The organism is Cryobacterium luteum, assembly GCF_900110125.1.
GTDB classification, from domain to species: Bacteria; Actinomycetota; Actinomycetes; order Actinomycetales; family Microbacteriaceae; genus Cryobacterium; species Cryobacterium luteum.
The window spans coordinates 1-55879 of record NZ_FOCN01000005.1; the positions used below are offsets into that span (position 1 = coordinate 1).

Annotated in this window: 56 protein-coding genes, 2 tRNA genes, 1 pseudogene and 1 riboswitch (1 of these 60 cut by a window edge); of the genes and pseudogenes, 22 read left to right on the plus strand and 37 right to left on the minus strand. The window is 64.6% G+C overall.

Translation table 11 applies throughout. From position 1 onward, the window contains the following. Nucleotides 1-420: 420 nt before the first annotated feature. Complete coding sequence (locus tag BMW72_RS06950; protein WP_166787792.1) at nt 421-759, plus strand: ArsR/SmtB family transcription factor; 339 nt, start codon at nt 421-423, stop codon at nt 757-759. Then, nucleotides 756-1922, plus strand: a complete 1167-nt coding sequence (locus tag BMW72_RS06955; protein WP_092108683.1) for an MFS transporter — start codon at nt 756-758, stop codon at nt 1920-1922. The genes BMW72_RS06950 and BMW72_RS06955 overlap by 4 nt, the downstream gene beginning before the upstream one ends. Before the next feature lie 376 nt (nt 1923-2298). Here the strand turns inward: BMW72_RS06955 and BMW72_RS06960 are convergent, their stop codons facing one another. Both BMW72_RS06960 and BMW72_RS06965 read right to left on the minus strand, forming a co-directional pair. Continuing rightward, on the minus strand, nt 2299-2616 hold the full coding sequence (locus BMW72_RS06960) for a transcriptional regulator (protein ID WP_092108685.1): 318 nt from the start codon (nt 2614-2616) through the stop codon (nt 2299-2301). Then, entirely contained in the window at nt 2606-3076 is a 471-nt protein-coding gene (locus BMW72_RS06965) for a hypothetical protein (protein ID WP_092108687.1), read from the minus strand. Before BMW72_RS06965 ends, BMW72_RS06960 begins: the two co-directional genes overlap by 11 nt. Nucleotides 3077-3591: 515 nt before the next feature. Between BMW72_RS06965 and katG the strand changes: the two genes are divergently transcribed. The 3 genes from katG to istB all read left to right on the plus strand — a co-directional run bounded on the left by katG (nt 3592) and on the right by istB (nt 8364). Further along, nucleotides 3592-5865, plus strand: a complete 2274-nt coding sequence (katG, locus tag BMW72_RS06970; protein WP_208598214.1) for a catalase/peroxidase HPI — start codon at nt 3592-3594, stop codon at nt 5863-5865. A gap of 472 nt (nt 5866-6337) precedes the next feature. Continuing rightward, a complete protein-coding gene (istA, locus tag BMW72_RS06975) occupies nt 6338-7582 on the plus strand; it encodes an IS21 family transposase (protein ID WP_092108691.1) in 1245 nt (414 codons plus the stop codon). After that, the gene (gene istB / locus BMW72_RS06980; RefSeq protein WP_092108693.1) at nt 7582-8364 is read left to right on the plus strand and encodes an IS21-like element helper ATPase IstB; all 783 of its coding nucleotides are present in this window, start codon (nt 7582-7584) and stop codon (nt 8362-8364) included. Before istA ends, istB begins: the two co-directional genes overlap by 1 nt. 954 nt (nt 8365-9318) lie before the next feature. On the opposite strand, the gene BMW72_RS18965 is transcribed toward istB, so the two are convergent. Continuing rightward, nucleotides 9319-9573, minus strand: a complete 255-nt coding sequence (locus tag BMW72_RS18965) for a VOC family protein (protein WP_092108695.1) — start codon at nt 9571-9573, stop codon at nt 9319-9321. Between the two features lie 147 nt (nt 9574-9720). Here BMW72_RS18965 and BMW72_RS06990 point away from each other — a divergent pair, with 147 nt between their 5' ends. The 4 genes and pseudogenes from BMW72_RS06990 to BMW72_RS07020 form a co-directional block, all read left to right on the plus strand. Further along, nucleotides 9721-10200: a hypothetical protein gene (locus BMW72_RS06990; protein ID WP_134360379.1), complete on the plus strand. Its 480-nt coding sequence runs from the start codon at nt 9721-9723 to the stop codon at nt 10198-10200. Nucleotides 10201-10323: 123 nt separating this feature from the next. Beyond that, the gene (locus BMW72_RS06995) at nt 10324-11199 is read left to right on the plus strand and encodes an alpha/beta hydrolase (protein WP_198416358.1); all 876 of its coding nucleotides are present in this window, start codon (nt 10324-10326) and stop codon (nt 11197-11199) included. Nucleotides 11200-11523: 324 nt separating this feature from the next. Next, nucleotides 11524-12951, plus strand: coding sequence for a hypothetical protein (locus BMW72_RS19680; protein WP_422386319.1), 1428 nt, complete (start codon nt 11524-11526; stop codon nt 12949-12951). After that, nucleotides 12948-13487, plus strand: a pseudogene (locus tag BMW72_RS07020) (IS30 family transposase); the annotation flags it as partial. The gene BMW72_RS19680 and the pseudogene BMW72_RS07020, both read left to right, overlap by 4 nt. Nucleotides 13488-13513: 26 nt before the next feature. On the opposite strand, the gene BMW72_RS07025 reads toward BMW72_RS07020, so the two are convergent. From BMW72_RS07025 to BMW72_RS07035, 3 genes are all read right to left on the minus strand, one after another. After that, nucleotides 13514-14065, minus strand: a complete 552-nt coding sequence (locus BMW72_RS07025; protein WP_092108709.1) for a DUF6578 domain-containing protein — start codon at nt 14063-14065, stop codon at nt 13514-13516. Nucleotides 14066-14352: 287 nt separating this feature from the next. Continuing rightward, nucleotides 14353-14688 carry a transcriptional regulator gene (locus BMW72_RS07030; protein ID WP_092108711.1) on the minus strand — a complete coding sequence of 112 codons (336 nt, stop codon included), beginning with the start codon at nt 14686-14688 and terminating at the stop codon, nt 14353-14355. A 2-nt stretch (nt 14689-14690) separates the two neighbouring features. Continuing rightward, nucleotides 14691-15143, minus strand: a complete 453-nt coding sequence (locus BMW72_RS07035; RefSeq protein ID WP_092108714.1) for a hypothetical protein — start codon at nt 15141-15143, stop codon at nt 14691-14693. A 352-nt stretch (nt 15144-15495) separates the two neighbouring features. Between BMW72_RS07035 and BMW72_RS07040 the strand changes: the two genes are divergently transcribed. Both BMW72_RS07040 and BMW72_RS07045 read left to right on the plus strand, forming a co-directional pair. Further along, complete coding sequence (locus tag BMW72_RS07040; RefSeq protein WP_092108717.1) at nt 15496-15870, plus strand: PadR family transcriptional regulator; 375 nt, start codon at nt 15496-15498, stop codon at nt 15868-15870. Further along, a complete protein-coding gene (locus tag BMW72_RS07045) occupies nt 15867-16643 on the plus strand; it encodes a hypothetical protein (RefSeq protein ID WP_092108720.1) in 777 nt (258 codons plus the stop codon). Before BMW72_RS07040 ends, BMW72_RS07045 begins: the two co-directional genes overlap by 4 nt. Before the next feature lie 567 nt (nt 16644-17210). Here the strand turns inward: BMW72_RS07045 and BMW72_RS07050 are convergent. From BMW72_RS07050 to BMW72_RS07070, 5 genes are all read right to left on the minus strand, one after another. Next, nucleotides 17211-18440, minus strand: coding sequence for a hypothetical protein (locus BMW72_RS07050; protein ID WP_092108722.1), 1230 nt, complete (start codon nt 18438-18440; stop codon nt 17211-17213). 8 nt (nt 18441-18448) lie between these two features. Further along, nucleotides 18449-18715 (minus strand): hypothetical protein, encoded by a 267-nt coding sequence (locus BMW72_RS07055; protein ID WP_092108724.1) that lies wholly within the window; start codon nt 18713-18715, stop codon nt 18449-18451. Nucleotides 18716-18791: 76 nt separating this feature from the next. After that, nucleotides 18792-19178 (minus strand): sulfate permease, encoded by a 387-nt coding sequence (locus BMW72_RS07060; RefSeq protein ID WP_174721696.1) that lies wholly within the window; start codon nt 19176-19178, stop codon nt 18792-18794. Nucleotides 19179-19396: 218 nt separating this feature from the next. Next, nucleotides 19397-19825, minus strand: coding sequence for an NAD(+)--rifampin ADP-ribosyltransferase (gene arr, locus BMW72_RS07065; RefSeq protein ID WP_092108726.1), 429 nt, complete (start codon nt 19823-19825; stop codon nt 19397-19399). Nucleotides 19826-19985: 160 nt separating this feature from the next. After that, entirely contained in the window at nt 19986-20129 is a 144-nt protein-coding gene (locus tag BMW72_RS07070) for a VOC family protein (RefSeq protein WP_166787795.1), read from the minus strand. A gap of 589 nt (nt 20130-20718) precedes the next feature. Here BMW72_RS07070 and BMW72_RS07075 point away from each other — a divergent pair. Further along, nucleotides 20719-23508: a hypothetical protein gene (locus BMW72_RS07075; RefSeq protein ID WP_134360383.1), complete on the plus strand. Its 2790-nt coding sequence runs from the start codon at nt 20719-20721 to the stop codon at nt 23506-23508. Between the two features lie 103 nt (nt 23509-23611). On the opposite strand, the gene BMW72_RS18680 is transcribed toward BMW72_RS07075, so the two are convergent. The 4 genes from BMW72_RS18680 to BMW72_RS07095 all read right to left on the minus strand — a co-directional run bounded on the left by BMW72_RS18680 (nt 23612) and on the right by BMW72_RS07095 (nt 26243). After that, nucleotides 23612-23776: a hypothetical protein gene (locus tag BMW72_RS18680; protein WP_166787791.1), complete on the minus strand. Its 165-nt coding sequence runs from the start codon at nt 23774-23776 to the stop codon at nt 23612-23614. Nucleotides 23777-23989: 213 nt separating this feature from the next. Next, entirely contained in the window at nt 23990-24937 is a 948-nt protein-coding gene (locus BMW72_RS07085) for a tyrosine-type recombinase/integrase (protein WP_134360384.1), read from the minus strand. A 48-nt stretch (nt 24938-24985) separates the two neighbouring features. After that, a tRNA-Arg gene (locus BMW72_RS07090) sits at nt 24986-25061 on the minus strand. 51 nt (nt 25062-25112) lie between these two features. After that, complete coding sequence (locus BMW72_RS07095; protein WP_092108734.1) at nt 25113-26243, minus strand: 3-isopropylmalate dehydrogenase; 1131 nt, start codon at nt 26241-26243, stop codon at nt 25113-25115. Between the two features lie 129 nt (nt 26244-26372). On the opposite strand from BMW72_RS07095, the gene BMW72_RS07100 reads away from it, so the two are divergent. Together BMW72_RS07100 and BMW72_RS07105 are read left to right on the plus strand one after the other, a co-directional pair. Next, nucleotides 26373-27821: an aldehyde dehydrogenase family protein gene (locus tag BMW72_RS07100; protein ID WP_241984022.1), complete on the plus strand. Its 1449-nt coding sequence runs from the start codon at nt 26373-26375 to the stop codon at nt 27819-27821. A 20-nt stretch (nt 27822-27841) separates the two neighbouring features. Next, nucleotides 27842-28615: an SDR family NAD(P)-dependent oxidoreductase gene (locus BMW72_RS07105; RefSeq protein WP_092109118.1), complete on the plus strand. Its 774-nt coding sequence runs from the start codon at nt 27842-27844 to the stop codon at nt 28613-28615. Nucleotides 28616-28668: 53 nt separating this feature from the next. Here BMW72_RS07105 and BMW72_RS07110 read toward each other — a convergent pair whose 3' ends face one another. From BMW72_RS07110 to BMW72_RS07135, 6 genes are all read right to left on the minus strand, one after another. Continuing rightward, entirely contained in the window at nt 28669-29853 is a 1185-nt protein-coding gene (locus BMW72_RS07110; RefSeq protein WP_092108736.1) for a hypothetical protein, read from the minus strand. 149 nt (nt 29854-30002) lie between these two features. Further along, nucleotides 30003-31436, minus strand: coding sequence for an amidase (locus BMW72_RS07115; protein ID WP_092108738.1), 1434 nt, complete (start codon nt 31434-31436; stop codon nt 30003-30005). A 29-nt stretch (nt 31437-31465) separates the two neighbouring features. Further along, complete coding sequence (locus tag BMW72_RS07120; protein WP_092108740.1) at nt 31466-33235, minus strand: dipeptide ABC transporter ATP-binding protein; 1770 nt, start codon at nt 33233-33235, stop codon at nt 31466-31468. Further along, on the minus strand, nt 33232-34110 hold the full coding sequence (locus tag BMW72_RS07125; RefSeq protein WP_092108742.1) for an ABC transporter permease: 879 nt from the start codon (nt 34108-34110) through the stop codon (nt 33232-33234). Before BMW72_RS07125 ends, BMW72_RS07120 begins: the two co-directional genes overlap by 4 nt. Continuing rightward, nucleotides 34107-35054, minus strand: a complete 948-nt coding sequence (locus BMW72_RS07130; protein ID WP_092108744.1) for an ABC transporter permease — start codon at nt 35052-35054, stop codon at nt 34107-34109. Before BMW72_RS07130 ends, BMW72_RS07125 begins: the two co-directional genes overlap by 4 nt. Nucleotides 35055-35135: 81 nt before the next feature. Next, complete coding sequence (locus BMW72_RS07135) at nt 35136-36647, minus strand: ABC transporter substrate-binding protein (RefSeq protein WP_092109124.1); 1512 nt, start codon at nt 36645-36647, stop codon at nt 35136-35138. A 217-nt stretch (nt 36648-36864) separates the two neighbouring features. On the opposite strand from BMW72_RS07135, the gene BMW72_RS07140 reads away from it, so the two are divergent. Next, the gene (locus BMW72_RS07140; protein WP_092108746.1) at nt 36865-37632 is read left to right on the plus strand and encodes a FadR/GntR family transcriptional regulator; all 768 of its coding nucleotides are present in this window, start codon (nt 36865-36867) and stop codon (nt 37630-37632) included. A 6-nt stretch (nt 37633-37638) separates the two neighbouring features. On the opposite strand, the gene BMW72_RS07145 is transcribed toward BMW72_RS07140, so the two are convergent. Beyond that, nucleotides 37639-37857: a thioredoxin domain-containing protein gene (locus BMW72_RS07145; protein WP_241984021.1), complete on the minus strand. Its 219-nt coding sequence runs from the start codon at nt 37855-37857 to the stop codon at nt 37639-37641. 123 nt (nt 37858-37980) lie between these two features. Here BMW72_RS07145 and orn point away from each other — a divergent pair, with 123 nt between their 5' ends. The 4 genes from orn (at nt 37981) to BMW72_RS07165 (ending at nt 40502) form a co-directional block, all read left to right on the plus strand. Further along, entirely contained in the window at nt 37981-38655 is a 675-nt protein-coding gene (gene orn / locus BMW72_RS07150) for an oligoribonuclease (RefSeq protein ID WP_092108750.1), read from the plus strand. A 44-nt stretch (nt 38656-38699) separates the two neighbouring features. Continuing rightward, nucleotides 38700-38775, plus strand: a tRNA-His gene (locus BMW72_RS07155). 71 nt (nt 38776-38846) lie between these two features. Beyond that, nucleotides 38847-39197 (plus strand): metallopeptidase family protein, encoded by a 351-nt coding sequence (locus BMW72_RS07160; RefSeq protein WP_092108752.1) that lies wholly within the window; start codon nt 38847-38849, stop codon nt 39195-39197. Between the two features lie 24 nt (nt 39198-39221). After that, on the plus strand, nt 39222-40502 hold the full coding sequence (locus BMW72_RS07165) for a D-alanyl-D-alanine carboxypeptidase family protein (RefSeq protein ID WP_092108754.1): 1281 nt from the start codon (nt 39222-39224) through the stop codon (nt 40500-40502). Between the two features lie 34 nt (nt 40503-40536). Here BMW72_RS07165 and BMW72_RS07170 read toward each other — a convergent pair whose 3' ends face one another. From BMW72_RS07170 to BMW72_RS07190, 5 genes are all read right to left on the minus strand, one after another. Then, nucleotides 40537-40800, minus strand: coding sequence for a hypothetical protein (locus BMW72_RS07170; protein ID WP_092108756.1), 264 nt, complete (start codon nt 40798-40800; stop codon nt 40537-40539). 124 nt (nt 40801-40924) lie between these two features. Next, nucleotides 40925-41500 carry an AAA family ATPase gene (locus BMW72_RS07175; protein WP_241984020.1) on the minus strand — a complete coding sequence of 192 codons (576 nt, stop codon included), beginning with the start codon at nt 41498-41500 and terminating at the stop codon, nt 40925-40927. Further along, nucleotides 41493-42287 (minus strand): energy-coupling factor transporter transmembrane component T family protein, encoded by a 795-nt coding sequence (locus BMW72_RS07180; RefSeq protein ID WP_092108760.1) that lies wholly within the window; start codon nt 42285-42287, stop codon nt 41493-41495. The genes BMW72_RS07175 and BMW72_RS07180 overlap by 8 nt, the downstream gene beginning before the upstream one ends. Continuing rightward, complete coding sequence (locus tag BMW72_RS07185) at nt 42284-43813, minus strand: ABC transporter ATP-binding protein (protein WP_092108762.1); 1530 nt, start codon at nt 43811-43813, stop codon at nt 42284-42286. The genes BMW72_RS07180 and BMW72_RS07185 overlap by 4 nt, the downstream gene beginning before the upstream one ends. A gap of 3 nt (nt 43814-43816) precedes the next feature. Further along, nucleotides 43817-44458 carry an ECF transporter S component gene (locus BMW72_RS07190; RefSeq protein WP_092108764.1) on the minus strand — a complete coding sequence of 214 codons (642 nt, stop codon included), beginning with the start codon at nt 44456-44458 and terminating at the stop codon, nt 43817-43819. Between the two features lie 32 nt (nt 44459-44490). Then, nucleotides 44491-44601: riboswitch (TPP riboswitch) on the minus strand. A 43-nt stretch (nt 44602-44644) separates the two neighbouring features. Between BMW72_RS07190 and BMW72_RS18375 the strand changes: the two genes are divergently transcribed. Next, entirely contained in the window at nt 44645-44908 is a 264-nt protein-coding gene (locus BMW72_RS18375) for a hypothetical protein (protein WP_134360390.1), read from the plus strand. A 95-nt stretch (nt 44909-45003) separates the two neighbouring features. On the opposite strand, the gene BMW72_RS07195 is transcribed toward BMW72_RS18375, so the two are convergent. The 6 genes from BMW72_RS07195 to BMW72_RS07220 all read right to left on the minus strand — a co-directional run bounded on the left by BMW72_RS07195 (nt 45004) and on the right by BMW72_RS07220 (nt 50859). Beyond that, the gene (locus tag BMW72_RS07195) at nt 45004-45330 is read right to left on the minus strand and encodes a hypothetical protein (protein WP_092108766.1); all 327 of its coding nucleotides are present in this window, start codon (nt 45328-45330) and stop codon (nt 45004-45006) included. Continuing rightward, on the minus strand, nt 45327-46571 hold the full coding sequence (dinB, locus tag BMW72_RS07200; RefSeq protein ID WP_092108768.1) for a DNA polymerase IV: 1245 nt from the start codon (nt 46569-46571) through the stop codon (nt 45327-45329). The genes BMW72_RS07195 and dinB overlap by 4 nt, the downstream gene beginning before the upstream one ends. Nucleotides 46572-46813: 242 nt before the next feature. After that, a complete protein-coding gene (locus tag BMW72_RS07205; protein WP_092108770.1) occupies nt 46814-47614 on the minus strand; it encodes an ABC transporter permease in 801 nt (266 codons plus the stop codon). A gap of 9 nt (nt 47615-47623) precedes the next feature. Continuing rightward, complete coding sequence (locus tag BMW72_RS07210; protein ID WP_092108772.1) at nt 47624-48550, minus strand: ABC transporter permease; 927 nt, start codon at nt 48548-48550, stop codon at nt 47624-47626. 33 nt (nt 48551-48583) lie between these two features. Next, nucleotides 48584-49777, minus strand: coding sequence for an ABC transporter substrate-binding protein (locus BMW72_RS07215; RefSeq protein ID WP_092108774.1), 1194 nt, complete (start codon nt 49775-49777; stop codon nt 48584-48586). Nucleotides 49778-49821: 44 nt separating this feature from the next. Further along, complete coding sequence (locus tag BMW72_RS07220; protein ID WP_092108776.1) at nt 49822-50859, minus strand: ABC transporter ATP-binding protein; 1038 nt, start codon at nt 50857-50859, stop codon at nt 49822-49824. A gap of 118 nt (nt 50860-50977) precedes the next feature. Between BMW72_RS07220 and BMW72_RS07225 the strand changes: the two genes are divergently transcribed. After that, on the plus strand, nt 50978-51784 hold the full coding sequence (locus BMW72_RS07225) for a FadR/GntR family transcriptional regulator (RefSeq protein WP_092108778.1): 807 nt from the start codon (nt 50978-50980) through the stop codon (nt 51782-51784). Then, on the plus strand, nt 51781-52575 hold the full coding sequence (locus BMW72_RS07230; RefSeq protein WP_092108780.1) for a cache domain-containing protein: 795 nt from the start codon (nt 51781-51783) through the stop codon (nt 52573-52575). The genes BMW72_RS07225 and BMW72_RS07230 overlap by 4 nt, the downstream gene beginning before the upstream one ends. A 9-nt stretch (nt 52576-52584) precedes the next feature. Here BMW72_RS07230 and BMW72_RS07235 read toward each other — a convergent pair whose 3' ends face one another. The 4 genes in view from BMW72_RS07235 to gatA are tightly spaced (at most 5 nt apart) and all read right to left on the minus strand, a layout consistent with a single transcriptional unit that may run on beyond the window. After that, nucleotides 52585-53679, minus strand: coding sequence for a VIT1/CCC1 transporter family protein (locus tag BMW72_RS07235; protein WP_092108782.1), 1095 nt, complete (start codon nt 53677-53679; stop codon nt 52585-52587). A gap of 5 nt (nt 53680-53684) precedes the next feature. Continuing rightward, nucleotides 53685-53951, minus strand: coding sequence for a hypothetical protein (locus BMW72_RS07240; protein ID WP_092108784.1), 267 nt, complete (start codon nt 53949-53951; stop codon nt 53685-53687). A 3-nt stretch (nt 53952-53954) separates the two neighbouring features. After that, on the minus strand, nt 53955-55460 hold the full coding sequence (gene gatB, locus BMW72_RS07245; RefSeq protein ID WP_092108787.1) for an Asp-tRNA(Asn)/Glu-tRNA(Gln) amidotransferase subunit GatB: 1506 nt from the start codon (nt 55458-55460) through the stop codon (nt 53955-53957). After that, a protein-coding gene (gene gatA / locus BMW72_RS07250) for an Asp-tRNA(Asn)/Glu-tRNA(Gln) amidotransferase subunit GatA (protein ID WP_092108789.1) crosses the window boundary here: on the minus strand, nt 55460-55879 show its end. 1128 nt of this gene lie beyond the right edge of the window; 420 of the gene's 1548 nt are visible here — the last part of the coding sequence; the start codon falls outside the window, past its right edge — the gene reads right to left on this strand; it ends in the stop codon at nt 55460-55462. Before gatA ends, gatB begins: the two co-directional genes overlap by 1 nt.

The following is a 55879-nucleotide window of genomic DNA, read 5'->3' on the forward strand; positions in this document are numbered from 1 at the left end:
ACGACCACTGACCTCGGCGACCTCCTTGGCCGAAGCCCGAGCGACCCCGAACTTACCGTCATACGCAGGATGGAACAGCCCGCTACTGTCTGACGCTACTGCGTCCCGCAGGGGGTTCCCCAAACGGAACGGATGAAAGTCGCCGATCGACCGTTTGAGTGTCCCCCTCGGCGTCCGGCTTGCGGGGCGGCTTGGAGATGGCGAAATGAAGCACCACAGTTTGGCCAGTGCAACTGTTCTGGAGGGTAGCGCTCTTTCTAGTTTCCGTCACAGATGCTGGGTGACATTTGTCGCCGTGATCACGCAGCCATCAAGCCATTGATACACGCTGGCCCGTTTTGCGGCGACCCACGATTTATCGTTCGACTATTCTCGCACTATGCTTGTGCGAGAATAGTCGAACGATATGAGGTGGGCCAGATGGCAGCAGCACGCGTGTACAAGCATCCAGAGACTGGGGACATCGCGATCCCGAGAGTGATGTTCGCGTTGAGTGAGCCCCTGCGTTTGTCGATGGTGCAGCTGCTCTCGGAGCGGGGTGAAGTTGACAGTGTCGAGCTTGGGCCGGACCTTCCGAGGTCAACGCTGACACACCATACAAGCCTGCTGCGCGAATCCGGTGTCGTGTTCGTCCGCGCAGAGGGTCGTCAATGCATGATCCAGCTGCGTCGCGACGACCTCGAAACTCGCTTCCCAGGACTTCTCGACACCGTGCTTCACGGTTACCAGGAATCAAATCCAGGGATGGCCGAGGCATGATTCGCAAGGTATGGCCATTGGTGGCCGCCGCCATTGCTCTGGGGATTGATGCCTATGTGCTTGCCGGGGTGCTGCCTTCGATCGCGGACTCGCTGACCACGACGGTGGCCGCTGTCGGGCTCGGGGTGACCGCATTCACCGGCGCATATGCGCTGGCTGGCCCCATGATGTCGGGGAGACTCAGCCGCGGACACACCGCACGTGCACTGCTCATTGCGCTGGGCGTTTTCAACCTCGGTAACCTCATCACTGTGGTCGCGCCTGGAATCGAGGTCTTCCTCGCTTCCAGGCTGATTGCGGGTGCCGGCGCGGGCGTACTCACTGCGGTGGCGATGGTAACCGCGGCCGCGATGGTCACCAAGCCCGAGCGGGGCCGGGCCACGGCGATGGTGACGTTCGGTCTGTCTGCCGGGACTGTTATCGGCGTGCCGGTCGGGATGCTCATCGGCGATCTTTTGAATTGGCGATGGACGATGGGGCTGGTCGTCGTCGTTGGTGTGCTCGGTATGCTCGCACTCGCTGCCCGCGCTCGAACGTTGCCCTCGTTGCCGAAATCGATAGGCCCGGCAATTGGAGTGTTCCGGTCCGCGAGAACTTGCGTTGGGGTGTTGATCGCATTCCTACTCGGCGTTGCCAGCCTGGGCTTGTACACGTATGTGCTGCCGATGGCAGAAACCCAGGGCCTCGAAGGGTGGGGCTTCGCACTCGTGTGGGCCTGGGGCATTGGAGGCGTCACTGGCTCTGCACTGATTGGCAGACCACTGGACACTTATGGGCCACGAGTCCTGTTGATCGTGCTGCCGGGAGTCCTCCTGACCAGTTTCGTTGCGATGTGGGTGTCCGATTCCCCCGCAGTCTGGCTAATCGCAGCAGCATTGTGGGGCGCGGCAGGCTGGGCAAGCGTGCCTACCGTGCAGCAAGCCCTCGTCGGGGATCGACCCGAGCAGGCGATGCCAATCATCGCGTTCCAGATGGCGGCAATGTATCTCGGTTCCGCCGTCGGCGCTGCTGCTGGAAGTAGCCTGTTACTCACAGGGACCAGAGCCACCGAACTCATTGTTTGGGCCTTGATCCCTGCAGGACTGGCGGTCGTCCTCGCAGCCTGGTTCAGTATCAGCGCGCTCCGCCGGCAACCTGAACCTCGTGCCACCGTGGCGGCGTGACACGCCAACCAATCCGTTGCCAACCTCGGCGGTAAAACGTCCTCCGCTAGCATCCATCCTGCCGCCAGGAGTGAAGCTGGGCAAGCGCCCGCCGTTCCTGGATCCCACGGTCTCGAGCTGATAAAAATGTGTCCCGGCAAGGTTCCCAAGTGACACAGCATCGGCACGCGTGGTCGCCCGGTGAATCGGCCCCGATTCTGTCCTGGCCGTCCCACTTGCGGGCAGCGATGCCACCATTCTGCGGCGAAAGTACACCTCCACTCTCCAGCCACATCTATAGGGGTGGCTTTTGGTGCCGTTTTGGGAGGCGTTCTGTGTTCGCTAAATGGCGCATCAGTGGGACGCGACCTTGGTCAGCACGATCCGAGCGGCCCTGTTAGGCGGAGGCGTCGGCGCCAGCCGCAATCTTCCTCAGCGCCCGGATGTGGTCGTCGAAGACACCCCTGCCAACGTCCGTGAGTCGAAGCCATGTCAGTCGTCGCGCGTCGGCCCGTGCCTCCGAGGCGATCTTTTTCGAAGTCACGAAACCCGCCGTCGCAAGTACCTTGAGGTGCTTCGACAGAGCGGCATCGCTGATGCCAAGGGTGTCTCTGAGTACGGCGAAGTCGAGTTCATCGACGGCGCGCAGCAGACCGCAGATGCGCAGTCGTATCGGTTCATGAACGAGTTCGTTGAAAGAGCCTTCAGGCGACATCGCGTACACGCTCCCGCATAGCCGAGGCACCGAGTAAGGCTAGACCTGTCGCGGCCAGGAACCCGGCGATCGCGGAGGCGACGATCCACAAGGGGAGCCCGCTGGCGGCAAGTCCGAGCGAGACGCTGAAAAAGAACAGTGTGGTCAATATGGCGATTCCGAATAGCACACCTTCGAGTACCCGGAAGCGGAGGAGCTTGATGCCTGTCACCCACTGGTAGCCGAGAACCAGCAGGACGCCAGTCATAACGATAGATGTAAGTACAAACCCACGGTTGAACGTCTCTGGCAGCACCGGTGTCGAGATGAAGACCGCTGCTAACGCGCCGAATGCAGGGGCGAACCACTTCGGCTCCTTGAGGCGCTCGATAAGGCCCGCGCGGTCAGACTCAAGGTCACCCAAGAGAACCGCGGCGTCACTTTGCTGATTAGATCGGCCGGATGACAAGTTGTTTTCCATGGGGGCAAGTCTATTGGTTGCTTTCTTCACGAGCAAGTCAAATGTTCCCGCTCAGGGTTCCCCACTAGGAGCCTCTGGCGGGGGTGCTCCCAGGTCACCGCGAGCGGAACACGATTCGCGGAAATCAAGCTCTCGACAGCCCCCGTCCTCCGGCGTCGGTTTCACCGGGCTTCGCACCGCCCGCACCGCAGCAATCGGCGCAGGGCTTTATTTGGTTTGGCCGTCGTGCGCTCGGCCACCGCACCACCGCCGTCTAGAAGTCAGTCACTTTCTTGGCAGGCCACGCGCACCTTGCGGGAATACGATCTCTCTATCGGGCTTCCCGTCACGTCGGCAGCCCGCGACGCACCGCCTCACAGCAGCGTCGAAGCATCGCTGCACCACAGATTGACACCGCTGCGATGCGGCGGCTAATCGTTAAATTGTGACCCCGACGACACCGTTTCTCATCCAGCTAAAGCACACAGGGAGCATCAATGGGCACTGACGACCAGACCAACACATGCAGTTTCCACATGAGCGGTGCGCTGCCAGCAGGTGGCGACCACCTCGGTGGCACCTTCGGTCAGTCGCCGACCCTGGACAGTTGGTACCCGCAGCGTCTCCGGGTTGAGCTTCTCCACCGGAACGGCGTAGACGCCGACCCGCTCGGCGCGGACTTCGACTACGCGGCGGCTTTCGCCACGATCGACCTCATGACGCTCAAGTCGGACATCAAGCGACTGCTCACCACATCGGTCGACTGGTGGCCGGCGGATTACGGCAACTACGGTCCACAGATGATCCGAATGGCGTGGCATGCCGCCGGCACGTACCGAATTGCCGACGGCCGTGGCGGAGCGGGCACCGCGATGCAGCGGTTCGCACCAATCGGAAGCTGGTGGGACAACGGCAACACCGACAAATCACGACGACTCCTACAACCGATCAAGCACCAGTACGGCAACGCTCTGTCGTGGGCCGACCTGATGGTCTTGACCGGCAACTGCTCCCTCGAGTTGATGGGCCTTCCGACGTACGGCTTCGGTGGTGGACGACTCGATGCGTGGGAACCGGACGACGGCACCTGGTGGGGCCCGGAGGTCTGGAACCCGCACGCGGTCGCGAGCCCTGACGAGATGGTGAGCCGCGACGAACGCTGGCATGGTCAGAACGGCGACGCCGGCTACGACTTGCAGAGCCCCCTGGCCGCGTCGCACCAGGCGCTCATCTACGTCAACCCTGAGGGGCCCTATTCGAACGGCGACCCGCTGGGCTCAGCACGCGACATTCGCATCACGTTCACGCGGATGGCGATGAACGACGAGGAAACGGTGGCATTGATCGCCGGTGGCCACGCGTTCGGTAAGAGCCACGGCCAGGTACCCGCATCCGACATCGGACCATCACCCGAGAAAGCCCCGATCGAGTCGATGGGGCTCGGTTGGCACAACCCGGTGGGTACCGGCAGTGCTGAGCACACTTCGACCAACGGCATCGAGGGCAGCTGGACTCCGAACCCGACACAGTGGGACAACACCTACCTCGAGAACCTGTTCGCGTACGACTACGAGCAGACGAAAAGCCCGGCCGGTGCGCTGCAGTGGACACCGACTGACTCGGAGGCGCCGAAGACTCCGGACGCCCACGTACCCGGTCAGATGAACCCGCTCATGATGATGACCTCGGACATCGCACTCAAGGTCGACCCGGAGTATCGGGCCATATGCGAGCGTTTCTTGGCCGACTTTGATCTGTTCACCCTCGCGTTCTCGAAGGCCTGGTACAAGCTCACGCACCGCGACATGGGGCCGAAGCACCGGTACCTCGGCCCGGAGGTCACCATCGCCGACGACCTGCTCTGGCAGGACCCGCTCCCGGACGCAGCAGGATACTCACTCGACGAGGCCGACGTGGCAGCGCTCAAGGAAGCCGTCCTCGCGACCGGGCTGTCCGTGTCCGACCTCGTTTACACGGCGTTCTCCGCCGCCTCGACCTACCGCGACAGCGACAAGCGCGGAGGGGCGAACGGTGCCCGCCTGGCCTTGTCGCCGCAGAAAGACTGGGCGGTCAACCGGCGCACCGTCCCAGTCATCGACGCGCTGCGGAACGTGCAGGCGGCTTTCACGGCGACGTCGGGCGGACGGGAGGTGTCTCTCGCCGACCTCATCGTCCTCGCCGGCAGCGCTGCCGTGGAGCAGGCGGCACGGGCGGCAGGATCTGACGCCAGCGTGCCGTTTACGCCAGGCCGTGTCGACACGACGCAGGAGTTGACCGACATCGAGATGTTCGAGTGGCTGCGACCCATTGCGGACGGGTTCCGCAACTTCGTGTCCGAGCGCTTCGAAGAGTTTGCTCCGGGCGTCGCGCCCGAGGCGGCATTCCTCGACAAGGCGAACCTGTTCACTCTCACCGCACCGGAGTGGACCGTCCTGCACGCCGGGCTCCGCGTGCTCGGCAGCAACTGGGACGGGTCCGACGTGGGTGTGCTCACGGATCACGTCGGAGCCCTGACGACCGACTTCCTCGTGAATCTGACCGACACCGACCTCATCTGGACGAAGGACGACGAGACCGCGATGACCTTCACTGGTCGGGTTCCGGCGACCGGCGAGGCTCGCTGGAGGGCCTCCCGGAATGACCTGGTATTCGGCTCGAACGCGCAGCTGCGGTCGATCGCCGATGCCTACGCGGGCAGCGACGGGCAAGAGCGGTTCGTCCGCGCATTCATCCGCGTCTGGTCGAAGGTCATGATGCTCGATCGCTACGACGTCAATGGCCACAAGCGTTACGGGGCGATGGCCGCCTGACCCCGGAGGGCGCGTCCGGGCGAGCTGACGGCGTGGAGGCACGGCGCGGTCACGCGCTGAGCCTCCAAGCCGTCGGGGCCTTGACCGAACGACGCTGGAGGCCGCGAGCCGAACGTTGCACGGATTGATCAGGCTGGGGACGGCCAAGGAACATCCTCGGGCAGCACGTGGTCGACCACACTCGCACCTCGACGGCCTGCGAGGGTGGACGGGCCGCTATGCCCTGGAAGCCGTTGCCCCCACTCGTAGAGACGCCGGCCGGATTTGCTTTGGCCTCGGGTCGCGAGAGGGTGCCGCTGATGTTCTCTGTGGCGGCTCGTAAGGCCTGAGCCTTCCGGGGTCATGTCCCGCTGAGGAATGCGCGTGACCGGTAGAGGTCCGATTTGCGGGACTGCGTGGACGTGTCAGCGACGGTTGAAATCTAGTCCAGAATCGACGGTTTAAAACTGGGCCACCCAAGCACGATAGATGGGTGATCACAGTGGAAGATTGGGCTTTGGTTCGTCGCCTTCACTTGAGCGAGGGCGTATCGCAACGTGAGATAGCGCGGCAGCTCGGCATCGCGCGCGACACGGTCGCCCGAGCGATCGCGTCAGATAGACCTCCGAAATACGAGCGGCCCGGCCGGCCGTCGGGGATGCGAGATCTGGAGCCGCGATTGCGGCAACTGCTCGCCGAGTATCCCAAGATGCCCGCGACAGTGGTAGCCGAACGGGTGAAATGGACGGGGTCTATTACCTGGCTGCGCGAGACGGTTGCCCGACTGCGGCCAGAGTATGCGCCCGCCGATCCCGCCGACCGGCTGCACTACCGCGCCGGGGACCAAACGCAATGTGATCTGTGGTTCCCGCCGGTGAAGATTCCCCTCGGTGCTGACCAGGTCGGTTCCCCGCCGGTGCTGGTGATGGTGGCCGGGTTCTCCCGCACCATCTGTGCCGTGATGTTGCCGTCTCGGACAACACCAGATCTGTTAGCGGGAATGTGGCATCTGCTTCGCACCCAACTCCTCGCGGTCCCGCGACGGCTGATTTGGGACAACGAAGCGGGCATCGGCCGCGGTAACCATTTCGTTGCTGGAGTCAGCGCCTTCGTGGGAATGCTGGCCACCAAGATCGTGCAGCTGAAACCCTTCGATCCCGAATCGAAAGGCATCGTGGAACGAGCCAATCAGTATCTGGAAACATCCTTCCTGCCCGGACGCACCTTTTCCTCCCCGGAGGACTTCAACGGGCAACTGGCTCACTGGTTGTCGTCGAAGGCCAACCACCGGACCGTTCGCAGCCTCGGGTGCAAACCCGTGGATCTGATCGACCAGGATCGCGCCGCGATGCTCCCGCTTCCGCCGGTGGCTCCGGTGGTGGGATTCTCCTCGAGGGTGCGGCTGCCGCGAGATTATTACGTCCGCGTCGCCGGCAACGACTACTCCGTCGATCCGACCGGCATCGGCCGGATGGTCGACGTGTCCGCCGACCTCGCCCAGGTCATCGTGAAGCTCGACGACAAGATCGTGGCCTGTCACCAGCGGGTTTGGTCCACCGCGCAAACCATCACCGACCCCACTCACGTCACCCAAGCAGCACGCCTGCGGCACGCATTCCAACACCCCGCAGCTGCCACCACGACCGAGTCGGACCTTCACCGGGATTTAGCGGACTACGACACCGCGTTCGGTGTCGACTTCGACACCACGAACGTTAGCGACGAGGAGGTCGCGTGATGGGGAACCAGACCGGCAGTGAGATCGAATACTTGGCCCGCGCGTTGAAAGCACCGCGCATTCGCGACTCGGCGACCCGGTTGGCCGATCAAGCCAGAGAAGCGTCGTGGTCCCATGAAGAATATCTCGCCGCGGTTCTCTCCCGGGAGGTCTCAGCGCGGGAAGCGTCGGGGGCAGAGATCCGCATCCGCGCAGCCGGGTTCCCGGCCCGCAAGTCGATCGAAGATTTCAGCTTCGATCACCAACCGTCACTGCGCCGTGACACGATTGCGCACCTGGCCACCGGAGCGTTTTTAGCCGAAGCTAAGAACGTGGTGTTGCTCGGGCCGCCCGGCACAGGGAAAACGCATCTCGCGATCGGATTAGGCATCAAGGCCGCCCACGCCGGCCACCGGGTGCTATTCGCGACTGCCGTCGATTGGGTGGCTCGGCTGCAAACAGCTCACCAGCAGGGCCGGCTCGCCCTAGAACTCGTCAAGCTCCGCCGTTACGGGCTCATCGTCGTCGACGAGGTCGGCTACATTCCTTTCGAACAAGACGCCGCGAACTTGTTCTTCCAACTCGTCTCCAGTCGCTACGAACACGCATCACTGATCCTGACCAGCAATCTCGCGTTCGCTCGCTGGGGCGACGTCTTCGGAGACCAAATCGTGGCCGCAGCCATGATCGACCGAATCGTCCACCACGCCGACGTCCTCACCCTGAAAGGCGCCAGCTATCGACTCCAGTACACCGGAATCGAATCCCTACCTTCAGTCCGAGCCCAGAACGCGGCACAATAAACAAGACAACAGTGGCAGGGTTTTCCACCGTCGTATTTGGCCTACTCCTTCACCGTCGCTGACAGGACGTTCTTGGCACCGCAGTGCAACGGCAGTCGGCTGATGGGCGGCAGCGGCCCGGTCGGTGACCCGATACCTTCGGAATATGTATTCATACAATTTTTATGGTGTCGCAGTCATGGGTGGGACGATTGTGGCATTGATCCTGGGTCTGGTGCTCCTGGTTTTGCTCTGCCGACTAATCCTCGTTGCAACACAAGCGCTCCGGACGTACAAGCGCACACAAGAGCTTCACCTCGACCTGCTTCTAGCCGACCGCGACGACGAATCCAAAGAGGAGTAGCCGAGCATCGCGGCGGTCAACTGCTCGGGCTTCTCTCGACGAGGCCTGACCCGGAACGTGCCCGATGAGCGTTCGGCTTGCGGGCACACGTAAGGGGCGACGACGCTAGCGCTTGCCGTCCCGACCTGCGGTTCTGCACAAGTTCGCGGCATCGTCTCATCGAAGTGGTCGTGACTCGTGGTGAGCTCTTATGGACTCGATAGGCTAATCCGTAAGGGGCCTCAAAATGGGAACAGAAACTGTCGGCGATCGTCGCCTCGCAAGTCGGCCCGGCGGCAAGCGACGCCTTCTCGTTGCTCAGCCATGCGGCCGCTCCGCTCGTCGACACCGAATGCTTCACGACTGGGACCCGATCGGTGTGTACGGGGGCGACGATCCGAACCCTTCACCCGACGAGTACGACGATTTGGTGTCGCCAATCTTGACCGCCCTTCGTGCTAATCCCGATCCGACATCGCTTGCAAGGCAACTGCGCGAGGTTCTTTCATCTGATCGGCGCCGACTGATGGGCCTGCGCCTCCTCTGGACAAGTCACTCCGACTGCAGCCCGGATTATTACTTGGAACCACGACGTCGCCTTTGAAGGCTCCATTCCGCGCGACGGGCTGGCCTCAGCCGATCTGTTCGGCCAGCGCGACAATGATGCCCGCGGGGCCACGGAGGTAAAAGACCCGGAAGCTGGTCTCGTACTGCGCCACTTCGCTCGGAGCACCACCCGGGAACGAACGAGCCATACTCGAGGCCGCTATGCGTTGAGCCTCCTCGTGCGATCCACCCTGGGTAACCAAACCGGCGTATTCGATGCAGCTGCGGTCCAACCACGACGGAAACTCGCTAGTGAGGATTCGCCGAAGGGTGACAGTCATCTCTCAATTCTTCCAAACAAGAATCGGCATCAGCGCCAGCCGAAGATTGCCCGAATAGCGTTCCCCCCTACAAGCGCCCCGCGCCACGGCGGCCGAAGGGAGAGAGGTGCCCGATAGCGTGGTGCGGCCTCGCGCTAAAGTGCAGGAATGGGGAATCGTATTTCAATGTGGGTGGGGCCGGTCATCGTGGGTGTGTATGCGTCGGTGATGGTATTGACGATTGCCGTGTGGGATCCAGAAGCCGCTGTCCCGGGGCTCCGGTATCAGCAGATCGTTGCGGGACTTGGTGACGCGGGAGTGGACGTCGTTGGTTCCGTGATTGGCTTGATTGTGTGGGGTTCCGTTGGCCTCGTGCTGGCCCTGGTCCTGAGCATCCTCGGACTTACTGGGCGCGTCGGACGCGTTCCCGTAATTCTGGGGCATCTTTTGCTGATTGCCGGCGGGGCCCCGGCCTACTTCTTGGGCTCGTTTTCGCTTGGTATAGACGTCGCGGACACGTTCGCCGTGTCGGGTGGCGTCCATGTACCCACAGGCGCCACCCTTTACACCGTGAGCGGGGTCGCTTTACTCATCCTCGCCGTTGTCGGTATCCGCAGGGCAGCGAATCGCCAGCCGGCGCTGGTGTGAGTCGGGTCTGCACGGAGCTGGCAGCATCCCGAAGCTGCACTAGTGTTCTGCCGTCTCGTCCGCACTGGCAGAAGGGCAACGGAACACGTTCTCCGCAAATGTCGGGCTCGACGCGGTGAGAACGTGAAGCCCCGCGACCAGAGGATGAAGCCTGTCAACTCGATCGACAGCGTGATCCAAGGGCCTTACGGCCCCATACCCGTTCGGCGCTATTCGCCGCCTCTTGGCATGAGTCCACTCGGATCCGCGCCAATCGTGTGGATTCATGGAGGTGGATTCTTCAAGGGCAACCTCGACCAGCCCGAGTCTCATGACGTCGCTCGATCGCTGGCCGCGGCGGGATTCCAGGTCGTTACCGTTGACTACCGGCTCGCGACTCTCGCAAGGCTTCGACGGTCTTCGAGTGGTTTTGGCAGGAGCCCGGCGGTCCACTATCCGGTCCCGGTCGACGATGTCGTTGCAGTGGTGCGGGCGGTTCAGCGCGAGGCTCCCAACGGGGTGATTCTGGGCGGTGCAAGCGCCGGAGCGTGTCTATCGGCCGGCGCAGTGCTTCGCATGGCGGACGACGGGGCGGCACCTCTCGCAGGCGTCTTCTTCGCCTACGGACTGTTCCACGCCGCCCTCCCGAAACGGGCGCGCACTCTGCGCCGTCGCCTTCGTGGCAAACGACGTTTTGTCCACACGCCGACCCTTCTCAACCTGACGAATCTCCACTACGCGGGCACACGGAGCGCAATGTTGGAAGCGCACGCATTTCCCGGGGGCCACCCCCTGCACGACTACCCTCCGACGCTCATGATCGACGCGGACCGCGACTCGATGCGCGCATCGGGCGGTCAGTTCGCCCGAGAGCTTTCAGCTGCCGGGATCGCATCGAGCTACCACGTACTTCCCGAGACCTTCCACGCTTTCCTCAACCGTCCGAACGAGCCCGTCTTCGCGGACGGGTTACAACTCATAATCGACTGGGCCCACGACATTCAGTCGAAACAGACGTGAGGCGCAGCAACCGGATTCAAGCGGCCCTCGTCCCGTAGGGGGTTCCCCTTACGAAACGGAGCAACTGTCGGGGATCGACTGTTGGCCTTTTTGGGTGTCCCGGTCGGCGTCCGGCTTACGGGACGCCGACGGCGTATCGCGCGACAAGACAGGGCTAGGACACAACCAGGTTCGACGGTGCGATTATTTCTTGCGCGTGCGACAGTCTGAGGCAGACGACTCCTTCGTTACGACCCGTGGGGCATATCGGATGCTGAGGGCTTTGGGTGTGCGTTTGCTCATAGCCATGATCTTGGGCGTCAAGTCGGCAGCCCTGATCCATCTATGGTGGAGAAGCATCAGGAGATCATTTCTCGCGAGCTCGGAGCAACTAACCCCTCGCCGTGCAACTGCGCGATCATCGTTGGCGGGGCGGCTGTAGGCAACGTTGATCTTGAACGCATCAAATATGGGCATGAGACCTTGGATAGTGTCTCGATTTCCTACGCATCGTTCGCGCTGAAAAGGACCCTTTTGACTGAAGACCGTGTGGTCTCCTTGCTGGCTACCGCTCGAGCGCACTTCGCGGTGCCCGAAGCAACGACAGTCGCGCAAGTGGCTGGAGTGCTTCAGGGCTTCGGTGCGACAGGGCTGTCCGTGGCGCGTTTCATCGACGATGTTGCGGATGAATTCGTCGACCGCTCCTTGGTCGTAGCGGTGTTCACGCTGGCAGATGCGTCGCTGCTGCTATCGAGGGCCACCAGCGAAGAGCTCGAGATATTCGTCGACGATCCAGAAGAGACGTTCGACCCGTTCGAGTACGGCAGCGACCAGGTGGAGTGGACCACCTTCTCCCACGAGATGAGCACGCTTCGACGGGCTATCATCCTGCTGGAGTGTATGCGCGAGGACCCGGACCGAGTCGGCAACTTCCGCGTTTACGGCGGCGCGCAGTGGCTTCGTGAAAGCCTCTGGGCTGCCACGGGTATTGTGCCGCGCGATCCTGGATCTCCCGACGCGCAGTGCACTCTCTTCGGCGAAGCATTCATTCTCAATCCGCCGTTCCTGTTGCGGGATCACTTATCGGGATTCGTATATCTCGCGTCGATGTCCAAGGCGGAGGACGAGCACGATCAACAGGTCATCGTGAATCTCGTAAATGATGCGGTAGTCCCCCGTTCGCACCCGCCATTCGCCAGAGCCTCCGACGAGTTGGATCGCCTTGGGAGGCCGCGGATCGTCTGCCAAGAGGTCGATCGCTGCTTGAACTCTCCGTCGAACCTGCGGATCGAACTTTCGCAGTTGCCGTTCAGCGGCCGGTGCGATCTTCACCGAGTAAGTCATGCGAGGCCGAGGTCCGCTTTCACCTGTTCCCAAGGAGTCGGTTCGTTTTTCGTGCGACGCATCTCTTCACGGGATTCCTCAGCGGCACGAATATCGGCCATGTCATCGGCCAATTCAATGAGACGCTCCAAATCGTCGACGTCGATAACAGCCGCAACTCGCCGCCCGCGGCGAGACAAGAAGACCGGCTCGTGCTCGGTGCGAGCCCGGTCGATGATCGATGCGAGCTGGTCGCGTGCATCAGAGACGCTGACGGGGACCGTGGTTGACATGTTTCAAGCGTACATTCCACTCACCAGATGTACAAGGGATCCTCAAATGTACAAATGGTCGCTCGCGCAGGGTTCCCGTTGCCGGACCAGCCAGTCCGTAACGAGACAACGGTTGAGGGCCCTGCTGCGAAGAACTCGGGCAAGATCCCGGGCATGACCATGATCAACGAGAGACCGGCGAAGGTTGAGAGCAGCGCCGTCCCGGGGCATTGCGAAGGGGATCTGATCTTGGGGTCACACTGCCGGTCGGCGATCGCTACGTTGGTGGAGCGTCAGACCCGGTTCACAATGCTGGTCCACCTCCCCGGTGACCACGGCGCAATCACGGTTCGCGATGGACTGTTGGCCGCCATCAAGACTCTCCCCGAGCACTTGATTAAGACTCTGACGTGGGATCAGGGAACCGAGCTGGCCCAGCACCGGCAGATCACGCTGGCCACAAAGATGGCTATCTACTTCTGTGATCCGCATTCGCCGTGGCAGCGGGGCACCAACGAGAACGCCAACGGGCTGCTGCGCCAATATTTCCCCAAAAGCACCGACTTATCCGTACGTTCGCCTGAGCAGCTGCTCGAAGTCGCTACCGAACTCAACAATCGACCCCGCAAAACACTCGGCGGGATCACACCCGCTCAAGCCATGCAACGACTACTGTCAGAGCCAGAAAAGCCCCTCGTTGCGACGACCAGTTGAATCCGCCGTTCCGCTCGCGGACGCTTTTATGCGTGCTCCTGGACGTCAACGAGCCAGCCCTCCAGTGAGCGTCGGCGCTGCTCGGGCGGTGGAACAGCGAACTCTCCGACGGTAGGGAGCGGTTCGGCGTCTTCATCGATGCGCAGCCGAACTCCCTGAGCCGCGGCCAACCTCGCTGTATCCGCAACTGGCTCGATCGCGATCATGTATCGAGAGGGCGAAGTTCCGAGGAACGCACCATTGGCGAAATTACGGTCGGCCATCGGCCACTTGTCGCCGTCCGCCGTCATGATCGATTCGGAGGGCGCGCCATGGCCGGGCCGACGTAGCGACCGACGCTCGATGACGTCCTGCGTGACCGCGTGTACCGCGATGACCCTGCCGCACACACGATCGGTGAACTCCTCCTCATGGTGCGACTCCATCGCGGCCACCGTCGCGATAAGTTCCGGTCCGAGCATGTCAGCGAGAGCCGCATTCGGTGTTCGCGTCTCGATACCGAAGTCGACCTCATCGCCGATGGCAAAAGCATCGCCGCAGCAGGCCCATTCCCATTTCGTCAGCCACACGCGCGTCATAATGCCCACGCTACCAACTCACACGCTGCCTCTCAGCCGCAGCCTTAGGTATCCGCTACCGGAACGCTGTAGCCCGCTCAAGGATCCCCATACGGGCAATTTGCTCAGCGAATCGATTTGAGGAATCCCGCTTCAACGCGCCCGGTGGACGTCCCTCTTATGGAACGTGGGATGGATCTCTTGAGACGGATCGCGGGAGCCACGTTGAACTTTTCACAATTGGCTTGGGTCGCATCCTGCCCTGTGGCTCACCACGCCCGGGGTGATTTAGTTCTCGGGACGCTGGATCACGGTCTCGGATGTCCTGAGACCTGTAAACTACTCGTGTCCTCATCACCCATACTGGCGGTGATTTCTCGCAAGGCTTCTATGTGCGCCCGGTAGGCCTCCCGACCTTTCGTGGTGAGGGCGAGAGATGTCCGCATGTGGGAATCGATAACGGTCTTTGTGATGTTGACATAGCCCGCTTCACCCAGCGGCTTCACGTGTTTGCTGAGTACGGAATCGCTGACACCGAGCAAATCACGGATGATGGAAAAGTCCGCGCTCTCGACGGCCGACAGCGCGGCCGTTATGCGCAGCCTGTTGGGTGCATGGATCACGTCATCGAATACCGCGCGCATCGTTAGGTTCCTACTGCTGTGCGATGAATATCTCGCTCCCACCACCAGGGAACCGCAATCATCACCAGTGGCACTGCGATCGCCAACCCCACGACGGCCCAGAAGAAGTCTGTGTACGTTCCGATAAGGATTCCTGCGATCGGGACCAGCACCATCACGCCGACAAGGATCAGTCGCCCGGCAAGATGCTGACCTGGCTGGGCAAGAAGGCGGCGAACCCCAGCACGCTCGAAGAGCCAGGCCGAAACGACTATGGCAGTGAACGCGACGACTGCAACGACGAACGCCATCTCTTGGGGCAGCAAAACGGCGGCAGTAACCGCGCCACTGGTCAGTCCGACGATCGCGATGGATGGCCTGACCGAGCGGGCGCGCCGCCGCATGGCATCTTCTGCTGCTTGAGCGGAGACCAATGCATCGCCTGCGGAGATGGGGACTTGTTCTTGGTTTTGCATCGTGACTCCACTTTCCACTTCGGACTTTCCTTTATGGAATTCTTATCACGTTCCGCAAAGGAAAGCGCATTACGGGAGCAGATTCTCGATAGTCTCACGTACCTTGCAGCCGGCCTCGGTGAGCCGCTTCAGGGCGCCCGAACATGGATTATCAAACGGACGTGCACGCATCGCTCCGCACTGCAACCGAGACTAGACCCCAGCGCTCTGACCCTGACCCCGTTAGCGGGGGCCACGACGACCCGACCGCGCGGCGCAGCGGGGCAGGCCCTAATTCGCGGGTGACGGGTAGACAGTCTGACTAACTAGTGACACTATATAGTCATGCGTGCAGCGTTTGGAGGAAAAAGTCATGGGCGCGAAACAGTGGTCAAGTGATTGGATGCGGGCGGCCCTCGGCTTGTGCGTGCTGCGCACGCTCGCCGCCGGCCCGACCTACGGGTACGCCATCGCGGCGGAGTTGGAGGAGAGGGGATTCGGCACGATCAAGGGCGGCACGCTCTATCCGTTGCTGACCCGCTACGACGCGGCCGGCTGGATCTCTGTCGAGTGGCGGGTCGGCGCCGGCGGTCCCGAGCGCAAATACCTGTCGCTGACAAATACCGGACTCGACGAGTTGGCAACCCAGACCGCCAACTGGCGCGATTTTACGGACACGGTCCTGGCTCACCTCGACAGCACTCTCACAAGCGGCACCGCACTAACCATGGGGACGGACAAATCATGACGGCCAGCAACATTCGCGACGCACACGACCGCGACACCGAGAACGAGAAGTGGTTGGAAGGCCTGACCATCGAGCTGCGCCTGCTCGACGTCAACGGCACGCGGATCGGCGACGCCGTAGCGACCGCACGCGAGTTCCTGGCCGACTCCGGGTCCCTGGCCGAAGAATCTTTCGGCAGCGCCCATTACTACGCCGCGGAGCTGAGCCTTCCGGCAACCGCAGATGCCGCAAAAGAGGTGCGGGGTGCCACCCTGCGCAGCGGTCTCGGCCTGCTCGGGCTCATGGCTCTCATAGAGACGGTCGTTCCGCTCAGGCATCAGACAGACGTGACATTCGGGCTCGGGGTGGTTCTGATTACGATCGCAGTGCTCACGATTATTGCGTTTTTGCCACGACTCCTTCCCACCATCATCGTGCGGATAGTTTCGCACGGGAAGGTCAGAGCGTTCATCGATGGGGCGGCAGTTGGGCTTGTCACTACGCTGGTTTTTGTGCTGATATCCCTGTGGTCAGCGGACCGGATCGTGCTCAGCGTTCCCGCGCTACCGGTCTTCATTGCGGCGGTCGTTCTACTCATCGCCCCGCCTCTGTGGGCCCAGTTCCACCACTCCTATCAGGATGACCCCATCGTGGCACCCGGCTCCGCGGCGGCCGACACGCCACGGATATCTATCGGCATCCGGCTATTTCTGGTCGCCACCAACTGGCTGCTCGTCATCGTGAGTGTCATCCTCTGCGCCCTGGAGCTGTTCATGGATACCCTATCTCGCTGAAACCGGGCGTGGGTGTCCCTGAAAAACACAGAATCGTGTAATCACAACTCGTTACCGCCTGACGCAAGTGGGCAGCTCCAGAGTCCAAGGCCGTGTCAAATCAGAACATTGAGTGAATCAAGTCCTGCCCCTTCGGTGAGGACAAGAAACCCTGGACAGACGACTTTTTTGGTGCCCCCGGTAGGAATCGAACCTACGACAATCGGATTGCGGCGGACCCATTTTGGCCGAGCGAATCTTATTGCGAAATCTAGACTAATCTCGTCCGATATCGATCTGATCAGGAGTTTCCTGTGATATCTGCCGCAATTCTATCGCATTACCTCGGCCCATCTCGGCTGGTCTCGACGCAATAAACGTTGAATAAACGTGCGCGCATCAAGTCCCGATGTTTGGCCCCTGTTAAACATACGCCTGAGTCTCGGGCTGCACACCTGGTGTGCTGACCGGCTGTGACTATCCCTGCGCTTCCGCACAACGGTCGCGACCGCGCTTGACCGATCTGGGCAGGCGACTAGGGAGATGGCGAAATTTGCCCATATCCAGGTGTGGCAAGCCAACAGCCAGTTACCCGGCGGACGGTCGGTGAATCCGTTCGTCTACCGCGTCCGCAGGAGCTTGGAAAGACATCGCAACGTGCTGCTTGGCGACGCGGGCAACGCTCCGAGCATCATCGATTGTCAGCCTGTTCGTGGGCACGCGCCCAAAGACCTCCTGCATCGCAAGCTGCACGACCAGCGACTCGACGGGCACACGAGGCTTTACCCGATGAGTCCTAGCCTGGTTATCCATCTCCGCGTCGACGCGAAACCGTGCACTGTTGCGGTGCGCATGAGTCACGACTGTTCTTATGAGTCGCTCGAACTGCTGCTGCCGCTCTTCGCGCCGAATCATGGCCGTCGTGGCGCGAACGGCCGCCGCGACGTCGCGGCCGGTCAGCAGGTCGACCCGGCGCATCCTCTCTGCAACGATCTCGACGGCCCGGGCGTACACGACGTCATCCACCGACACCGGCGGTAAACCAATGCGCGCCCGGGACGATACATAGGCATCGGCGAACTCGCGCATGCGTGCGTCATTCTTCAGCATGTGCTCGGTCAGCGACTCGGCGAACACGGTGAACTGCCGCAAGTGCTCGGGCCGCGATGGGTCATTGAAATACGCATCGGCTTCACGCTCATCGGCCCGGCGCTCAGCCGCGGTCGCAACGTGAATACGCTTCGGGGGGAGGCCGGCCCGACTCAGGATGCGCTTCAGCCGTCTCGCCGCCGCGTTGACCTCCAGCTCGGACTGGTAAACCTCCGGGTCGCTGCGCCGGGTGCGCTGCAACTCGGCACGGCGCTCCTTGTTGCGCTCGGCCCACTGCCGGGTGATCTGCTTCGTGCGCTCAGGGTCCGCATCCCGCCTGGCCGCAGCCCGGGCGTTCACCTCGTCGCGGTGGGACTCGTAATAGCGGCTGTAGTACTCGCGCACCTTCTCGCGATTCTTCGTCACCCACCGCTGCTGATACTCACGCTTGCGATCGAGGTGCTCCTCTCGCCAGCGTTTCGCCCACTCCCTCCCCCGCGCCCGCACCTCCGCTTCGCGATGCCGGCGAGCCGCAGCCCGACGCATCGAGTCACGATTGAGCTCCCGGGCCCGGTCGAGATGCTCCGACCGCCAGCGACGATTCATCTCGCGGATCCGGTCACGGTTCGCCGCCACATACTGCCGCCGCTTCTCGGCCTCTTCATCAAGAGACGGATGCTCCGCCAGCCCTTTATGCAGCACGGCGCCTTCCTCAGATGGGTCGTTCATGATCGCGGCTACTCGGCAGGCTGCGGGGCCAGCTCGATGACCAGCGCGAGAAGCTCAGAGCGATGCACCGTCGGATTCGTGATCACACGCCCGACCACGACGCGGAGCCGCTCGGCATCCTCGTCTCCGATCCCGGCGACGGGCTCCACGCAGTACGCGATGTCATTCTGCAGGTTGTGGCCGTCATCGTCGACAGCGACCTCCGGATAGTAGAACAGTGCAGCCAGGGCGGTGCGGCTGAGCAGGTCGTCGAACTGATCCTGCGGGATCGTCATAGTGAAGCCTCCTGTGCGCGGACGTGTGTGAGCCAATCATGCCGCTACCAGGAGGTACGCCGGCCCAGACGTGGCGTCAGCCGAGTCTCGAGACGAGCACTGGCTCGTCGAAGTGCTCAACGCCGTCAGTGAGCAGCGTCCGCGTCATGCGACGGCGCGCCACGTCTTCACGAACGCGTACTGCGATCAGCTTCAGCAGGCTGATGGGCCCGATCAAAACAAACTTGAGTGTGTTCCACAGAAACAGCAACACGAGCAGGTTCAGCCAGCCCGCACCACCGGCTTCAATCGGGGCTCGGCAATAGACAGCAGCGATCGCATACGGAACGGCGAGCAGCATCGGTGGCACCCCCCACTTCAGCCCACGCCGCGTACTGATGGCGTCGATCACGATGGCGGTCGGCATGAACCGGCGCAAGAAGAAGTAGCTGCGGGCCGTGGCGGCCAGAATGAACTCGAACATGGTGCGGCCTTTCAGATGTTCGGCAACAAGAACCTGAAAGGACTGAAAGTCACGCCATCGCAACGGGTCACGCCGCGTAATAGAGGTTGCCTAACAACACTGTAGAACCTGATATCTAAAGCTGAAAGTACCGTGCGGGGCAATTACAAGCGGATGCTACCCGCGCACTTCCCCGCACCGGCGCCCACCTATCCGCACCAAATTCATTCTCGACGGTCTTAGTCGTCGATGACGGCGCGGCCTTCCTTTGTCAGGGCGGCGAGTCCATCCCGCATCGACTTCACCTGAACCGGCGAGTGCCCAATCCAATCCACGAGTTCACCGACCACCTCAACCGGGTCAGGGGTGCGGTAGGAGTGAGTCGGATTGCCGCGGAACTTCTTATCCGTCACATTGGGGTCATCCTCGAGGGCACCTCTCGGTTCGACGATGTAAATGTGTCCCCGACCGTCGCCGACTGCCAATTCGGCACCCCAGGTTGCAGCGTCCAGGGTTGCCGTCATATAGACATAGTTCATTCGCCTGCCGGCTTCGAAATTCGAGTCGCGACCGGGAACTAACAGGTCGCCCACCGCCAAGTCGGCTTTCGTCCCATGCAACAGGACCCCGGGTTCGTAGACATCGAACGGCTTCGGCTCACGGGTCATGAGTGCCTCCACAACGGTTGGTAGGGAATCCTAACTCGGGCCGCGCTCGCACCAGAATGTGAGTAGCACGGCCCTGCCAGAGGGCTGAGCCAGACCAGAACCCGGAGGCCTGAGCACGCCTCTCCATCGTTGCCCCGCACCGAGCTACAGATCGCCCTGCTCAGGTGGCCGTGTCCACGACGCAAAACTGGTTCCCCTCCGGATCTGCCAGGATCACGTAGTGAGCATCTGCTGGTCGTTTGTCCCAGTCGATCTCCGTAGTTTCCAGCGCCAGCAATCGCGCTATCCCTGCCGCATGCTCCAGGACCTTGCGTCACCATCTTTGGTTGTGTCGGATGATGACGATGTTCGTGACCCTAGCACCACCGGCTCAATTTTGGAACTCGTGCTTCTCCTGCTTGTCGGAGTCGCACGAGAGATCAGCTCGGCGACGATCCGCGGCGCACGACGAGTGCGACCGGCTCCGGATGCCCACGACACGACCGCTGCCAGTCTGATTGCGCGCCCGGTGCGAGGCTCGTCGCTGGTCCGCCCATCGGGGTACGGTTGGCGTGCGGTCCGATTCGTGATGAGGACTTCGTGTAGTTCATCGTCGACGAAGTCGCGCGTCGCCGCGATGCCCAGGCATCGCTATACCTTCACGGTTAATCTCGTTGATATCGCCAAGCTTTGGCTCTTGCGAAGGGCGCAAATGCCCTGCTCCCCTGTCGCAGTTGACGTACCTGAGCGCGACTGGTCTAAGGGCGCTGCGAGCGCGGTTGGCGTAGAGCACGAGGATGCCCAAGCAACGTGGCTACTCTCATTGGCGGCCGCGCCTGCACCCCCGAAAGTAGTTAGCCGCGCAACCGATAGAATGCGTCGCAGATATACGGCGGACTCAGAGAGGGCAGATCATGGCACGCAGATCCAGTTCTAACCGTTGGTCGCGCCCCGCAACGGGCAAGCAGATCGCTGCGCTGAAGTCAGGCGGCAGCTATGACGGCAAGTACTACTCAATGGGCAGGGCGAGCCAATCAATCGGGGGTTCGGCATTCAACTCGTCGGCCGGTCCGCCTCGGTCGAGCGGTAACGCGTCGAGCGGCTCGGCGTACTCTCCCCTAGCGGTCTCGGGCTTTGGGCCATCCGGACTTCTGTCGCGACTGATTATCGGGAACGTCGAACTCGGCTCATTGCTGCAACCCGCCCTTGGCGCCAGCCCGCAAAGCCGGCTTGCATCATCCGAAGCCGGGCCGATGAGGATCCTGTCGGAATTGCTCGGCGTGCCCGATGACCTCGATTCATTGGTGCAGGTCGCACTCGGCGGGGACGATTCAGACGGGTCAAGCGTGCCTGCTGAAGATGGCCCTGTCGAGGCTGTTTCGTTTACAGTTTTTTCCGACGATTCCAATCCCGCCGAGCCGCGCATCGTCGTGGAAGCTAACGTGGTTCGAAACTTGGCCTTTAATGGAAAGCCATCCCTCGAGGTTCGGTTCATGGGCGCAGGTGGACCGAGCGAGAACCAAGCTTTGGACCGTGCTCTCCAGCCTAGAGTGCGACCAGTTCTGGGGTATCGGCCGACCTGGACGTCAGTGCTCGTCCGAACGCCGGCCGAACTGGCCGAGCAGATGCGAGCCCATTGGGGTGCCGCTACTAAGGAACTCGAAGAAGGTGTCGACCCTCGACTCGCGACGTTTCTTGCACGGTCCGGCGGGATGGAGACCGCGTTGGAGGTGCTCAACTCGGGTCAGTCAACTGCCTCCATGTACGTGCACCTTCAAGGCATCCTGGACCCGGACGGCCCGATTCAGTTTCACGGCCTTGGCCTCGATGCCGCCACCTTCGCCGAACAGATTCGCATGGCGCACGAGGGGGACGAACAGGCGCTCACTTGGCTTGAAGTGATCCAGAGATTGCAGGTCTTGACTTCGCTGGCGGAGGTCACCGGAATCAGTCTTGCGGCGGAGGCTGACTTCCGGTTGGCGTGTTGGCACAAGCAAGGTACCGACCTCATCGGCGCCGTAACGATGGATGCCGACGATTCCGGGTTTGACTTCACTTCGATCAGAGCGCTCTTGACGATGAGGGCAGAAAACGAAGCAAAATATGCGGAGCTGCGCGCGTCTCTCGCAGAGGGAATTGAGTCGAACCCGGAGACTTCGGCCGACGATCAGACTCAACTTGACCGGTTGGACGCCCTTTTCCCTCCAGCGTCTTCCTCGGAGTACGGGCTACTCGAAGACTGGTTCTTCGAAGAGACGCGAATCTACCTCCAAGCCAGACTGCGTCAATCTCTGCCTGGACAGTTCGCCGTAGCCCTCATGCCCTCTTCGTCGGACAGATCAAGCTACGACTCAGCCGCAGACGAAGTACGCAGATTGGTCACCACCTCCTCAACCGACCTGAATGACTACTCGCCAGTACCGGCTTCGAGTGCGGACTCCTCGTTTGGATCGTTCCACAGACCGTCGCGGTTGTCTCAAAGCCAGCGGATGGTCAACCCTCCGGAGCGGATAGTCCAGGCAGTTCGCCGCGCGGTCGCTGAATCGGAGGCGGCTGGCGACGAAGACCTAGGGACGCTCATCATCTCCCAAGAGTTGCTCGGATACGCGCAGTGGAAGCGCGATGAACTACGCGGCAGCAAACAAATGGAGGAGCTGAAAGAGCGGTATAGTGCTGCTACTCAGCGCTCCAAGGCTGTGCGGCAGCGCGCTCAGGCAGCGAAAGAGTGCGGCGAGGAGGTGCGTAGACACGCCGGATTGATGCCCAACGTCGAGCGGGTCGTCCAGAATTACACCGATGCTTTGGCGCGTACGGCGAACTCAATATCCATCGACGAGCCACTGTGGAACTCCGCACAGGAGGCAGCGAGCGCCCGAATAGAGGAAGCGAAGGCGCGGGAATTCGCCGCTGGTGAATGGCTGGCTGCGGCCGAAGAGCGCGAAAAGCGGGTGGAGTCAGAAATGGCGGTGGTCGCAACGATAGGTGTCATTGAGAAACTGCGTGCAGAGCATGGCGCGGCGGTCACAGAGCAGGCGGACGCCAGGGCAGAACGCCAGGGTGCTCAGCGGGATCAGCAGGACGGGCAGGACCATCGTGCACGGATTTCCGCAGCGCGAGCGAATTTTGATGATCAGATTCGGCCGGTCCGCGAAGAGAACCTGAAGCGTCTCCGGGCGGAGGCTGAGCGTCGTCAAGAGGCGATGGCCAGGCAGCAGGAGGAGCGACGGCAGAAGCAGGCCGTCGAGCAAGAACGTAGAGAAGCCGCAAATAAACTCCAGGAGCAAACCAACCAGCGGCAACAAGAGCGAGCTCGCAATGCCAAGAACGCGCTTGCTCCTGAACTTGAGCGCTTCCTTGCGCTACCGGTCGCTACGTCATTCTGGCGACGTAAGACTCTCAAAGTGACCCGAGAATCGCTAGAGCAAGCCATCCTGAAGTCTCAGACCGAGATCGTAGCTCCTCTGTCTCCGCCGGGCACCATCTCAAAAACGTGGCCGAGCATGCTTTCTCGCACTGAGCGCTACTTGGGGACAGTGGAAAAGCTTGCCGACTACGGTGTCTTCGTTTCGCTCCCCGCTGGGGCAGATGGCCTGCTGCGCGGATCCGAAGTGGGAAACTCCTTATCGCTGGGGCAACTTGTGGTCGTCGAGATCGTCGACATGCCCTACGGAAAGCCCATTGCACTGAAACGCATCTCTCGGTAGGCAGGGTCGAACGAGGCGACCGTTCGGTCCGATGCTCCGGACGTCAACAAGTGCTGCATTACCAGGCCCGCACCGGACCATCGACTCGATCAGAGGCCTCAAGCTAAAACCCCCGACTCTTTCGCAGTCGGATGGCGTTGGTGACGTTAGTGGCGTTCGAGACTCCGTGCTCATGGCCGAGGCGCTCGGTCATTGCCTCGTTCAGCGCGGTCTCGGGGAAGCATTTAGTGAACTGGCCCAGCAGCCCATTCTGGCCGTCCAGGGTCATCCCCTGCTCAATGCTACGAGCACCCATTCCATCGCCGCCGCGTCACGGGTGTGCAAAGATTTCGTCTTCTTCCTCACCGCGTCAAATGTCGTCATCACGGCACATTTCCCGCCAGACCACGTCCAGCGCGTCAGGCCGGAAACACCGTTAAAGGGACAATCCTCCCGGAGGATAAATCCTTCGACACTGGCGTTCAGAGGACCAATGGATTCTTTACTGAGGCGGAGCGAGCCGCTGCAGCACCGTCGCCGGCTCGGATTTTACGGCGCGATCAGGCTCTGCGTAGTGCGCCTTTGTCTTCGACGTCGACGTGTGTCCGAGCACGTCGGCCGCAGCCTGCAAACCCAGTTCGTTGGCGAGCAGCGTCGCCCCCGTTCGACGGAAGGCATGGGGCGTGATCCCCATGCCTTCAAGGCCAGCGTTCCGGAGAATGTCGCGGAATGTGCGCCGGACGTTGTGCGGCGCGAGTGGCTTGCCGTTCCGCGTAAAGAACAGCAGGTGTTCACCGTCCTCCCCCTCGATCAGTGTCAGACGTCGTCGAATTACCTCTGCCGCGAATTGCGGCACGGCGACGACCCGGTTCGACTCATGGGTTTTGGGATGCGCCTGGCGAATCACGCCGACGCCACTCTGTATGACGAGCGTTCCGCGGATATGCACCCACGGCGGGTCGGCGGTCATATCTATGTCGCACTTTCGAAGCGCAAGCGTCTCGCCGATGCGCGTCGCCGTGCCGAGCATCACCTCGATCAGGTCCCGTACCTGCCCGTCGGGTTTGGGCCCCATCCTGCCCTCCGCTGTGCGCCAGTCGCGGGCGGCGAGTCGGATTGCGGCTACCTGATCCGGCGTGAGCGCCTTCGGGGTGTGCTGGGGCTTCTTCATGCGCGAGGTTTCCTTCACGGGATTGCGCGCGATGACTCCCCGCCGCACGGCAAACCCCAGCACCATGCTGAGGATCGTGCGGGAGTGCTTGTTTTTGGCGAGCTCGCTTGTCGTGAGTACGGGCTCCAAACCGAGCCCCGAGAGATTTGTAGCATCCATAACCCGTAGGTGCCCAAGGTCACACCAGGTGAATCGAACTGGCTCGCGTACCTTCTCGCCGAGCGCCCACAAAAGGCGGGCGCCGCGGAATAAACGTTGAATAAACGTTGCGTGAATCAAGTCTTGCCCCTTTAGTAAGGACAAGAAACCCTGGTCAGACGACTTTTTTGGTGCCCCCGGTAGGAATCGAACCTACGACAATCGGATTAGAAGGCCGGTGCTCTATCCACTGAGCTACGGGGGCGGGACTGTACAAGGTTACAGGCCGTCGACGCTCATGCGGTCAACACGCGCATCAGCGCAGCGCGGCGAGGTCGTCCATGACCGAGTAGCCGGGGACGGCGGGCACCGGTGCTCCGCTCGTCACCAGGCCGGCGATCTCCCTGCCCAAGTGCGCGGTCGAGAAACCCATGCGCGGCCCGGCGGTCGCCGGCAACTGGGCCAGAAGGTGCACGGCGGCGGCCTCGATGGCACGAGCGGCGTCGATCTCGCCGAGGTGGGCGAGGCACATGGCGGTCGAGAGCACCGCCCCGATCGGATTGGCCCAGCCCCGGCCGGCAATGTCGGGAGCCGAGCCGTGAATGGCCTCGAACATGCTCGGGCCACAGCCGTCGAGGTTGAGGTTGGCGCTCGCGGCGACGCCGAGACCGCCCTGGATGGCCGCGCCCAGGTCGGTGATGATGTCGCCGAAGAGGTTGTCGGTCACCACCACATTGAAGCGTTCCGGAGTTGTCGGCAGGTAGAAGCACAGGGCGTCGACGTGCACGTAGTCCACTGGAACGGTCGGAAAGCGCGCACTCAGGTCGTCGACCGTCGACTGCCAGAGCGTGCCGGCCTCGACCAGGATGTTCTTCTTGTGGCACAGGGTCAGCGTGCCACCGCGCCGTTCGGCGAGTCGAAACGCGAATTCGACCACGCGCTCCACGCCCATGCGGGTGTTGACCGATTCCTGCACGGCGACGGCGTGCGGGGTGCCGACGTGCACCGTCGATCCGCGGCCGACATAGGAGCCCTCGGTGTTTTCCCGCACAATCACGAGGTCGCAGCGCTCCGGCGTGAGGCCCGCGATGGGCGTGGTCACTCCCGGATACAGCTTTACCGGTCGCAGGTTCACCGCCTGCGCAAAGCTGCGACGCATCTCGAGAATGAATCCGCGCTCCAAAACGCCCGGCGCGACGGCCGGGTCCCCCATGGCACCGAACAGAATGGCGTCGTGGTCACGCAGCTGCGCCTGCAGGGCGGGCGTGAAGAGTTCGCCGGTGGCCAGGTAGTGCCGGGCACCGGCCGAAATCTCGGTCAGCTCTGCCCGAAACCCGAACAACGACTCCGCCGCCGCGAGCACCTCGAGTGACGCGTCGATCACCTCTGGTCCGATTCCGTCGCCGCGGATCACGGCCAGCCGGTGGACTCTCGTTGTGCTGGTCATTGGGCTCTCCCTCATGAACGGATGCGCGCCGCGACAGATGATTGACCTGACGATCGCCACTCGATACCCTAGTTAGGTTACTGGTCAGACCAGTAGAAATGCCAGCACCCCTTAACAGAAGGCAGTCCCGTGGCTCCGTTCCCGATCCCCTACCCGACCGGGCTCCCCATCGGCGAACGCTGGCTGGACTGCGCCGAGCAGGAGGAGATCGTATTCCCCTTCGACGGCTCCCCCGTCGCGTTCGCCCCGGTCGGCACAGCGGCGCAGGCCGCGCTCGCGGTGGACGCGGCCGCCGCGGTACGCGCGGAACTGGCCGGGCTGAGCACGGGCATCCGTCGTACCCTACTCATCGCTATTCACGATGCCCTCGCCGAGCGAAGCGCTGACTTCGAGCAACTGCTCGTGCTGGAGACTGGCAAGCCGCTCACGGACTGCCGCACCGAGGTCGCTCGCGCCCTCACCACGTGGTCGGCCAGCGCCGAGGAGGTCGCCCACCTGCACGGTGAGACCGTTCCGCTCGACCTGCAGCCCAGCGGGGTGGGAATGATCGGCTACTGGACGCGGCGACCGGCCGGAATCGTCGTGGGCATCACCGGCTTCAACTACCCCTTTCTGCTGGCCAGCCACAAACTCGCTCCCGCTCTTGCTGCCGGCTGCCCGATCATCATCAAACCGGCCCCGAACACACCGCTGACCACGCTGTGGGTGGTGGACCTCATTCGCGGGGTATTGTGCGACCACGGGGTATCGACCGCTGCCGTTCAGCTCGTCACGGGCGGAATCGCCGTCGGCGAGGCCCTCGTCCGCGACCCGCGGGTGGCCGTGGTCTCCTTCACCGGCTCTGCCGCCGTCGGGCACCAGATTGCCCGCGACGCTGCGCCGCGCAAGGTCGTACTCGAACTCGGCGCCAACACCGCGCTGATCGTGGCGAGCGACGCCGACCTCGGGAAGGCCGTCGACGCGGTGATTCGCGGCGGCTTCTACGCCAATGGTCAGGCCTGTATCTCGGTGCAGCGCATTCTGGTACACGACACGATCGCCGACGAATTCGAGCGGATGCTGCTCGCCCGCCTGCCCGAGGTGCGCGTCGGTGACCCCCGCGACGAAAGCACCCGCGTGGCACCGGTCATCAATGAGGCTTCAACCGAGCGCATCCTGGCTTGGATCGATGCCGCCAGGGCGAGCGGGGCGCGGGTGCTGGCCGGCGGCCACCGGATCGACCGAAGTATCGCCCCGACCGTGCTGACGGATGTTCCCTACGACGCCCTGGTCTGGTGCGAGGAGATCTTCGGACCGGTTGTGGTGCTGCAGCGCATCTCCGACCTCGGTTCGGCCATCGCGCTGGTCAACCGCTCGCGTTACGGCCTGCAGGCCGCCATCTTCACCGGATCGCTGCAACGAGCCTTTCAGGCCATCAACGAGCTAAACGTCGGCGGCGTGGTAGTCAACGAGATTCCCGGTTTTCGCTCCGACATCATGCCCTATGGCGGCGTCAAGGATTCCGGCACCGGCCGGGAAGGGCCGCGCTTCGCCATCGAGGAGTTCACCGTGACCCGCATGGCCATGATCCGCCCGTGAACCAGAACAAAGGAACCTCGATGGACTACACCCAGCTGTTCCAGTTCTCCGGTCGCCGGGTTCTCGTGATCGGGGCCGGAAGCGGCATCGGCCGAGAGAGCGCCCTCGCCCTGCACGCCCACGGCGCCACGGTGATCTGCGCCGACCGGGACGCCCCGAGCGCGGCGGCCACCGCGGCGCAGCTCGGCGCCGGAGCCAGCGCGCTGCAGCTCGACGTTCTCAACCAGGAAGCCGTTCGGGCCGTCGCCCGCGACCTGACCGACCTCGCCGCTCTCGTCTTCACAGCGGCCACCAACGTGCGAAAGCGCATCGCGGACTACACGCTCGACGAGTTCGATCGCGTCGTGAATCTCAACCTGCGCGCTGCCTTCGTCCTCATCCAGGCCTTTGCGCCGACGATGGCGGCCAACGGCGGCGGCAGCATCATCGGCTTCGCCTCCATTCGGGCGGTCACGGTCGAGCCCGGCCAGGGGGTTTACGCGGCGACCAAGGCCGGGCTGGTGCAGCTGCTGCGCACCGCCGCGGCAGAATACGGGCCCGCCGGGGTGCGGGTAAACGCGATCTCCCCCGGCGTCGTGGAGACGCCCCTGACGGCACAAATCAAGAACGATCCCGAGTGGTACAACGCCTACGCCGCCAAGAGCGCCCTCGGCCGCTGGTCGACTCCGAGCGAACTGGCCGGCGCCGTGGTCTATCTTGCCTCGGACGCCTCGCGTTTCGTCACCGGGTCGGTGCTCACCGTCGATGGCGGCTGGACCGCCGTCGACGGCCGCTTCGACCCGCCGAACGCCTAGGGCGTGTAAGTGGCGCGGTGGAGCCGGCAGTTGCCTGCCGACCCTTTCACCAGCTAGCGGACGACGCGCTCGAATCCGGATGCGCCTTTTCCGGTCCAGCGGTGCAGCTCAAGTGTGGCTGCTTGCTGCGCATGGCCGCTGGAGCTGTCGCGAAAGTCTCGGGCGACGTAGAAATAGCCGTCACCGACGGGCTCGATGCCGACGTCCGACTTGAACTCCCAGCCGTAGATGCCGGTGGCTTCGTGTTTCAGCCCCTGCTGCAGGAGCGGCACGACGAGGCCGGTTTCATCGTTGGGCTGGCCTTCAATGATCTGCTCGTGCGGAGCGGTGGTCCCATCCAGCACGTAGAGCGTCCGGTTCGGGTACCCGGGCTTGCCGCCGCGGTAGACGCCCATGTACCAGAGGTTGCTCTGTTCGTCGTAGGCGAGGTTCTGCACGCCGAAGGCGGTGTTTCCGGTGTGGACGAAGTACTTGGCGTCCTCGTCGACCGGGCCGGAAGTGTGCGGATCGGCCTGGGTCAGTTGGCGTTCGTACTTTCCCCATCGGGAAACGTCATACTGCAGAAGCACCTGGTGATCGTTGTCGGCCCGAGCATCGTTGCGGTAGACACCGTAGGCGACCATCAGCTGCTGCTTGCCGCTTTTCTTTCCGAACTCGGGACCGAAGGAGACGCCGTCAATGCCGCTGGAACCATACCGGTGGTCTGCGGTGCTGGCGGTGTTGCCGTCGAATACGCCGTTGCCGTCCATATCCGCCGTGAAGTCCTCGACGACCTCCTCGAGGTACACGGCCGTGACTAAGCCTGAATCCTCGGCGTCCATGCCGACAGCGTTGATCTTGTCGACGTCAAAGATTGCGATGTAGAAGGCCTCTTCGGCCTTGTACTCGAGGGAACCGTAGACGCGGCCGTCCTGAGTGTTGAAGTCCAGGTCGCCGAGGTGGCCGGTGAACCCCTCGACCGTCCCGATGACATTACCCGTCAAATCAGTCTTGACCAGCGTGTCTGTAAACGAGTGGTACACATACCCGTTCTTCTCATCGATCGCGATGCCTTGAATGTGTCCGGCGTCCCACGACCCGGAATCAATGGTCGTGGGGTAGTTTTCGATAGCCGCCGGCGCCTCTGCATGGGCGGGAGGTCCCTGCGGGTCGGCGGGTGCCGCGCTGACCGGCGCTGCCACGCTCAGCGCGGCGGCCAGCGCAACGGTGGCGGGTAGTAGTGCGAATGTGCTCTTCACGATTTACGCTCCTCGGATCCGGTGGGAGTGAATGATGCCGGGCCCCACTTCCCGGCGACACCAACCCTGCCCCTCCGGTACGAACGTCCGAACACGAGGACATGAACGGCACGAGAACCCTGAAGAGCACTGCCAGCCCGTCGCGCGAGTCAGCGCGCCAGCTGGCCCACCGTGTGAAAGGGCCAGACCGGCTCGGCCGCTGCCGGCCGTGCCTGCTCGTACCAGTGCGTGGCCCGCAGCACGGCGAGGTCCTCGAAACGACGTCCGGCAATATGCAGCCCGATCGGGCGTCCGTCGGCGGTGAACCCGCAGTTCACCGAGCTGGCCGGCTGCTCCGAGAAGTTGTACGGCGCGGTGAACGCGATGTGGTCGAGCGAGGTGGCCGCGTCGTTGGTCGGCATCGGCCATTCCGCAGGAAAGGCCGCGACAGGCGACACCGGCGACAGCACTACGTCATAGGGCGCGGTGGCCGCGACGGTCGCCGCGCGCAGGTCTTGGATGCTCTGGTAGCAGCGCACCACCTCGGTCCCCGATACCCCTGCTCCGCCCAGCACCCAGTCCCGAATGAAGTCGAGCACCAGCGCCTGCCGCGCCGGTTTGAGCACCTCATAGTCGGCGAGGGAGCGCACCCTCAGAAACAGGTCGAGGTCGGCGAGGTATTTCGCGGTCATCGGCGGGGCGATCTGCTCCACGATCGCTCCGGCCGCCGCAAAGAGTTCCACCGCCTGTAGAACGGATGCCGCCACCTCCGGGTCGGTCGAAAGACCCGCCCCACCCGCGAGGTGAAAGCCTACTTTCAATCCAGTCACACCCGATTCGCCGCAGTGCACGTCGGTCCAGTCGAGGTGTTGGTCGCCGAGAGCGGTGTAGTCGCGCGGGTCTGGCCGGGTGAGCACCCCCAGGAACAGCGCGGCATCATCCACTGTTCGGGTGAGCGGTCCGGCGACCCGGCCCATGTAGGGCGGGTCGACGGCCACTCGGCCGAAACTCGGTTTCAACGTCACAAGCCCGAGCCAGGTGGCCGGCAGCCGCAGCGAGCCGCCGATGTCGGAGCCGAGGTGCAGCGGGCCGATCCCGGCTGCGGCCGCAGCGCCCGCGCCGGCGCTCGACCCGCCGACGGTCCAGGCAGGGTTCCACGGGCTGCGAGTCACGCCGTGCAGGCTTGAGACCCCGGAGGACAGCATGCCGTAGTCGGGCATCACCGTGACGCCGAAGATGACGCCGCCGGCCTCCCGAACGCGCGCGGCGCTCGGCCCGTCGACGGTCGCAACCGGTGCGTCGAACTTGGCTGCGGTGCCGGACGGCTGGCTGAAGCCGCGCACCGCGACGTTCTCCTTGATGCTCGTCGGCACGCCGTCGATCGGTCCGCGCGGCATCCCGGCCGCCCACCGGCGTTCACTCGCGGCGGCCGCGGCGAGCGCTCCGACCCGGTCGAGACCCCAGAAGCAGTTCAGCTCGGGCTGCAGACGCTCGGCCTTGTCGAGCACCGCGGCCGTCACCTCGACCGGGGAGAGGTCACCGCTTCGGTAGCGCCGAACGAGTTCGGTCGCCGGCAGGCATTCGATGGGCGCGGTCTCGGCCATGGTCCCTCTTCCAATTGTTCGGTGCTGCATCAGTTCGCCGCGCGTCGGGCGAGGTCGCGCATCGACGGCGTCGCGCTGACCAGCTGCCTTGTGTAGGGATGCAGGGGGCGATCGTAAACGCTCGCGGTGGGCCCGCATTCGACGATGCGCCCGTCGGAGATGACGGCGACGGTGTCGCAGAGGTGGCGAATGACGCCGAGGTCGTGGGAGACGAACACGAGGGTGAGCTGGTATTCATCAACCAGATCGGCCAGCAGATTGAGCACCTGAGCCCGCACCGACACGTCGAGGGCGCTGACCGCTTCGTCAGCCACGAGCACACGCGGCCGAGTGATGAGCGCCCGCGCAATGGAGATGCGTTGCCGTTGGCCGCCGGAGAACTGGTGCGGATGCCGGTGCATCACGTCGGCATCGAGCCCGACCGCATTGAGCTGGGCTTCGACCCGGGCCAGGGCGTCGGCGCGGCTGACGTTGCGCAACGGTTCGGCGACGATGTCGCGCACGCGCATGCGCGGATCCAGCGATCCCATCGGGTCCTGGAAGACGATCTGCACCTGGCTGCGAAAGTCCCGCAGTTGCCGTTCCGAGGCGCCGGCGATGGACTGCCCGAGCACGTCGACCGTCCCGGCGGAAGGCTGGTCGAGGGCGCAGAGGATGCGCATGAGCGTGGATTTGCCCGACCCGGACTCGCCGACGATGCCGAACCGTTGGCCCTCGCCCACGTCGAACGACACCTCGCGCAGGCCGTGCACGATCGGTGCCGGAGCGAACAGTCCCCCGCCGCGTCGGCGATACTGCCGACTGACGTCGCGCACCGAGATGGCCGGCACCCCGGCGACCTCATTGAAGACCACCGGTGGGCCGCCCTGTTCGAGGCGCTGGTGGGCGGCGCGGTGCGGCGGCAGAATCGGCGCGGCGGCGGCATCCGCTGCAACCGGACGAGGCGAGGATGCGGCCGCACGCGGGGTGCTGATTACGGGCATCGACATGGTGTGCAGCCGGCCCCGGTCGTCGACCGAAGAGAGATCGGAGGCCGCAATGAGTTTCTGCGTATACGGATGCTGCGGCGCGGTCAGCACCCGCCCGACCGGTCCGTCTTCGACGATGTCGCCCTCGTACATCACGAGCACCCGCTGGCACACCTCCGCGACCACCGCGATGTCGTGCGTGATCAGCAGCAGCGCGGTGCCGCGGTCGGTGACGAGGTTGCCGATGAGTTTCAGAACCTCGGCCTGCACGGTGACGTCGAGCGCCGTGGTCGGTTCGTCGCAGAGCAGCAGCTGCGGGTCGTTGGCCATGGCCATGGCCAACATCACGCGCTGGCGCTGCCCGCCGGAGAGCTGGTGCGGAAATGCCAGGGCCGCTTCGGCCGGGTTCGGCAGCTTCACCTGCGCCAGCAGCTCAACGGCGCGGTCCCGAGCCTGCCGCCGACCCTTTTCGGTGCGGTGCACCGTCATGATCTCGGCCACCTGGGCGCCGACCCGCATAAGCGGGTTCAGGGCGGTCATCGGCTCCTGGAACACCATCGCCATGGTGTTGCCGCGCAGCGAATTCAGGCGACGCTCGCCGGCGGTGAGCAGGTCGGCTTCGACGCCGTTCAGGCGGATCGTGCCGCTGGCCGCAAGGGTTTCCGGCAGCAACCCCATAACGGATGTCGCGGTGAGCGACTTGCCGGAGCCGGACTCCCCGATCAGGCCCACTCGTTCGCCGGCCGCAATGTCGAAACTGATGCCGTGCAGCAGTTCGTTGAACGGTGAGCCGACCCGCAGGTCGCTCACGCTGAGGGTAGGTGTGCTCATCGGTTCACCTGCATCTTGGGGTCGAAGCGATCGCGGAGGCCGTCACCGAGCAGGTTGAAACCGAGCACCACCACGGCGATGGCAATTCCCGGCCAGACGATGAGCAGCGGCTCGATGAACAGGTAGCCCTGGGCGTCCTGCAGCATACGCCCCCACGACGGCGTGGGCGGCGGTGTGCCGAGCCCCAGGTAGGAGAGCGCGGCCTCGGCGAGAACCGCGATGCCGAACGAGACGGAGGCCTGCACGATGAGCATGCCGCTGATGTTGGGCAGAACATGCCGCACCCCGATGAAGAAGCCGCTCTTGCCCGAGGCGCGGGCTGCCTGCACATATTCGCGGCTCATGACCTGCAGGGTACCGCTGCGGGCGATCAGGGCGAAGGCGGGTGCCGTGCCGATGCCGAGCGCGACCATGGCCGTGACCGTGCCCGCTCCGAAGATGGCACCGAAGATGATCGCGAGCAACAGGGCGGGGAAGGCCAGGGAGATGTCGTTGCCGCGCATCATGAACTGGTCGAGACGGCCGGGATTCATGCCCGCCACGATGCCGAACGGCACGCCGAGCAGCGCGGCGATCCCAACCGCGACGGTGCCGACCAGCAGGGAGATCTGGGCGCCGCGCAGGATGGAACTGAACACATCACGCCCGAAACTGTCGGTGCCGAGCAGATGTTCCGCGCCGGGCGGCAGCAGGATGGAGTCTGAGAAGACCCCCTCGGGGTCGAACGGCGTCCAGAACGCTGACACGAGGGCCGCCAGCAGCACGAGGCCGATGAGCACGACGCCGGCCCAGAGTGTGGCACCGCCCCCGTTTTTGCTGCGGCGTGCGGGGGTGGGCCCGGTCGGTGTGGGGATCTGGGCATTGACGGCGGTCATGCGGCGCTCCGAAGGCGGGGGTCGACCAGCGTGAAGGCGAGGTCCACCAGAAAGTTCAGCGCCAGTACGAACACCACGAGCACGAGCACGATGCCCTGCACGGCCGGCAGGTCGCGCAGCGCGACCTTGTCGAGCAGCAGGCTGCCGAGGCCGGGAATGCTGAAGACCCGCTCGATCACGACGGCGCCGACCAGCAGGGTGGCGATCTGCAGGCCGAGCACGGTCATCACCGGTACGGCGGCGTTGCGCAGCCCGTGCCGGAACAGGGCCGGTCCGGCACCTAGGCCTTTGGCGCGGGCGGTGCGAATGAAGTCTTCCCGCATGACTTCCAGAACGGATGAGCGCACGTAGCGGCTGAGCACGGCGCCCTGCACACTGCCGAGCGCGATCGCGGGCAAAATGAGATGCTCGAGGAATCCACCGAAGTCCTCGCCCGGGTCGACCCAGCCGCCGGCCGGAAGCCAGCGGAGCGTCACAGCGAAAACGGTGACGAGCAGCATCCCGGCCAGAAATCCGGGTACGGCCACGCCGATCTGGCTGATGCCCGACAAGATGGCACCATCGGGCTTCCGCTGCCTCACCGCGGTGAGGATTCCGAACGGAATCGCGAACAAAAGCGCCAGCACGACGCTCGTGAGCACGAGGATCACCGTGATGCCGAGGGCATCCGTTATTTCGGGGCCGATCGCCTGGCGGCTCACGGTGGAGGTGCCGAAATCGCCGATCAGCACGTGCCCGAACCAGTCCAGGTAGCGCACGATCGCTGGGCGGTCGAGCCCCATGGCTGTGGCCTGCGCCGCGACATCCGCTTCACTCGCCTGCACGCCGAGGGCGATGCGGGCGGCGTTGCCGGGCAGGATCGACAGCATCAGGAACGTCACGACCGAGGCCACGACCACCGTGGTGGCGAAGACGCCGAGGCGACGCAGAACCACAAAGACCATAACGGGACTTTCCTCTGACTGATTCAACCGCTCGAACAACAACCGTACGCGTCTAAGGCCAGGTCGCGGCCCCTGCGGGCCCTATCGCGCGATCGTCGACAGGTCCAGTGCGAGGCTCGGCGTGTTCTTCGGCACCCCGAGCAGGTCGGCGTCGGCGAGGGAGATCGCCGGCTGCAGGTAGAGCCAGTCGGCGGCGGCGTCCTCGGCCATGGTCGTGGTGGCCTCCTTCATCAGTTCGATGTAGGCGGTCGCGTCGGCGGCGTCCGCTTCGGCGAATTTGGCCATCACCGCTGGTGAGTCGTAGCCCGCGTAGTAGGTGGGGGCGGCGAAGGCGGTCACGTCGCGCGGCTCGCTGTGCATGATGAGCGACATGTCGTAGTCGTGGCCCGAGAAGACTTCGTCGAGCCAGACCGCGGGAAATTCGAGCGCCGTCACGTTGGCGGTGATACCCACCTTGGCGAGCTGGTCCTTGACCACCTGGGCGCCGGCCACGGCGTAGGGCAGGTTGGGAATCTTGAAGGCGACGGTCAGGTCGCTGACTCCGGCCTCGGCCAGGAGCTCGGTGGCCTGGTCGGGATCGTACGGGTACAGGTCGGCCAGGGTCGCGTCGTACCAGGGGTCGGTCGGCGGCACCATGGAACCGATCAGCAGACCGTAGCCGCTGTTCGCCGTGTCCATGACCGCCTGGCGGTCGATGGCATACATGACGGCTTGCCGCACCCGAACGTCGCTGAAGGCGTCGCTGGCATTGTTCATCGACAGCGTCACCTCACCCGTGCTCGCGCCTTCGAGCACCTGGAAGTCGGTGTTGGATTTGAACTGGTCGACCAGCTGAAACTGGGAGATGCCCGAGATGAGGTTGATGTCGCCGCTGAGCAGCGCGTTGGTCTGCGCGGTTGCGTCGGTGAAATAGCGCAGCGTCACGTCGGTCATGTACGGGGCCTCGCCCCAGTAGTCGGCGTTGGTGGCGAGCACGAGGCTGTCCCCGGTCTTGAACGAGCTGACCGTGTACGGGCCGGTACCGATTGGAGCGGTGGCGAGGTCGGCCAGGCCGGATTCGGTGAACATGGTGCCGACCGGGCCGCTCATGTTGAACAGCCAGCTGTTGCTCGGCTTCGACAGGGTGATGCGCGCCTCGGTGTCGCTGACCGCCTCAATGCTGGCGATCGGGTCGAGGTAGGCGGGTCCGTTGGCGGTCCAGTTGTCTTTGACGCGTTCGAGGCTGAACTTCACGCTCTCCGCGGTGAATGGCGAACCGTCGGAGAAGGCTACGCCCTCGTGCAGAAGAAAGTCGTAGACCAGCCCGTCGTCGCTGACCGTCCACGACTCGGCGAGCAGCGGAATGATCGTGCCGTCGTTGTCGAGTTTCACCAGCCCCTCATAGACGTTGTAGAGGAGGGCCTGCGGGATCGCGGCACCGGCGGTCGTGGTGTAGTCGAGGTTGCCGGGAGTGGCCAGCAGGCCAACGGTCAACGCCGTGTCCGGCTCCCCTTCGGCGGTCGTCGATCCGCTGGAACAACCGATTAGGGCCATGGACGCGACTATGACCGTGGCAATGCTGGCGAACATGCGTCGCCGGGTGTGTGCCCTCATTCGAACGTGCCCCTCTGGTTCGGCTGGCCCCACGAAGATCGGCCAGACATACTGCGAGAAATGGTGCGAGAAATACCGTGGAAATGTGCTGTGCAGACCGGCGAAACACATGGTCAGACCAGTACACTCTGTACCAAAGTCAGCTTTACATGAAGATCTGAGATCGTCAAGATCGACCCCGATATTGACGCCGGGTCGAAACCTCGAGGGAGTGCAGATGACCCACAAAGCCGCATTTACCGCCGTCAAAACCGTCAAGGCCTACGAGCGCGTCGTCGAACAGATCGAGACCGCCATCGGCCGGCGGGAACTCCGCCCCGGCGATCGTCTGCCGAGCGAGCGCGAGCTGATGCTGACGTTCGAGGTGAGCCGGTCGACCATTCGTGAAGCCCTGCGTGTGCTCGAGAGTACCGGACTCGTGCGCTCGCGCCCCGGCGACCCGCGCGGTCCCGAAGTATTGCAGGCCTCGCCGGCTATTCTCGCGAAAACCGTCAGCCGACTGGTGCGTCTGGAAACCGTCGCCCTGTCGGAGCTCGTGGAGTTTCGCATCATGCTCGAGGGCACCGCCTGCACCCTGGCCGCCCAGCACCGCACCGAGGCGCAGCTGAACGAGATGCGCGCGGCCGTCGACGCGATGCAGCAGGAAGTGGCCCGCGGACCGGTCGCGTTCAGCCGAGCGGATGTCGCCTTCCACGTGAGCGTGTGGGCGGCCAGCCAGAATCAGCTCCTGCAGATTTGCGGGGAAGCGACCCGGGGCGCCCTCATCGACATGGTCACCGACGAACTCGATCGCGCGCCTGACTCCCAGGCCAGGATGGAACTGTCCCTGGCCCACGATCGTGAGATTTTGGCCGCGATCTCGGCCGGAGACGGAGCGAGTGCCGGACGACTTGCTCGATCCTTCATCATCGAGTATTACGGCGACATCATTTCGTCCCAGAGCCGGTCAGCACTCGGTGGAGCTCCCGACGACGCTGTGGCGTAAGCCCGCTCAGAGCGCTTTGGCGGCGGCGACGAGCACCTGCGCGAGGGTGGGAACTCCGGCCGCGCGAAAGACCTCGGTGCCGGCGCCGTTGGTGATGATGACCGTGGGAGTGTTGCGAATAAGCAAAGCCTCAGCCTGCTCCGGAGCACCGGCAACATCGATCTCGCGCACGGTCGCACCGGGGACGAGTCGTTTCGCTTCGGCGAGCACCGCCCGCGTCTGCATGCACGGTTCGCAGAATGACGACGAATACAGTGTGAATTCCATCAGGGCCTCGCAGGTCGCGCGTTGAGTTCGGTAGCATCCAAGTTTACAGGCCGTGTCGCAGGCCACCGGTAGACTCGGGTCATGACGAACAGCACGACTGGTGAAGCACCGACGACCGCCCCCGCAAACTCCCCGACGTCGAAGAGTCCCGACCGATTGGTCTGGATCGACTGTGAAATGACCGGGCTCGACCTCGACCGTGACGAACTCGTCGAGATCGCCGTCGTCATCACCGACTACGACCTCAACGTGCTTGATCCCGGCCTGGACATCATCATCAAGCCCAACGATTCGGCCCTGGAGAACATGGGCGACTTCGTGCGCAACATGCACACCTCGTCTGGCCTCATCACCGAGATCCCCAACGGAGTCAGCGCCGCCGAAGCCGAGTTCCAGGTTCTTGAATACGTGCTGAAGTTCATCCCGGCCGAGCAGAAGGCTCCGCTCGCCGGCAACTCCATCGGCACCGACCGAGCTTTCCTCACCCGGTACATGCCGCGCCTCGACACTCAGCTTCACTATCGCAACGTCGACGTGTCGTCGATCAAAGAGCTGGCCCGCCGCTGGTACCCGCGGGTATATTTCAACGCCCCCACCAAGGACGGCGGACACCGCGCCCTGGCCGACATTCTCGAATCCATCCGTGAGCTGGCGTACTACCGCCAGACCGTGTTCGTGGCCGATCCGGGGCCGACGAGTGAGGAAGCCAAGTCGCACGCGGCCGATGTTGTGCACTTATTCGCCTCCGAGGTGTAATAGGATTGCTGAGTTGCCCCGCGTTGTAGACGTGGGGACGCATGGTGGGTATAGCTCAGTTGGCAGAGCGCCTGGTTGTGGTCCAGGAGGTCGCGGGTTCAATCCCCGTTACTCACCCCAATGAAACCCAGCGCGTTCGGCCCCGGCCGCCCGTCTGGTGGTCGGGAGCAGTCCGCGATGTTGAATGCAGCATGCTAGAACTCGACGCAACGCAGTTCGAACGTCTCGTCGTCGATGAGCTCGACCTGCTGCCCGACGACATGGTCGACGGCCTCGACAATGTGATCTTCGTGGTGGAGGACCGTCCCGAGGACGGCACGCTCGACACCCTGGGCTTGTACGACGGGGTCGCCCTCACCGAACGCGGGCAGTACGGCTTCGGTGAGATGCCCGATCGAATCGTGCTCTACCGGGAGCCGTTACTGGCGATCTGTGACACTTTCGACGATCTGCACGATGAGATCCACATCACCCTGGTTCATGAAATCGCCCATTTCTACGGTATTGATGACGACAGGCTGCACGAACTCGGCTGGGGCTAGCCTCCTGCGGTCTAGCCTTGGGGCATGAGCTCCTTTCGTCTCGGCCGCCTCGTCGGCATCCTGGTCGGAACAGTGGTGATTCTCGGCGTCGGCATCTACGGCCCGGCGACGCTGCTGGGACCTCTGCCCGCCGTCACGGCCACCACGGTCACCCCGGGTGACAGCGCTGCCGCGCCCACTCCCCCGACGCTCTCCAGTGATGGTGCGAGCGCCATTGCCGTGCTGGCTGCCACGACGAGCGGCGCCTCCGGCACGACGTCGACCGCCGCGGATACCTCAGCGCCGATCGCCGTGGCCGGCACCACTGAAGCCCTCCCGATGGCCTCCATCGCCAAGGTCGTGACCGCTCTCGTCGTTCTCGACGCCAAACCCATTGTCGCCGGTGAGTCTGGCCCCATCGTGACCCTCACGACGGCCGACTTTCAGAGTTACCTGGACTACGACAAGTCGGGTGCCCGCTCGGTGACCGTCTTCGCCAACGAACAGTGGACCGAGCTCGAGTTGTTGCAGGCGCTGCTGCTCGGCTCGAGCAACAACCACGCCGACAGCGTGGCACGCTGGGCGTTCGGCTCGGTCGACGCCTACGTCGTCGCCGCCAACGCCTGGCTCACCGACCAGGGCCTCACCGACACGGCCGTGGTCGACGCTAACGGGCTGCACGATGCGAGCGCCGGCACCGCCACCGACCTCGCCCAGCTGGCCGGCCTCGCCGCGACCGACCCGGTGGTGTCTGCGATGCTGGCCAGTCCCGCATCCGCTCTGGCGAACCGTCGTGGGGTTCTGAACACCACCTCGTATCTGCCCGAGGAAGGCATCACGGGAATTTCACGCAGTTATACGGATGCCGCCGGGGTCTGTTTTCTGTTCACCGCCGAGGTGAGTGACGGAGCATCGAGCTTCACGTTCTCGGGCGCCTACCTGGGCGAACCGACCTACGACGCGCTCACGGCAGATCTGATCGCCCTTATGGGCAGTGCGCGGGCCGGAGTGGGCGCACTGCCGGTTCTGGCCGCGGGTGACGCCTATGCGACGTTTGAATCCGCGTGGGGCGACGAAGCTTCGGCCGTGGTGGGGGTCTCGCGCACCCGTTACGCCTGGCAGGCCGCCACCCCGGAGGCCGCAATCGTCACGCTCAAGGACTTCGCGACGGCCCGCAGCGGTGCGAACGTGGGCCAGGTACGACTCACCGTAGCCGGGGAGGACCTCTCGGCTGCCCTGAAACTGAGCGAGGGTATCGCCGACCCGGGGCCGGGCTGGCGCCTGCTGCATCCAATCGTGATGATCACGGCCCTGCTCGAGCAGTAGCGTCAGTCGAGAACGGCTACAGCGGCACGAACGGCTAGAGCGGCTCGACCTCGGTGTCGACGGGGTCGCTCTCGCCCGAGTCGAAGGTGTACCGCACGCGGCGTTGCCCGTTCAGGTCTCGTTCGTCGACCTCGTCATACCAGAACACCGATTCGAGGCCGCCGACGGCGGCGACCATGCTGATGCGTGGTGCGTGTTTGCCGCGCACGAGGGCCCGGGAATCAATCTGCCCCTCGAGCGGGCCGTCGATGAACTCGGCGATATACAGGGTCGGGGTTTCGCGGTCAGGACTACTCATGACAGCCAATGTAGTCCTGTGCGGTGCGCTATGCCCGGGGAACTGGCGCGCGCCGCACGTGTTTGAGAAGGCGGCACGTGTTCAAACCAGTGCGAACCTCGCAAACACGTGCCACGAGCCAGCGTCAGCTCCGCAAACGAACGGTCGCCCGACTTTGCGGGGCCTCCCGCCCGAGGTAGGTCGCCCATTCCTGCTGCCACTGGTCCCAATGGGCGCGAAACGCTTCGCCGTCACGGTCAAGCGCACGTCGTTTGCGCAGCGCATCGTCGGCGGCCAGCCACACGCGCACCTGGCTGAGCGGTTCGTGGGCGGCGGCGAGGGTTCCGCAGCCCTCCACGATGAGTGCTCGGGTCGGGTCGAGCGGATGCCACTCCGCCGCTTCGTTCTCGCCCCAGTCGTAGCGCTGCCAGGCTGCCGGCAACGCGTCGTGTCGCGGTTGCAGAACGTGATGCTGCAGGTGATGCACGGCCGCGTCAAGGCCGTCCCAGCCGGGATAGATGTCATCCATCCGCACCAACTGGGGACGAACCGTGCCCGGCCAGTGCTGCGCGAGGGCATCGGCGAGGGTGCTCTTACCCGCACCGCTGGGCCCGTCGATGAGAATCACCGGGTTCGCACCGGCTGCGGCGACCGCCAGCAGCAGGGGGGCCAGCAACGGGGTGACGCCCAGGGCGGCCGGCTCGAACAGGGCGTCAGGCAAGAATGAAACTCCAGGTTTCGGCCCACACCGCAACCCCGATGGCGATGCCGGCGATCCCGAATCCGATGCCGACGAGAACCGCATCGGCCCCGCGAACTCTGGACGGCCGAGCCCAGGTGCGCGGTGTGTCGCTGCCGAAACCGCGCGCTTCCATGGCCGTGGCCAGTTTGCTGCCCCGGCGCACCGAGATCACCAGCAGTGAGAAGGCCGGGCCGAAGAATCGGCGGGCGGCCCCGCGGAGGCCGCCGCCGTCCCCGACGCCCCTGGCCCGCCTGGCGAGGGTGAGCGAGTGCCAGTCTTCGATGAACATGCCCACGAGCCGCAGCCCGGCCAGCCCGCCGAGAACGAACCGAGCCGGCAAGCGCAACACCTGCGCGAGGCCGTCGGCCAGGTCGGTCGGATCGGTCGTGGCGAGCAGCACGATGCCGGGCAGGCCGATGGCGAGCACTCGCAGCCCGATGGCCAGCCCGAGCTGGGCCGAGCCGTCGGTCACCGAGATGAAGCCGAGATGCCAGAGCAGCGCGCCGGAGTCTTCGCCGTAGAGGATCGTTGTGATCGCGGCCATCGGCGCCGCAATCCACACCGGGGCGGTGCGCAGCCAAAATTGCCGGGCGCTGAGTCCGCACCAGAGCAGGAGCAGGGCCTCGAGCAGCAGGGCTACACCCGCCGACACCCAGTCGATGGACAGCAGCAGGGCGCAGCTCACCGTGAGGGCGACGGCGAGCTTGGCCACCGGGTTGAGGCGAGCGACCACGCTCGGGCGGATCATGGGGGTCAGAAGGCTCACCGGGCACCCGACTCGAGCCGGATCGGATCGGGGGTACCCAGGCGGTATTCCTCGTCGGCGAGGGCGCTGACGAACGCGGCGTCGTGCGTGACGGCCACCAGGGCGGTTCCCTCGTCGAGCAGCTCGGCCAACAGGGTCACCAGTTCCTGCCAGGTGCGGGAATCCTGTCCGAAAGTCGGTTCATCGAGTATGAGCAGGCGCGGGCGGGTGGCGAGAACGGTGGCGACGGACATGCGTCGTTTTTCGCCGCCCGAGAGGGTGAACGGGTTGGCGTCGGCGAGGTGATCGAGACGCAGCCGGCGCATCAGCTCGTCGACGCGGTTGGTCTGCTCGGCAACGCTGAGCCGGAGGGCGCGAGGCCCAATCAGCAGGTCGTCACGCACCGTCGCGGCCAGAAACTGCAGTTCCGGGTCTTGAAAGACCGTTCCGATGCGGGTCAGCAACTGCGTCGAACGCCAGCGGTGCGGTTCGGGGGCGGCACCGGCCGCGAAGTTCTCGCACGCACGCAGCGATCCCCCGGCCGGTTTCAACAGACCGGCCAGGGTCAGTGCGAGCGTGGATTTGCCGGCACCGTTCGGTCCGGTCACAACGGTGGCCGTACCGGCGGCGACGGAGAGGGTGATGCCAGCGGCGACAACGGATGCTGCGCGCCGGCCGAACGGAACACGACCGACCGCGAGTCCCTCGGCTCGCAGCAGGGTCTGCCCGGAACCGATCGGGTGACGGGCCGGAAATCGGGGCGGCAGGGCGGGCACCCAGACACCGGCCTGCGCCAAGCGTTCTCCGTGGCTGGCCAGGATTTCATCGGTCGCCCCGTCAGCGAGCACACCGCCGGCCGGATCCAGCACGATGACGCGATCAACGACGTCCTGCCAGACTTCGACGCGGTGTTCGATGACCACGAGGGTGGCCCCGGAGCGGTCGAGGGAACGCACGACGGCGTCGCGTACCTCGAGGACGCCTCTCGGGTCGAGGTTTGCGGTGGGTTCATCGAGCAGCAGCAGTCCCGGCTGCATGGCGAGCACGCCGGCGAGGGCCAGACGCTGCTTCTGCCCGCCGCTCAGGCTCGACGTGGGATGGTCGAGGGGCAGGGCCAGTCCCACCTGTGCCAGCGCGCGCCGCACGCGCGGCCAGATCTCGGAGCGCGGGACGGCGAGGTTTTCGCAACCGAACGCGACGTCGTCGCCCACCCGGGCGAGTACGACCTGGGAATCGGGGTCCTGCAGCACGAGGCCGACCCGGCCCCTCGCCTCGGCCGCGCGTCGTCCGTCGATGAGCAGGCTGCCCGTCTCGTCGCCGTCTTCGGCATCGCCGAGCACCCCGGCCAACGCGTGCACCAGCGTGCTCTTGCCGGCGCCGCTGGCCCCGAGCAGCAGCACCCGCTCGCCGGGCTCGATCTCGAGATCGAGCCCGGACACGGCCTGATTCTGGCGTCCGGCGTGCCGCCAGCCCCAACTGCGGGCCTGGATCTGCACCGGTCGAATCTGCGGGCCGCGAGCGGGTATGAACGACGAGGGGTCAGGCATCCGCTAGCTGAGCGCGCCGGAACGCGCGCGCGCCCCTTCCCGACCCGCAGCAAATCGGCTCAATGCACCGGTTCGAGCCAGGCCGCGCACGGCGAGCCAGGACAGCAAACCGGCCAGCACGGTGCCCGATACGACGGCGGAGGTGAAGTAGACGGCCTTGAAACCGAAATCTAAGGCGGCATAGCTCACGGTCGTGTCGAGCAGGCCCACAGCCACTCCGGCGCCGGCACCGGCGAGGAGGGCTACGCCGAGGCGCCAGTTGGAGTACAGGAACAGGGCCAGGACGATCTCCGCGCCGAGCCCTTCGACGATGCCCCAGATGAGCGTCGAGAATCCCCACTGGGTGCCGATCAGCATGGACACGACCGCGGCAATGACCTCGGTGTAGAGGGCGGCGCCGGGTTTGCGAATGATGAGGCCGCCGAGCACGCCGGCAAACAACCAGCCGCCGGCCAGAAGGCCTTCGAGGCCGGGCGTGAACGTGAGGATCGCGCTGAGCGGTGACCAGGCGAGGCCCCAGGCCCAGAAGATGACGCCGCTCGCGACGCCGATGACGCTCGCCACGACGATGTCGACGACGCGCCAACGAAAGTTGCGCGGCTTGTTCGCCGTGACCGGTCGCGTGGAGGTGAGTGTAGCGTGCACTGTTCGTGCCCTTTCCGTAGGTGAATACAGGGCACGGGATTGAGAAGCCTCCCTGCGCTGGCATGATCCAGATCAGGTTCGACGGTCGAAGCTTAAGTGAGCTTCCTCTCAGCCCGGTATACCGGACTCCCGTGATCGACTTCAACTCTAGTGCCCCGCCTAGACTTGCGGCATGGGGATCACAACGTGAGCATCGGTATTCTGCTCGTGCTGGCGGCGCTGTATCTCGTGCTGATGCGGCGATTCATTCTGCGGCGACGCCGAATCAAGCAGGGTCTGCCGGTGAGCGGCCCGTGGCATTTTCCGGCCTGGCTGCGCCCGCGAGTGCCCCGCTGGGCGAGCCGGCGGTTCGCGCGGGGGCCGTTCGCGCGCAGGCCGCGCTGGCCGCGGCGCATCCGCTCTGCGCGTCCCGGGCGCGGCCCGCGCCGCACGCGGCCGGGCCCACCTTAGGGAACGGGGCCCATGATCTATCCTGGGCCCACTTTCCGGGCCCGGGCCCGGATAGAACGAGCGGCGGGGCCGCGAGCCCGGTGCAGCGGAAGAGGCTACTTCTTCAGGGCTTTGATCACCCGGGCCAGGGCGCGGCCGGCGACGATGAGAAACGGCACCCCCACGGCGAGCAGCGCGATGACGTTGGGTTCGAAGCGGGCGGTCCCGCCCGACTTCACGTAGGCACCGATCGGCAGCGATACTCCGCCACCGCCACCGCCGGATCCGGCACCGCCTTCGCCGGCGTCACCGCCGCCGAAGCCGTAGTAACTGAGGGCCACCGGCACGAGGGTGACACCGTCGATTTGCACGGGATCGCCATAGGCCGACTTCACGCCGGCGGAACGGAAGGTATCTGCGAGTTTTTCCGGGAGGCTGGTCATTCCAACAGGTTAGCGCGACTCGTGTCCGAAGGGCGAGGCTTGAAGAACGAGGCCGGACGCACGGTTCCCGCCCCGAATCGTTCGGTGACCGAGTCGACGGCGAGTTCGGCACCCCGCCAGTCTTCGTCAGGATCCCACAGTCCTACCGACCCCGATGCCGTGCCAAGCTGCTCGGCGCGCACCCCGATCAGGCGTACCCGAATGCCCGACGCGGCCAGCAGGTCGAATGCGGCCACCGCTTCCTCGTAGATTCGGCGACCGACATTGCTCGGTTCGGCGAGGGTGCGCGATCGGGTGACCGTACTGAAGTCGGTGTAGCGCAGTTTGAGGGCCACCCGACGGGCCACCAGGTCGCCCCGCCGCAGCCGTGCGGCGACGAGGTCGCACTGTCGCAGCAGTTCGCTGCGCAACCGGTCGACATCCGTCACATCGTGTTCGAAGGTCACCTCGTGGCCGACGCTTTTCTCCTCCCGCTCGATCGTCACCGCGCGCGGGTCACGTCCCCAGGAGAGTTCGTACAGCTTCACACCGGATGCCTCCCCCAGCGTTTTCTTCAGCACGTCCAGTGGCGTGTGCGCGATATCGCCGATCCGTTTCAAGCCGAGGCGGGTCAGCATTTGCTCTGTTGCGGCCCCGACTCCCCAGAGGGCGGTCACCGGCAGCGGATGCAGGAACGCGATCGTCTCGTTGGCGGGAACCACCAGCAGGCCGTTCGGTTTAGCCAGACCGGAGGCCAGTTTGGCAACGAACTTGGTTGACGCCGCACCGACCGAACAGACCAGGCCGGTCTCGGCGAACACCCGGGCGCGGAGGAGTTCGCCGATCGCGGCCGGTGAGCCGAACAGATTGGTTGCCCCAGCCACGTCGAGAAAGGCTTCGTCGATGCCGAGCCGTTCGACCAGCGGGGTCACGTCGTCGAAGATGCTCATGACCCGGGCGGAGAAGTCCCGGTACAACCCCATGTGCGGCGCGAGCACGATCGCGTTCGGGCACTGCCGCAGCGCGAGCGCCATCGGCATGGCCGAGTTCACCCCATAGCGCCGGGCGATGTAATTGGCCGCCGTGACGACCGAACGATTGCCGCGATGACCGACGATCACCGGCTGGTCGATGAACTCCGGGTGCGAAAGCAGTTCGACCGAGACGAAGAAGGCGTCGAGGTCGACGTGCAGCACGGTGGCCGAACGGTCATCGACGCCATCCGCCGATACCTGCCGCCCGCTGCCGTCCTGTCTGCCCACCGAAAAACCCTAACCTGATCCGGCCCGTCCCTGCTACAACCCACAGGCCCGCCTCGTCCTCGACCTCACCCCGACCCGGCTCCCCGTGGCTAAATCAGGAAATCCGTGGTGGTCTGGCAGTCCGTGCCCCGGAAATACCGGTCCCCTAAGGGCTCGTGGTTCGCATTTCCTGAATTAGCCCCAGGTGGCACCCGGCCGCACGGCAAACTCCCCCATTTTCGTGCGCATGGGCCAGCAGAAAGCTAGCGCACGACCTTCTCGGCGCCGGCGATGCGCTGCGCGAAATAGATGGGAATGATGGACACCAGCACGAGCACCACCGCGATGACGTTGACCACCGGCGCCTGGTTGGGCCGGAACAGGTTGTCCAAAATCCACAGGGGCAGGGTCTTGACGCTGGATCCGGCGGTGAATGTCGTCACGATGATCTCGTCGAAGCTCAGAGCAAAGGCGAGCAGGCCGCCGGCAAACAGCGCCGACCGCAATTGGGGAAACGTGACGAGGCGAAACGTCGTCCAGATGCCCGCGCCGAGGTCGGAGGAGGCATCTTCGAGGCTCGTGCCGAGACGCCGCAGCCGGGCGATCACGTTATTGAACACGGTCACGATGCAGAACGTGGCGTGAGCGATGATGAGCGTCAGAATGGACAGCTGCACACCGAGACCGGTACGAAAGGCATTGTTCAGCGCGATGCCGGTGACGATGCCGGGCAGGGCGATGGGCAGGATGACCAGCAGGCTGATGGCGTCCCGGCCGAAGAATTCGAAGCGTTGCAGCCCGATCGAGATCAGCGTGCCGAGTACGAGAGCGATGGCCGTTGAAGCGAGCGCCACCTGCAGACTGGTCAGCACCGCGTCGAGGGCTCCGTCGCTCTGAAATGCCTTCGCCCACCATTTCACGGTGAAGCCCGGCGGCGGCCACGTGAGATTCTGGCTGGTGCTGAACGAGTTCACGAACACCACGAGCAGCGGCAGGTAGATGAGGGCCAGAACCACGGCAGTGATGGCCGCGAGCAGGCCGCGAGCCGGTCGGCTCAAACGCATGACAGGCTCCTAGAGGTTATTGAGCGCACCCGTGCGCCGCACCGCGGCGAGGTAGGCGAAGATGATCAGAATGGGGATGAGCGCGATCGCCGCCGCGAGCGGCAGGTTGTTGGCCGCCCCGACATTGCTATAAACGAGATTGCCGAGCATCTGGTTGGCCCCGCCGACGATATTGACGGTGATGTAATCACCAAGCGACAGGGAAAAGCTGAAGATCGACCCGGCGATGATCGCCGGCCAGATCATCGGCAGCACGACCAGCCGCAGGGTCGACCAGGTGCCGCCACCGAGATCAGCGGATGCCTCCAGCAGCGAATCCGGCACCCGCTCCAGGCCGGCGTAGATCGGCAGGATGACATACGGCAGCCACAGGTAGGACAGGGTGATGATCGTCGCCGGCAGGCCGTAACCGGGGCTGTGCCCGCCGAACGGTGCGACGAGCCATTCGAATATACCGCCCTGGGACAGCACCGAACGCCAGGCGTAGGCCTTCACGAGGTAGCTCGCCCAGAGCGGCATCAGGATAGCGATCACGAGGATGCGCTGAGCCCTGGGGCTCGCAACCTTCGCCATGTAGAACGCGATCGGCAACGCGATCACGATGTCGATGATGGTGACCAGCAGCGCAACGCCCACCGTGCGCAGCGTCACGGTTTGGTAGAGCGATCCGGTGAGCACTGCCACGATATTATCGAGGGTCCAGGTGTGGGAGATCTGCCCGGTGAACGAATCGACCGTCCACAGGGCGGTGATCAGCAGCGCGGCCAGCGCCGCGATGTACACCAGGCCGAGCCAGAACAGGGGCGCACCGAGCAGCAGCGACAGCCGCACGCGCGGGTGCCGGCTGAGAAAAACCGAGCCCCGCCGGGCGATGCTGCCCCGTTGCGGCGGCAGCACCGCCCGGCGGGTGGGTGGCGCGGAAGCGTCAACCGTCATGGTTATTCCTTCTGTCTGACTCGATCAGGCGGACTAACCTTTGATTTCCTGCCAGGCCGTGGTCCAATCGGAGTAGTCCGTGCACTTGACGTCGGTGCGCCCGTCGAGGCACTCGGCGATCGGTGTCGACCAGTACCAGATCTGGGCGGCGTACTCGGCATCGCCGGCGTGGAAGACCGCGCAGTGATCCGGGTTGACCGTGAAGTCGCAGGCTCCGGCGTTGGACGGCGCTTCACCGAAGTACTCGGTGGCCTGTGCGTTCGCTTCGGGGCTCGCGATGTAGTCGAGCCAGGCGTATGCACAGTTCGGGCTCTTCGCCTTGGCGGCGATCATCCAGGTGTCCGACCAGCCGGTCGCGCCCTCTTCCGGCAGCACGACCTCGGCCGGGGTACCCTCGGCAAGCGAGTTGTGGATGACCTGCCAGGTGGTGCCGACCACGGTGTCACCGGTTTCGAAGGCCTGCACCTCCTTGAGGTAGTCCGACCAGTATTCTCCGATGTTCTCGCGCTGGTCCTTGAAGAGTTGAACGGATGCCGCGAGCTGCGTTTCGTCGAGCGCATACGGGTTCGTGATGCCCAATTCCGGCTGGTGTGCCATGAGGTAGACCGCCGCATCCGCCAGCGAAATCGGCGAATCGTAGGCAGTCACCGCACCCTTGTAGGCGGACGACTTATCGAAGACGACGTCCCACGAGGTCGGTGCTGGGGTGACGACTTCCGTGTTGTACATGAGCAGGTTGGCGCCGTAGCCGTGCGGAATTCCGTAGGAGACGCCGTCGACGCTGTTCCAGGACTGCATCTTCAGAAAGTCGAAGATGCCGTCGTAGTTGGGAATGAGGTCGGTGTTGACCGGCGCGACGTCGCCGGCGGCGACGAGCCGCAGCGAGGCGTCACCGGAGGCCGCGACGACGTCGTAGTCCCCGGTTTTCATGAGGCTGAACGCTTCGTCGGAGGTGCCGTAGGTTTTGCTGGTGACGGTGCAGCCGGTTTTCTCTTCGAAGGCGCTGACCCAGTCGACCGTCGGGTCGTTGCTTCCGTCTTCGACGTAGCCGGGCCAGGCCAGCAGCGAGACGCTGCCTTCCATCTCGCCGAGTTCGGTCTGCGCCTGGGTCGGTTCGGCACTGCCGCCGCCCTGGCTGGTTCCGCAGGCGGTGAGGAGCAGGGCTACCGAGACGATGGCGACGCCGGTGAGGGCGCCAGAGGCATAGCGTGCCGGGGTGCGTTTCATGACTTTTCTCCATTCGTGAATCAATTTGGGCATTCGTGAATCGATCAGGTGAGAGCGGGGGCAGTCAGGGTGACGATGTCGGAGTCGTTCCAGCCCACGGTCACCCGAGCGCCGCGTCCCTTGCTCGCCACGCGGTGGGCGTCGTTCTGTTCGAGCGCCACGACGCGTGTTCCGGCGTCGAGGTCGACGATGAGCTGGGTGCTGCTGCCCACATAGATAACCTCAGCGAGTACCCCGGCAGCGGTGCGATCGGCCACCAGAGGCAGGTTCTCGGTGGCGACGCTGACCTTCTCGGGGCGCACCGAGTGCACGCCGCCGCGGCCGAGGAGGGCCTGCGAGGTGCTGTCGTCGAAGATGTTCGAGGTACCCACGAAGGCGGCGACGAACGAAGAGGCCGGGCGCTCGTAGATCTCGGCCGGGGTGCCGAGCTGCACGATCCTGCCGTCGTTGAAGACCGCGATGCGGTCGCTGAGGGTGAGGGCTTCCTGCTGGTCGTGGGTGACGAAGATGAACGTGATGCCGAGGTTGCGCTGCAGTTCTTTGAGTTCCACCTGCATCTGCTCGCGCAGCTTCAGGTCGAGGGCACCGAGCGGTTCGTCGAGCAGCAACACCTTGGGCTGCACGACGGTGGCGCGGGCGAGGGCAACCCGCTGACGTTGCCCGCCGGAAAGCTGGCTGGGCTTGCGATCGGCGAATCCGCCCAGGCGCACGGTGTCGAGGGCCGCTCTGGCCTGCTCCTGCCTGGCGCGTTTGGCGACGCCGCGCACGCGCAGCCCGTAGGCGACGTTGTCGAGCACGCTCATGTGCGGAAACAGGGCGTAGTCCTGGAACACGGTGTTGACGTCGCGGTCGAAAGGTGCCCGGTCGGTGACGTCTCGGCCGAGCAGGGAGATCGTGCCGCTCGTGGGTTGTTCGAAGCCGGCGATGAGGCGCAACACCGTGGTCTTGCCCGAACCCGACGGCCCGAGCATCGAGAAGAATTCGCCCGGGGCGATGTCGAGGTCGACCTCGTCGACGGCAGTGACGCTGCCGAAGCTCTTGGTCAGTCCGGTCAAACGGATGGCGGGCTGCGCACCGGTCATACGATTTCCTCCGTCAGTCGCTGGCTCTCTGCTCACTCACCGGTAATCATATGGAGTTAGATGTCATGAAGGTACGCCGGGATGTTACGGTCGTGTCACAACCTGAAATGAGCAGCCCATGCCGCAGTCCATCCGCGCCGGATCGGCAACCCGCGCGGCCATTTTCGCTCCGCTGGATGGTGCCGGGCGCGCCGAACTGGTGTTGCAGCGCCTGACCGACGCCATTGTGCTCGGGGTGCTGCACGATGGCGAACGGCTGCCGAGCGAGGCCGAACTGGCCCGCCAGCTCGGCGTCGCCACGGTCACCGCCCGCGAAGCGCTCGAGATTCTGCGCCGCAACAACCTCGTGCACACCAAACGCGGTCGGGACGGCGGCAGCTTCGTCACCTTCACCGGCGGGGGCGCCACCGACCTGCAGGACGACCGCCTTCTGGCCTGGTCCCGGGTGCAGATGCGCGACCTGGGCGTGCACTATTCCGCAATCGCCGGCTTGGCCGCCGAACTCGCCGCCGACCGGGCGAGCGCCGCCGACATCTCCAACCTCGAGCACATCCTCGATCACACCGACGCCGGCACAGCGGATGCCGCGCGCCGCGGGCAGGGCACCTTCCGTCTCGAAGTGGCCGCGCTCAGCCAGTCCCCCCGGCTCGTGCGCGAAGAATTACGACTGCAGGCCGAATTCGGCTCACTGCTCTGGCTCAGCCTGCGCGAACCCCTCCGACGGGAGCGCTGCAAAGCGGTGCAGCGCGAAACGGTCGCCGCCCTCGTCGCCGAGGACGGCGCCCGCGCCCGGCAGCTCACCGTCTCGCAGATCACCGAATCGATCGAGTGGCTGATCGAGGCGAAGGCAGTCTTGGAACAGAAAGGCAGGTCGACCATGACCGGCAGCACGTCCTCGCCAGTACCGACCGGGGCACCCGCATGACCATCGCGCCGGGGCATACGACGCCGCCCACCGACGCCTGCGTCGCGTCCATTGCCGACGTGTTCGACCCGGTCTTCTCCCGTCTGGAACAGTGGGCTGACCTGGTCGAGCGCTCTGCCGCCCGGCCCGGTCGTGTTCTCGACCGGGCCGAACTCGACCTCCTGGTCGAAAAGCTTGTGCGCGCCGAGTTCGATGACTCAAACGGATGCGTGATCGGGGCCGGCTTCGTCTCCGCCCCAAACTTTATGGGCTGGCATTTGGCCTGGTGGCTGGGCGGGAAGAACGCGGCGTCGGGGGGGCTGCCGGCCGCCGGCATCCGTCATCTGGAAACGGTCGAAGACCCGCTCGAGGAAAGTTTTCGGGACTATACCGCGCTGGAGTGGTGGCGGGTTCCGGCCCGCACCGGTCGCCGACACATCACCGGGCCCTATGTGGACTACTTGTGCACCGACGAGTACACGTTGACGCTCACGCTGCCGGTCTACCGCGGCGGCTCCGAGCTGATCGGAGTCGTCGGTATCGACCTGTCGGTCGATCAGATCGAACGCGATCTGGTACCGCGCCTGGATGCCGGTGGCGTCGCGGTGACGATCATCAACGCGAGCGGTCGGGTGGTTGTCTCGACCGACGCCCACCTCGCGACCGGGGCGCTGTTACGTTTGCCGGGACTGACCGAGCTTTTGGCCGACCGCACGCTGCCGACGACAACACTCGGACGAGGCAACGCACACTCGTTCCAGTGGTGCGGCCGCACCGGACTCGCGGTCGTCGCCGGCCCGGCACCGGGGTAGCCGGCCGAACTAGCCCAGCGTGGTGCCGAAGACCAGCCCGAGCAGATAGGTGACCGCGGCCGCGCCGAGGCCGATCACGAGCTGCCGCAGCGCGCGCTTGAGCGGTGGACCACCCGAGAGCAAGCCGACGACGGCGCCGGTGGCGAGCAGAGCCATGCCGACCAGGACCGTCGCGAGGATTATGGCCGCGTCGCCGCTCATGCCGAACAGGTACGGCAGCACCGGCAGCAGTGCGCCGGAGGCGAAGAAACAGAAGCTCGACAGGGCGGCCCCGGTTCCCGTACCAATGGCCTCGTGTTCGTCAGGCTCCGGCGCCTGCTTGCTGACCGCGTCGATCGGGCCCGTCGCGGCGTAGGCGGTCGCGAGCACGCCGCGGGCGTAGGTCTCGGCTTCGGCCTCTGACATGCCGCGGGCCCGGTACACGAGGGTCAGCTCGTTGGCGGCGAGGTCGAGGTGCGAGAGCACGCTCTTGGCCGGTGCCGCGGGGGTGGACGCTTCGAGTAGTTCCCGCTGGGACCGCACCGAGACGTACTCGCCGGCGCCCATCGAGAGCGCCCCGGCCAGCAGCCCGGCGATGCCGGTGAACAGGATCGTCGCGGGCGACACCCCGGTCGCGCCGATCCCCAGCACGAGCGCGAGGTTGCTGACCAGGCCGTCGTTGACGCCGAACACGGCGGCACGAAACGTGCCGGACAGGCGTTTGCGGCCGCGCGCGGCGAGTCCGCGCACGACCTCCTCGTGCACGGTCTCGTCGGCGGCCATGGCGTTCGTCGCGTCGGCGTCGGCGTCGTAGGGCGAGCGCCCTTCGGCGCGCTGGGCGAGCGCGAGTACGAAGACCGAACCGAACCGGCGGGCGAGCAGCCCGAGAAACCGGGTGCGCAGAGCGCCACGCCGGGGCGCGCCGAGATTGGGGCCGAGCAGTTGCCGCCAGTGTTCCTCGTGACGGCCCTCAGCGTCGGCGAGGGCGAGCAGAATCTGGCGTTCCTCACCACCCCGCCGGTTGGCGAGGTCACGGTACACCGCAGCCTCGGCCTGTTCGTCAGCCAGGTACTGCCGCCACCGACGGATGTCCCTGGCCGACGGTTCCCGCCCGTCCCGCTCCATACCGCTCACGCCTCCGGCGCCGCTTCCAGGAAGCTCTGCGGGATCCGCGCGGAATCGTGCGGGCCCGAACCGTCGAGGCCGAAGAAGGGTTCCTCGAAGCGCACGACCCAGAACTTTTCCCGCACCACGGTCGGCGCGTAGAGGCCGGCTCCCTCCGACTCCCCCGCTGCCACGATCACGCCGATCGGGTCGTCGATGAGAGAGTCGGGAAACCGGGTACGGTCAAGGTGAACGACGACCTGCACGCCAACACCGAAAGCCTGAAGCGTCACCGGCTACTCGATTGTGGCGGCGCGTTCGAGCACGAGTTCGCGCACGCGTGCGGCATCCGCTTGCCCACGCATGGCCTTCATGACCGCGCCGATGACGGCGCCGGCGGCCTGCACCTTGCCATCGCGAATCTTGGCGAGCACGTCGGGCTGGCCGAGCAGGGCAGCGTCGATGGCCGCGACGAGCGGGCCGTCGTCGGAGACCACGGCGAGGCCGCGACTGTCGACGACTTGGGTCGGGGTCCCTTCCCCGGCGATGACCCCCTCGAGCACCTGACGGGCCAGGCGGTCGGTGAGGGTTCCCGCCTCAACCAGTTCGATCAGCGCGGCGAGCTGCACCGGAGTCACGAGCGTGTCAGCGGCGACGCCGGCCACGTTGGCGAGTCGGGCGATTTCCCCGGTCCACCACTTACGTGCGGCCTGAGCGGATGCCCCGGCAGCGACGGTCGCTTCGACAGCGTCGAGCAGGTCGGAGTTGACGACGTCCTGGAACTCGAGATTCACAAAACCCCAGGCGGCTTGCAGGCGCTTTCGTCTGGCCGCGGGCGGCTCGGGCAGGGTTAGGCGCAGTTCTTCAACCCATTCCCGCGACGGCGCCATCGGCAGCAGGTCGGGCTCGGGGAAGTAGCGGTAGTCGTCGGCGTCGCTCTTGGGACGACCAGCGCTCGTGCGACCGGTGTCTTCGTGCCAGTGCCGGGTCTCCTGGGTGATGGTGCCGCCGGCATGAAGCACGGCCGCCTGGCGCTGGATCTCGTAGCGCACCGCACGTTCAACGCTGCGCAGCGAGTTGACGTTCTTGGTCTCCGTGCGGGTGCCGAGCACGTTCGAGCCGCGCGGGCGCAGGGACACGTTTGCGTCGCAGCGCACGTTGCCCTCTTCCATGCGGGCGTTGGAGACGCCGAGCCCCTTGGCGATCTCTCGAATGGCCGCGACGTAGGTCTTGCCGATCTCGGGGGCGTCGTGTTCGGCTCCCTCGATCATCTGGGTGACGATCTCGACGAGCGGAACGCCGCCGCGGTTGTAGTCGACGAGCGAGTAGTCGGCGCCCTGGATGCGTCCTGTGGCGCCGCCCATGTGGGTGAGCTTGCCGGCGTCGTCTTCCATGTGGGCGCGTTCGATCTCGACGGTGACCAGGCGGCCGCTTTCGAGTTCGATCGTGATGGATCCGTCGTGGCAGATCGGGTCGTCGTACTGGCTGGTCTGAAAGTTCTTCGCCGTGTCGGGGTAGAAGTAGTTCTTGCGGGCGAACCGGGAGTGTTCTGCGATCTCACACCCCAAAGCCAGCCCCAAACGGATGCTGGATTCGATCGCCTTCTTGTTCACCTGCGGCAGGCCGCCGGGCAGGCCGAGGCAGGTGGGGCAGGTGTTCGTGTTGGCGCCGGATCCGAACTCGTTGGCACAGCCGCAGAACATCTTGGTCTTGGTGTTCAGCTCGACATGCACCTCGAACCCGAGCACCGGCTCGAACAGTTCGAGTGCTTTGTCGTAGTCCATCAATTCAGCACTAGCCATCAGACGGCTCCCTCTTCGCTGGCAAACATTTCGGTCGGGGTCAGGGCTGGAGCCTGGCTGAGCATGGTGTGCCCCCAGCTCGCTTCGAGCAGCTGCTCGATCGCGGCACCGACGGTGTAAAGGCGGGCATCCGCTTTGGCGGGTGCCATGATCTGCAGGCCAACCGGCAGGCCGTCTTCGGGTGCCAGCCCGATCGGGATACTCATGCCGGGCACACCGGCGAGGTTGGCCGGGATGGTGGTGACGTCGTTGATGTACATGGCCATCGGGTCGGCAAGCTTTTCACCGAACTTGAACGCGGTGGTCGGGGCGCTCGGCGAGACGAGTACGTCGACCTGGCTGAACGCGGCGGCGAAGTCGCGCTGGATGAGGGTGCGCACCTTCTGCGCGCTGCCGTAGTAGGCGTCGTAGTAACCGGC

What these genes read in the sequence shown, in the direction of transcription:
- BMW72_RS06950 (WP_166787792.1), top strand. Translation starts at nt 421, where the DNA reads ATGGCAGCAGCACGCGTGTACAAGCATCCAGAGACTGGGGACATCGCG.
- BMW72_RS06955 (WP_092108683.1), top strand. Translation starts at nt 756, where the DNA reads ATGATTCGCAAGGTATGGCCATTGGTGGCCGCCGCCATTGCTCTGGGG.
- BMW72_RS06960 (WP_092108685.1), bottom strand. Translation starts at nt 2,616, where the DNA reads ATGTCGCCTGAAGGCTCTTTCAACGAACTCGTTCATGAACCGATACGA.
- BMW72_RS06965 (WP_092108687.1), bottom strand. Translation starts at nt 3,076, where the DNA reads ATGGAAAACAACTTGTCATCCGGCCGATCTAATCAGCAAAGTGACGCC.
- katG (WP_208598214.1), top strand. Translation starts at nt 3,592, where the DNA reads ATGAGCGGTGCGCTGCCAGCAGGTGGCGACCACCTCGGTGGCACCTTC.
- istB (WP_092108693.1), top strand. Translation starts at nt 7,582, where the DNA reads ATGGGGAACCAGACCGGCAGTGAGATCGAATACTTGGCCCGCGCGTTG.
- BMW72_RS18965 (WP_092108695.1), bottom strand. Translation starts at nt 9,573, where the DNA reads ATGACTGTCACCCTTCGGCGAATCCTCACTAGCGAGTTTCCGTCGTGG.
- BMW72_RS06990 (WP_134360379.1), top strand. Translation starts at nt 9,721, where the DNA reads ATGGGGAATCGTATTTCAATGTGGGTGGGGCCGGTCATCGTGGGTGTG.
- BMW72_RS19680 (WP_422386319.1), top strand. Translation starts at nt 11,524, where the DNA reads ATGGTGGAGAAGCATCAGGAGATCATTTCTCGCGAGCTCGGAGCAACT.
- BMW72_RS07025 (WP_092108709.1), bottom strand. Translation starts at nt 14,065, where the DNA reads ATGACGCGCGTGTGGCTGACGAAATGGGAATGGGCCTGCTGCGGCGAT.
- BMW72_RS07030 (WP_092108711.1), bottom strand. Translation starts at nt 14,688, where the DNA reads ATGCGCGCGGTATTCGATGACGTGATCCATGCACCCAACAGGCTGCGC.
- BMW72_RS07035 (WP_092108714.1), bottom strand. Translation starts at nt 15,143, where the DNA reads ATGCAAAACCAAGAACAAGTCCCCATCTCCGCAGGCGATGCATTGGTC.
- BMW72_RS07040 (WP_092108717.1), top strand. Translation starts at nt 15,496, where the DNA reads ATGGGCGCGAAACAGTGGTCAAGTGATTGGATGCGGGCGGCCCTCGGC.
- BMW72_RS07045 (WP_092108720.1), top strand. Translation starts at nt 15,867, where the DNA reads ATGACGGCCAGCAACATTCGCGACGCACACGACCGCGACACCGAGAAC.
- BMW72_RS07050 (WP_092108722.1), bottom strand. Translation starts at nt 18,440, where the DNA reads ATGAACGACCCATCTGAGGAAGGCGCCGTGCTGCATAAAGGGCTGGCG.
- BMW72_RS07055 (WP_092108724.1), bottom strand. Translation starts at nt 18,715, where the DNA reads ATGACGATCCCGCAGGATCAGTTCGACGACCTGCTCAGCCGCACCGCC.
- BMW72_RS07060 (WP_174721696.1), bottom strand. Translation starts at nt 19,178, where the DNA reads ATGTTCGAGTTCATTCTGGCCGCCACGGCCCGCAGCTACTTCTTCTTG.
- arr (WP_092108726.1), bottom strand. Translation starts at nt 19,825, where the DNA reads ATGACCCGTGAGCCGAAGCCGTTCGATGTCTACGAACCCGGGGTCCTG.
- BMW72_RS07075 (WP_134360383.1), top strand. Translation starts at nt 20,719, where the DNA reads ATGGCACGCAGATCCAGTTCTAACCGTTGGTCGCGCCCCGCAACGGGC.
- BMW72_RS18680 (WP_166787791.1), bottom strand. Translation starts at nt 23,776, where the DNA reads ATGACCCTGGACGGCCAGAATGGGCTGCTGGGCCAGTTCACTAAATGC.
- BMW72_RS07095 (WP_092108734.1), bottom strand. Translation starts at nt 26,243, where the DNA reads ATGACCAGCACAACGAGAGTCCACCGGCTGGCCGTGATCCGCGGCGAC.
- BMW72_RS07105 (WP_092109118.1), top strand. Translation starts at nt 27,842, where the DNA reads ATGGACTACACCCAGCTGTTCCAGTTCTCCGGTCGCCGGGTTCTCGTG.
- BMW72_RS07115 (WP_092108738.1), bottom strand. Translation starts at nt 31,436, where the DNA reads ATGGCCGAGACCGCGCCCATCGAATGCCTGCCGGCGACCGAACTCGTT.
- BMW72_RS07120 (WP_092108740.1), bottom strand. Translation starts at nt 33,235, where the DNA reads ATGAGCACACCTACCCTCAGCGTGAGCGACCTGCGGGTCGGCTCACCG.
- BMW72_RS07125 (WP_092108742.1), bottom strand. Translation starts at nt 34,110, where the DNA reads ATGACCGCCGTCAATGCCCAGATCCCCACACCGACCGGGCCCACCCCC.
- BMW72_RS07130 (WP_092108744.1), bottom strand. Translation starts at nt 35,054, where the DNA reads ATGGTCTTTGTGGTTCTGCGTCGCCTCGGCGTCTTCGCCACCACGGTG.
- BMW72_RS07135 (WP_092109124.1), bottom strand. Translation starts at nt 36,647, where the DNA reads ATGAGGGCACACACCCGGCGACGCATGTTCGCCAGCATTGCCACGGTC.
- BMW72_RS07140 (WP_092108746.1), top strand. Translation starts at nt 36,865, where the DNA reads ATGACCCACAAAGCCGCATTTACCGCCGTCAAAACCGTCAAGGCCTAC.
- BMW72_RS07145 (WP_241984021.1), bottom strand. Translation starts at nt 37,857, where the DNA reads ATGCAGACGCGGGCGGTGCTCGCCGAAGCGAAACGACTCGTCCCCGGT.
- orn (WP_092108750.1), top strand. Translation starts at nt 37,981, where the DNA reads ATGACGAACAGCACGACTGGTGAAGCACCGACGACCGCCCCCGCAAAC.
- BMW72_RS07160 (WP_092108752.1), top strand. Translation starts at nt 38,847, where the DNA reads ATGCTAGAACTCGACGCAACGCAGTTCGAACGTCTCGTCGTCGATGAG.
- BMW72_RS07165 (WP_092108754.1), top strand. Translation starts at nt 39,222, where the DNA reads ATGAGCTCCTTTCGTCTCGGCCGCCTCGTCGGCATCCTGGTCGGAACA.
- BMW72_RS07170 (WP_092108756.1), bottom strand. Translation starts at nt 40,800, where the DNA reads ATGAGTAGTCCTGACCGCGAAACCCCGACCCTGTATATCGCCGAGTTC.
- BMW72_RS07185 (WP_092108762.1), bottom strand. Translation starts at nt 43,813, where the DNA reads ATGCCTGACCCCTCGTCGTTCATACCCGCTCGCGGCCCGCAGATTCGA.
- BMW72_RS07195 (WP_092108766.1), bottom strand. Translation starts at nt 45,330, where the DNA reads ATGACCAGCCTCCCGGAAAAACTCGCAGATACCTTCCGTTCCGCCGGC.
- BMW72_RS07205 (WP_092108770.1), bottom strand. Translation starts at nt 47,614, where the DNA reads ATGCGTTTGAGCCGACCGGCTCGCGGCCTGCTCGCGGCCATCACTGCC.
- BMW72_RS07210 (WP_092108772.1), bottom strand. Translation starts at nt 48,550, where the DNA reads ATGACGGTTGACGCTTCCGCGCCACCCACCCGCCGGGCGGTGCTGCCG.
- BMW72_RS07215 (WP_092108774.1), bottom strand. Translation starts at nt 49,777, where the DNA reads ATGAAACGCACCCCGGCACGCTATGCCTCTGGCGCCCTCACCGGCGTC.
- BMW72_RS07220 (WP_092108776.1), bottom strand. Translation starts at nt 50,859, where the DNA reads ATGACCGGTGCGCAGCCCGCCATCCGTTTGACCGGACTGACCAAGAGC.
- BMW72_RS07225 (WP_092108778.1), top strand. Translation starts at nt 50,978, where the DNA reads ATGCCGCAGTCCATCCGCGCCGGATCGGCAACCCGCGCGGCCATTTTC.
- BMW72_RS07230 (WP_092108780.1), top strand. Translation starts at nt 51,781, where the DNA reads ATGACCATCGCGCCGGGGCATACGACGCCGCCCACCGACGCCTGCGTC.
- BMW72_RS07235 (WP_092108782.1), bottom strand. Translation starts at nt 53,679, where the DNA reads ATGGAGCGGGACGGGCGGGAACCGTCGGCCAGGGACATCCGTCGGTGG.
- gatB (WP_092108787.1), bottom strand. Translation starts at nt 55,460, where the DNA reads ATGGCTAGTGCTGAATTGATGGACTACGACAAAGCACTCGAACTGTTC.